Source organism: Roseateles sp. P5_E4 (assembly GCF_054049255.1).
In genome coordinates this window covers 108,507-165,125 of record NZ_JBFUMS010000006.1, presented here as the reverse complement: position 1 = coordinate 165,125, position 56,619 = coordinate 108,507, and the positions used below count along the sequence as shown (strand labels likewise).

General features: G+C 68.3%; 50 protein-coding genes and 2 tRNA genes (2 of these 52 running past the window's edge). 35 read left to right on the top strand and 17 right to left on the bottom strand.

Translation table 11 applies throughout. From position 1 onward, the window contains the following. From ACXJLH_RS13700 to dbpA, 6 genes are all read left to right on the top strand, one after another. Window positions 1–14, top strand: partial view of an alpha/beta fold hydrolase gene (locus tag ACXJLH_RS13700; protein WP_457444675.1) — the 3' portion only. The gene continues 2,194 nt to the left of window position 1, outside the view; the window shows 14 of its 2,208 coding nt (coding positions 2,195–2,208); its start codon lies beyond the left edge, outside the window; its stop codon occupies window positions 12–14. Beyond that, on the top strand, window positions 11–355 hold the full coding sequence (locus tag ACXJLH_RS13695) for a translation initiation factor Sui1 (RefSeq protein ID WP_457444673.1): 345 nt from the start codon (window positions 11–13) through the stop codon (window positions 353–355). Before ACXJLH_RS13700 ends, ACXJLH_RS13695 begins: the two co-directional genes overlap by 4 nt. Window positions 356–515: 160 nt before the next feature. Then, the gene (locus tag ACXJLH_RS13690) at window positions 516–1,025 is read left to right on the top strand and encodes a hypothetical protein (protein ID WP_457444671.1); all 510 of its coding nucleotides are present in this window, start codon (window positions 516–518) and stop codon (window positions 1,023–1,025) included. A gap of 53 nt (window positions 1,026–1,078) precedes the next feature. Next, on the top strand, window positions 1,079–1,474 hold the full coding sequence (locus ACXJLH_RS13685) for a hypothetical protein (RefSeq protein WP_457324545.1): 396 nt from the start codon (window positions 1,079–1,081) through the stop codon (window positions 1,472–1,474). A gap of 11 nt (window positions 1,475–1,485) precedes the next feature. Next, a complete protein-coding gene (locus ACXJLH_RS13680) occupies window positions 1,486–2,091 on the top strand; it encodes a hypothetical protein (RefSeq protein WP_457324546.1) in 606 nt (201 codons plus the stop codon). A 45-nt stretch (window positions 2,092–2,136) separates the two neighbouring features. After that, window positions 2,137–3,534, top strand: coding sequence for an ATP-dependent RNA helicase DbpA (gene dbpA / locus ACXJLH_RS13675; protein WP_457444669.1), 1,398 nt, complete (start codon window positions 2,137–2,139; stop codon window positions 3,532–3,534). A 266-nt stretch (window positions 3,535–3,800) separates the two neighbouring features. On the opposite strand, the gene ACXJLH_RS13670 is transcribed toward dbpA, so the two are convergent. After that, the gene (locus ACXJLH_RS13670) at window positions 3,801–4,301 is read right to left on the bottom strand and encodes a hypothetical protein (protein WP_457444667.1); all 501 of its coding nucleotides are present in this window, start codon (window positions 4,299–4,301) and stop codon (window positions 3,801–3,803) included. 197 nt (window positions 4,302–4,498) lie between these two features. On the opposite strand from ACXJLH_RS13670, the gene ACXJLH_RS13665 reads away from it, so the two are divergent. Further along, the gene (locus tag ACXJLH_RS13665; RefSeq protein ID WP_457444665.1) at window positions 4,499–5,401 is read left to right on the top strand and encodes a hypothetical protein; all 903 of its coding nucleotides are present in this window, start codon (window positions 4,499–4,501) and stop codon (window positions 5,399–5,401) included. 128 nt (window positions 5,402–5,529) lie between these two features. Next, window positions 5,530–5,754, top strand: coding sequence for a hypothetical protein (locus ACXJLH_RS13660; protein WP_056199021.1), 225 nt, complete (start codon window positions 5,530–5,532; stop codon window positions 5,752–5,754). 3 nt (window positions 5,755–5,757) lie between these two features. Here the strand turns inward: ACXJLH_RS13660 and ACXJLH_RS13655 are convergent, their stop codons facing one another. The 8 genes from ACXJLH_RS13655 to ACXJLH_RS13620 form a co-directional block, all read right to left on the bottom strand. Further along, entirely contained in the window at window positions 5,758–7,527 is a 1,770-nt protein-coding gene (locus ACXJLH_RS13655) for a glutamine--tRNA ligase/YqeY domain fusion protein (RefSeq protein ID WP_457444663.1), read from the bottom strand. A gap of 54 nt (window positions 7,528–7,581) precedes the next feature. After that, window positions 7,582–8,397: a hypothetical protein gene (locus tag ACXJLH_RS13650; protein WP_457325181.1), complete on the bottom strand. Its 816-nt coding sequence runs from the start codon at window positions 8,395–8,397 to the stop codon at window positions 7,582–7,584. Between the two features lie 10 nt (window positions 8,398–8,407). Further along, window positions 8,408–8,662, bottom strand: coding sequence for a hypothetical protein (locus tag ACXJLH_RS13645; RefSeq protein ID WP_457444661.1), 255 nt, complete (start codon window positions 8,660–8,662; stop codon window positions 8,408–8,410). A 51-nt stretch (window positions 8,663–8,713) separates the two neighbouring features. Then, on the bottom strand, window positions 8,714–9,499 hold the full coding sequence (locus tag ACXJLH_RS13640; RefSeq protein ID WP_457444660.1) for a LytR/AlgR family response regulator transcription factor: 786 nt from the start codon (window positions 9,497–9,499) through the stop codon (window positions 8,714–8,716). Continuing rightward, window positions 9,496–10,566, bottom strand: coding sequence for a sensor histidine kinase (locus tag ACXJLH_RS13635; RefSeq protein WP_457444658.1), 1,071 nt, complete (start codon window positions 10,564–10,566; stop codon window positions 9,496–9,498). The genes ACXJLH_RS13640 and ACXJLH_RS13635 overlap by 4 nt, the downstream gene beginning before the upstream one ends. Window positions 10,567–10,647: 81 nt before the next feature. Next, window positions 10,648–12,201 (bottom strand): helicase HerA-like domain-containing protein, encoded by a 1,554-nt coding sequence (locus ACXJLH_RS13630; RefSeq protein ID WP_457324347.1) that lies wholly within the window; start codon window positions 12,199–12,201, stop codon window positions 10,648–10,650. A 111-nt stretch (window positions 12,202–12,312) separates the two neighbouring features. Next, window positions 12,313–13,023, bottom strand: coding sequence for a PEP-CTERM sorting domain-containing protein (locus ACXJLH_RS13625; RefSeq protein ID WP_457444656.1), 711 nt, complete (start codon window positions 13,021–13,023; stop codon window positions 12,313–12,315). A 43-nt stretch (window positions 13,024–13,066) separates the two neighbouring features. Then, on the bottom strand, window positions 13,067–15,106 hold the full coding sequence (locus ACXJLH_RS13620) for a hypothetical protein (RefSeq protein WP_457444654.1): 2,040 nt from the start codon (window positions 15,104–15,106) through the stop codon (window positions 13,067–13,069). A 366-nt stretch (window positions 15,107–15,472) separates the two neighbouring features. On the opposite strand from ACXJLH_RS13620, the gene ACXJLH_RS13615 reads away from it, so the two are divergent. The 15 genes from ACXJLH_RS13615 to ACXJLH_RS13545 all read left to right on the top strand — a co-directional run bounded on the left by ACXJLH_RS13615 (window position 15,473) and on the right by ACXJLH_RS13545 (window position 26,913). Further along, the gene (locus ACXJLH_RS13615) at window positions 15,473–16,195 is read left to right on the top strand and encodes a YebC/PmpR family DNA-binding transcriptional regulator (protein WP_457444652.1); all 723 of its coding nucleotides are present in this window, start codon (window positions 15,473–15,475) and stop codon (window positions 16,193–16,195) included. Next, window positions 16,195–17,481 carry a phosphoribosylamine--glycine ligase gene (purD, locus tag ACXJLH_RS13610; RefSeq protein WP_457444650.1) on the top strand — a complete coding sequence of 429 codons (1,287 nt, stop codon included), beginning with the start codon at window positions 16,195–16,197 and terminating at the stop codon, window positions 17,479–17,481. Before ACXJLH_RS13615 ends, purD begins: the two co-directional genes overlap by 1 nt. Next, the gene (locus ACXJLH_RS13605; RefSeq protein WP_457354147.1) at window positions 17,478–18,131 is read left to right on the top strand and encodes a 1-acyl-sn-glycerol-3-phosphate acyltransferase; all 654 of its coding nucleotides are present in this window, start codon (window positions 17,478–17,480) and stop codon (window positions 18,129–18,131) included. Before purD ends, ACXJLH_RS13605 begins: the two co-directional genes overlap by 4 nt. Beyond that, window positions 18,128–19,063, top strand: coding sequence for an oxygen-dependent coproporphyrinogen oxidase (hemF, locus tag ACXJLH_RS13600; protein WP_056198991.1), 936 nt, complete (start codon window positions 18,128–18,130; stop codon window positions 19,061–19,063). Before ACXJLH_RS13605 ends, hemF begins: the two co-directional genes overlap by 4 nt. After that, window positions 19,060–19,647 carry a nicotinate-nucleotide adenylyltransferase gene (nadD, locus tag ACXJLH_RS13595; RefSeq protein ID WP_457444648.1) on the top strand — a complete coding sequence of 196 codons (588 nt, stop codon included), beginning with the start codon at window positions 19,060–19,062 and terminating at the stop codon, window positions 19,645–19,647. Before hemF ends, nadD begins: the two co-directional genes overlap by 4 nt. Beyond that, the gene (gene rsfS / locus ACXJLH_RS13590) at window positions 19,648–20,397 is read left to right on the top strand and encodes a ribosome silencing factor (RefSeq protein ID WP_056198984.1); all 750 of its coding nucleotides are present in this window, start codon (window positions 19,648–19,650) and stop codon (window positions 20,395–20,397) included. Further along, window positions 20,397–20,864, top strand: a complete 468-nt coding sequence (gene rlmH, locus ACXJLH_RS13585) for a 23S rRNA (pseudouridine(1915)-N(3))-methyltransferase RlmH (RefSeq protein ID WP_056198982.1) — start codon at window positions 20,397–20,399, stop codon at window positions 20,862–20,864. Before rsfS ends, rlmH begins: the two co-directional genes overlap by 1 nt. After that, window positions 20,861–21,538: a Maf family protein gene (locus tag ACXJLH_RS13580; protein ID WP_457444646.1), complete on the top strand. Its 678-nt coding sequence runs from the start codon at window positions 20,861–20,863 to the stop codon at window positions 21,536–21,538. Before rlmH ends, ACXJLH_RS13580 begins: the two co-directional genes overlap by 4 nt. A 61-nt stretch (window positions 21,539–21,599) precedes the next feature. Beyond that, window positions 21,600–23,093, top strand: coding sequence for a ribonuclease G (rng, locus tag ACXJLH_RS13575; protein WP_056198977.1), 1,494 nt, complete (start codon window positions 21,600–21,602; stop codon window positions 23,091–23,093). A 51-nt stretch (window positions 23,094–23,144) separates the two neighbouring features. Continuing rightward, complete coding sequence (tolB, locus tag ACXJLH_RS13570; protein WP_457444644.1) at window positions 23,145–24,416, top strand: Tol-Pal system beta propeller repeat protein TolB; 1,272 nt, start codon at window positions 23,145–23,147, stop codon at window positions 24,414–24,416. A gap of 100 nt (window positions 24,417–24,516) precedes the next feature. Further along, window positions 24,517–25,053: a peptidoglycan-associated lipoprotein Pal gene (gene pal, locus ACXJLH_RS13565; RefSeq protein WP_457322682.1), complete on the top strand. Its 537-nt coding sequence runs from the start codon at window positions 24,517–24,519 to the stop codon at window positions 25,051–25,053. 5 nt (window positions 25,054–25,058) lie between these two features. After that, a complete protein-coding gene (ybgF, locus tag ACXJLH_RS13560) occupies window positions 25,059–25,838 on the top strand; it encodes a tol-pal system protein YbgF (RefSeq protein ID WP_457444642.1) in 780 nt (259 codons plus the stop codon). After that, window positions 25,838–26,620 (top strand): tRNA threonylcarbamoyladenosine dehydratase, encoded by a 783-nt coding sequence (locus ACXJLH_RS13555; RefSeq protein WP_457444640.1) that lies wholly within the window; start codon window positions 25,838–25,840, stop codon window positions 26,618–26,620. The genes ybgF and ACXJLH_RS13555 overlap by 1 nt, the downstream gene beginning before the upstream one ends. A 67-nt stretch (window positions 26,621–26,687) precedes the next feature. Then, window positions 26,688–26,763, top strand: a tRNA-Lys gene (locus ACXJLH_RS13550). 74 nt (window positions 26,764–26,837) lie between these two features. Further along, a tRNA-Lys gene (locus tag ACXJLH_RS13545) sits at window positions 26,838–26,913 on the top strand. Between the two features lie 92 nt (window positions 26,914–27,005). On the opposite strand, the gene ACXJLH_RS13540 is transcribed toward ACXJLH_RS13545, so the two are convergent. The 3 genes from ACXJLH_RS13540 to ACXJLH_RS13530 form a co-directional block, all read right to left on the bottom strand. Continuing rightward, window positions 27,006–27,794, bottom strand: coding sequence for a glycoside hydrolase family 19 protein (locus ACXJLH_RS13540; RefSeq protein ID WP_457444638.1), 789 nt, complete (start codon window positions 27,792–27,794; stop codon window positions 27,006–27,008). Window positions 27,795–28,056: 262 nt separating this feature from the next. Next, window positions 28,057–28,776, bottom strand: a complete 720-nt coding sequence (locus ACXJLH_RS13535; protein WP_457444636.1) for a substrate-binding periplasmic protein — start codon at window positions 28,774–28,776, stop codon at window positions 28,057–28,059. Between the two features lie 89 nt (window positions 28,777–28,865). Further along, window positions 28,866–30,389 (bottom strand): glycine betaine ABC transporter substrate-binding protein, encoded by a 1,524-nt coding sequence (locus ACXJLH_RS13530; protein WP_457444634.1) that lies wholly within the window; start codon window positions 30,387–30,389, stop codon window positions 28,866–28,868. Between the two features lie 130 nt (window positions 30,390–30,519). Here ACXJLH_RS13530 and ACXJLH_RS13525 point away from each other — a divergent pair, with 130 nt between their 5' ends. After that, the gene (locus ACXJLH_RS13525) at window positions 30,520–30,723 is read left to right on the top strand and encodes a hypothetical protein (protein ID WP_056198956.1); all 204 of its coding nucleotides are present in this window, start codon (window positions 30,520–30,522) and stop codon (window positions 30,721–30,723) included. Window positions 30,724–30,778: 55 nt separating this feature from the next. Here the strand turns inward: ACXJLH_RS13525 and ACXJLH_RS13520 are convergent, their stop codons facing one another. Next, the gene (locus ACXJLH_RS13520) at window positions 30,779–39,280 is read right to left on the bottom strand and encodes a GH36-type glycosyl hydrolase domain-containing protein (RefSeq protein ID WP_457444632.1); all 8,502 of its coding nucleotides are present in this window, start codon (window positions 39,278–39,280) and stop codon (window positions 30,779–30,781) included. 173 nt (window positions 39,281–39,453) lie between these two features. Then, entirely contained in the window at window positions 39,454–39,792 is a 339-nt protein-coding gene (locus ACXJLH_RS13515; RefSeq protein ID WP_457444630.1) for a thioredoxin family protein, read from the bottom strand. A gap of 89 nt (window positions 39,793–39,881) precedes the next feature. Here ACXJLH_RS13515 and ACXJLH_RS13510 point away from each other — a divergent pair, with 89 nt between their 5' ends. The 8 genes from ACXJLH_RS13510 (at window position 39,882) to ACXJLH_RS13475 (ending at window position 48,829) form a co-directional block, all read left to right on the top strand. Next, window positions 39,882–40,130, top strand: coding sequence for a hypothetical protein (locus ACXJLH_RS13510; protein WP_157281708.1), 249 nt, complete (start codon window positions 39,882–39,884; stop codon window positions 40,128–40,130). A 286-nt stretch (window positions 40,131–40,416) separates the two neighbouring features. Continuing rightward, window positions 40,417–42,051, top strand: a complete 1,635-nt coding sequence (locus tag ACXJLH_RS13505; RefSeq protein ID WP_457354131.1) for a methyl-accepting chemotaxis protein — start codon at window positions 40,417–40,419, stop codon at window positions 42,049–42,051. 18 nt (window positions 42,052–42,069) lie between these two features. Next, window positions 42,070–42,531, top strand: coding sequence for a chemotaxis protein CheW (locus tag ACXJLH_RS13500; RefSeq protein WP_457444628.1), 462 nt, complete (start codon window positions 42,070–42,072; stop codon window positions 42,529–42,531). Then, window positions 42,531–43,775, top strand: coding sequence for a CheR family methyltransferase (locus ACXJLH_RS13495; protein WP_457444626.1), 1,245 nt, complete (start codon window positions 42,531–42,533; stop codon window positions 43,773–43,775). The genes ACXJLH_RS13500 and ACXJLH_RS13495 overlap by 1 nt, the downstream gene beginning before the upstream one ends. Window positions 43,776–43,782: 7 nt before the next feature. Further along, window positions 43,783–44,511 (top strand): chemotaxis protein CheW, encoded by a 729-nt coding sequence (locus ACXJLH_RS13490; protein ID WP_457444624.1) that lies wholly within the window; start codon window positions 43,783–43,785, stop codon window positions 44,509–44,511. A 70-nt stretch (window positions 44,512–44,581) separates the two neighbouring features. Then, entirely contained in the window at window positions 44,582–46,765 is a 2,184-nt protein-coding gene (locus tag ACXJLH_RS13485) for a hybrid sensor histidine kinase/response regulator (protein WP_457444622.1), read from the top strand. Then, entirely contained in the window at window positions 46,762–47,811 is a 1,050-nt protein-coding gene (cheB, locus tag ACXJLH_RS13480) for a chemotaxis-specific protein-glutamate methyltransferase CheB (protein WP_457444620.1), read from the top strand. The genes ACXJLH_RS13485 and cheB overlap by 4 nt, the downstream gene beginning before the upstream one ends. Next, window positions 47,798–48,829, top strand: a complete 1,032-nt coding sequence (locus tag ACXJLH_RS13475) for a diguanylate cyclase (RefSeq protein WP_457444618.1) — start codon at window positions 47,798–47,800, stop codon at window positions 48,827–48,829. The genes cheB and ACXJLH_RS13475 overlap by 14 nt, the downstream gene beginning before the upstream one ends. Before the next feature lie 50 nt (window positions 48,830–48,879). Here ACXJLH_RS13475 and ACXJLH_RS13470 read toward each other — a convergent pair whose 3' ends face one another. Next, a complete protein-coding gene (locus ACXJLH_RS13470; RefSeq protein WP_457444616.1) occupies window positions 48,880–49,797 on the bottom strand; it encodes a LysR substrate-binding domain-containing protein in 918 nt (305 codons plus the stop codon). A gap of 364 nt (window positions 49,798–50,161) precedes the next feature. Here ACXJLH_RS13470 and ACXJLH_RS13465 point away from each other — a divergent pair, with 364 nt between their 5' ends. Further along, on the top strand, window positions 50,162–51,424 hold the full coding sequence (locus ACXJLH_RS13465; RefSeq protein WP_457444615.1) for a M20/M25/M40 family metallo-hydrolase: 1,263 nt from the start codon (window positions 50,162–50,164) through the stop codon (window positions 51,422–51,424). A 109-nt stretch (window positions 51,425–51,533) separates the two neighbouring features. Here the strand turns inward: ACXJLH_RS13465 and ACXJLH_RS13460 are convergent, their stop codons facing one another. Both ACXJLH_RS13460 and ACXJLH_RS13455 read right to left on the bottom strand, forming a co-directional pair. Next, complete coding sequence (locus ACXJLH_RS13460; RefSeq protein ID WP_457444613.1) at window positions 51,534–53,705, bottom strand: carboxy terminal-processing peptidase; 2,172 nt, start codon at window positions 53,703–53,705, stop codon at window positions 51,534–51,536. Between the two features lie 255 nt (window positions 53,706–53,960). Next, window positions 53,961–54,782 (bottom strand): hypothetical protein, encoded by an 822-nt coding sequence (locus ACXJLH_RS13455; protein ID WP_457444611.1) that lies wholly within the window; start codon window positions 54,780–54,782, stop codon window positions 53,961–53,963. 275 nt (window positions 54,783–55,057) lie between these two features. Here ACXJLH_RS13455 and ACXJLH_RS13450 point away from each other — a divergent pair, with 275 nt between their 5' ends. Then, entirely contained in the window at window positions 55,058–55,396 is a 339-nt protein-coding gene (locus tag ACXJLH_RS13450; RefSeq protein WP_457444609.1) for a hypothetical protein, read from the top strand. 339 nt (window positions 55,397–55,735) lie between these two features. Beyond that, window positions 55,736–56,619: the 5' portion of a L,D-transpeptidase family protein gene (locus ACXJLH_RS13445; protein ID WP_457444607.1), read on the top strand. It continues 145 nt past the right edge of the window; the window shows 884 of its 1,029 coding nt (coding positions 1–884); its start codon is at window positions 55,736–55,738; the stop codon falls past the right edge of the window.

Here is a 56,619-nt window from a genome sequence, read left to right as displayed (position 1 = left end):
ACCTGAAGCCATGACGCTGGTCTACTCGACGGACGTCGGCCGGGTCTGCCCCGGCTGCGGTCAGCCCATCGCGCAATGCGTCTGCAAGGCCAAGCAGCGGCCGGCCGGCGACGGCATCGTGCGCGTCAGCCGCGAGACGGCGGGCCGCAAAGGCAAGGGCGTGACCGTCATCAAGGGCCTGCCGCTGGACGATGCGGCGCTGACGGTCCTGGGCAAACAGCTAAAGGCGCTGTGCGGCAGCGGCGGCACGGTCAAGGACGGCGTCGTCGAGATCCAGGGCGACCATTTGGACAAGGTCATGGCCTGGCTGAAGGCGCGGCCCGAGGGCTGGACGGTCAAGCGCGCGGGCGGTTGATTGATTCCAGCTGCCCGCCATCGGGGCTGCGGTGCTGGTAAATGGGGCTTGCCCACGCTTGGCCCTCGTCAGAATCGTGGATGTACCGCCAATGAAGACCCTCTAGCCTGATGACACCGGCGTCAGCGCGCCGTCCGCAAGTGTTAATGGAGGATCTGCTATGGCGACTTCAAAGCGTTGGACATCAGTGCCCTTGCTCGCGATTGCGTGGGTGGCGTTGGCTGGGTGCCGGCCTTCGGAGTCGGCGCCTGCCGCGGCGCGCGTGTCGCCCGAGGTCGAGGTGTGCGCCGGCGTCCACGCCATGATCGGCAAGGAGATCACGACGACATACGACATTTCGACGTCCAAGGGCATTGCGCTCAAGATTTCCGCGGCTGCCGAGGCGGATGTCGCCCGCTTGAAGGTCATCAAGGAAGCCAAGGGCGATGCCGGTGCCGGGGCGCAACTGGGCTCAGAGATCAGGGCTGTCGTTCAGACCAAGTCCCAGGTGACGACAGACTTCTTTCAGCAGGATCAGAGCTTCGCCCAGGCGGCCTGTTTCATCGGCTCGCTGCTCAATCGCGCGGACCTGTCGGCTGCCGACCAGCAGTTCTTCGAGCAGCAGCGTCGTGCGTTGGCAGTGAACAGGGTCGCCTACCTTGATGTGCTGACGGGTCTAAAAAAAAAGTAGCCCGGATCGTCATTGAAGGTGCGCTGCTCGCTTCGTACACCGCTTCAGACGACATGTCGAAATGGCTGGGCGATGCCGACGCCTACGTCAGTCAGACGCAGAGCGGCACGAGACGATTGATAGAAGCCCTGCAGATGATTCAGGCCGACCCGATGTATGTCGGGCATGTTTCCGACCGCCTGGTTCGCATGACGCCCTGGAGCGTCGAAAGGTTGAAGCATTACCTTGCCGACCCGGCCCTTCATCGGGAGCGACTCAACTACCACGTGTGCGCCATTTCATCTTCGATGGGAGAGCTGCTGATCCAATTGACTGAACCTCCGGCCTCGCTGAGCTGCCAGGGTCAGGATGTTCGCAGCCAAGCCTGCAGGGCGCTGATCGCCGCGGAACTGCAGAAGTTCGATTCGAAGGCCGGCGACATGCTCCAGACGGCTTGCAGGTGGGGGTAGCGATGCAAAGCTTGCGCTCTGCCCTCTCAAAGGCCAGCAAATCTGAGGATGCCTTCGCCGTCCAGGGTGCCGACCATGGCTGCATGCCAACACGTCGAATTGCCCTTTCAACTGCGGTACTGCCGTTCATGGCGTCATGCGGCGGTTCGCCCGGTCCAGGCCCGCAAAGCGAGCGCAGCCTCCATGACCGCCAACTGCAGGACCTGCAGCAGGCGACGGCCGTCGTGGATGCCGGGACGACTTCGCTGCGCGCCTGGGCCCAGGAGGTGACGCTGGCAGCGGGATCGGCGCCCTCCATGCAAATCGATCCCGTCACCGGGCAGCCGCGTTTCGATACGCCTTCCACCGGCGCATCGATCAAGGTTTGGCTTGTCGGTGCCGCAGTTGTTGGCGGGGATGGCAAGCCGTTGCTGACGGCCTGGCAACCGCGAACGATCTGGGTGCTCAGGGGCAGCGACTACGTGTCTTCGCAGGACTTGACGTCGCCGCGGGAGGCTGTCTTCACGGCCGGATTCCCGCAGCCGCCGTTCTCGCGAGATGGTGCCCTGGTCGTCGTCGAGTTCGTCCAGGGCACGACGACGCGGCTGTCGGCGGTGTTGCCCACGTGGCTCGGCTAGCGAGGCGCCGAGGACGTTGTAGGTGCAACCGCGACAATCGGGCCGATGACCGATACCGCTTTCGACCGCCTGCCTCTCAGCCCCGCCATGCTGGCCAACCTCGGCCAGCTCGGCTATGCGCAGATGACGCCCATCCAGGCGGGCAGCCTGCCGCTGGCCCTGGCGGGCCGCGATGTCATCGGCGAGGCGCAGACGGGCTCGGGCAAGACCGCCGCCTTCGCCATCGCGCTGCTGCACCGGCTCAAAGCCGACCTGCCGCGCGTGCAGGCGCTGGTACTGTGCCCGACGCGCGAGCTGGCCGACCAGGTCACGCAGGAAATCCGCCGCCTGGCCCGCGCGGCCGACAACATCAAGGTGCTGAGCCTGTGCGGCGGCAACCCCATGAAGCCGCAGATCGAGAGCCTGTCCTTCGGCGCCCACATCGTCGTCGGCACGCCGGGCCGCCTTATCGACCACCTGGAGCGCGACACGCTGGACCTGTCGGCGCTGAACACGCTGGTGCTGGACGAGGCCGACCGCATGCTGGACATGGGCTTCCTCGACGACATCAAGGCGATTGCCAAGCGAGCGCCCGCCAACCGGCAGACGCTGCTGTTCTCGGCCACCTTCCCCGAAGGCGTGACCGAGATCGCCGCCAAGTTCATGCGCGAGCCGCAGACGGTCAAGGTCGCGGGTTCAACGAGTGCCGCCGCGTCCACCATCCGCCAGATCGCCTTCGAGGTGGGGGAGGGCGAGCGCCTGGACGCCGTGCCGCGCCTGCTGCGCGCCTTCCGGCCTGAATCGACGATCGCCTTCTGCAACACCAAGCAGCAATGCCGCGACCTGGAGGCGGTGCTCGCCGCCCAGGGCTTCATCGCCCTGGCCCTGCACGGCGACCTGGAGCAGCGCGATCGCGACCAGGTGCTGATCCAGTTCGCCAACCGCAGCGCCTCGGTGCTGGTGGCCACCGACGTGGCCGCGCGTGGTCTGGACATCGCCAACCTGGCCTGCGTCATCAATGTCGACATCAGTGCCGATGTGGAGCAACACGTGCATCGCATCGGCCGCACCGGCCGCGCGGGCGCGGAAGGCCTGGCGCTGAGCCTGGCCAGCCTGGACGAGATGGGCCGCATCGGCCGCATCGAGCAGCTGCAAGGCCAGGAATTCAAGTGGGAGCCGCTGGATGCCCTGAAGGACGCCCCCGGCGGCCCGCTGCTGCCGGCCATGGACACGCTGCAGATCCTGGGCGGCCGCAAGGAAAAAATCCGCCCTGGCGACATCCTGGGTGCGCTCACGGGTGAGGCCGGTTTTGCCGGCACGCAGATCGGCAAGATCAACGTGACCGACTTCCACAGCTATGTGGCCGTCGAGCGCGGCATTGCCAAGGAGGCGGTGCGCCGGCTGTCGCTCGGCAAGCTCAAGGGGCGCAAGGTCAAGGTCCGCCGGATGGCCGACCTGGAATAGGGCCTGTTAGCGCCACGGCAATGGGTCGCGAAGGCCCGCCGCAAGGGGCCAATCTAGACGCAGCGCGCTGCCCGCACTCGCGTGCGGGCCAGGGCTGCAACAACGAGTGGCCCCTTGCGGCGGGCCTTCCCGAAGGGTTGCGGCCAGAAAGACCGCATGCTGTGTTGCAGATCCTCGCTGGGCATGAGCCCAGCTTACGGTCTGCTGTCGTGCCTGCGGCCTTTCTGGCCACAACGCGGCCCATTGCCGTGGCGCTAACAGGCCCTCTAATTCAGCCCCTGCTTGGCCCGTTCGCGGGCCATGTAGTTGGCTTGGTCGCGATCACGATCTCGCTGCACGCGGGCCTCGCGCGTCTCCCAGTCGCCGCAGCTGAAATAGGAGCCGCCGAACAGCCAGCCCAGCAGGCTGGAGTCGTCGACCGCTTTCCCTTCACCGCCGGTGCAGACCATCGCCGCCTTGGAGCTGCTCTGCTCGGTCAGTGCTTCCTGCACGAGCATGGAGCGCGACATCAGCACCGAGGCCGGCATGGCCACGGCCAGCAGCACGCCGCCGATGACAACGCCCTTGGCCCAGCGTGGCAGCGCGCCGCTGGCAGGCGCGGGTGCCGCCGCCGCACGCGCGGTTGCCGGTTGGGGCCGGTTGAAGGGAATCGTGGCGGCGAAGGACGTCGCCTCGGTCGCCGTGATGGTGCCCGAGCGGCCGCCCGCGCCACTCAGCAGCCGCGGCTGGGCAGGTTGTTGGGGCGGATTGGTTGTGGCGGCCGGCATGGGGTTCGAGGGCCCCCGAAAGAGAGCCGAACGCGATGCTAGGGAGGCCGTTGCGGGCGGATTGTGAGCAATTGCAAGGGCGCGGCGCTGAGGGTGGAAATGCGTGGAGGAAGTCACGATCGCCAGTTGCGCCATAACGTGCCCGTTCAGGGGTGGCCACCATTCCCGGGCCTGGCTGGCAGAGCTACATTCGGCCCGTGTCCAGCATCCTCGACCTGCTCAGACGCCGCCTGTTGAAGGGCCTGCCAGCGCTGCTCGCGGTGGCAGCCGGAGTGGCCCATGCGCAGGAACTGACGCTGACGCTGCGCGCGCCTGACAGCGAGGCCGACCTGCGCAACGCCTACATCCGCGATGCGGTGCAGTTGGCGCTGGACAAGACGCGCGCGATCGACGGCGCTTACCGCCTGCAGCTGTCAGCGCCCATGAACAAGCGGCGCGCGCTGCTGGAAGCCGCCCAGCAGGCCGCACCGAACTTCCTCGTCGTCACCGGGCCGGACGCCGGCCGGGCCGCGGGCCTGGTGCCGGTGCTCTTTCCCATTCATCTGGGCGTGAATCGCTACCGCGTCTGCTTCGTGCACACGCCCCAACGCGCCGTCGTGCGCGAGGCCGATACCTTGAGCGCGGTGGCGCGGCTGCGCCACGTGCAGGGCCGCGGCTGGGCCGATGCGGACATCCTGCGTGCCAACGGCTTCACGGTCGCCGAGGCCAACGGCTACGAGGCGCTGTTCCAGATGGTGGCCATCGGCCGGGCTGACCTGTTCTGCCGCAGCGTGCTTGAGGTCGGCCAGGAAGTGCAGGCCCACACCGGCCTCAAGGGTCTGGCGCTGGACGACAGCCTGCTGCTGTCCTACGACCTGCCGCAATACATCTATACCCATCCCGGCAACCAGCAAGCCATCGAGCGCATTGCGCGCGGCCTGCGCCAGGCCTTTGCTGACGGCTCGCTGCAGGCTCTGATGCGCCAGCACCTGCAGCCTTCGCTGGCGCTGCTCAACCTGCCTCAGCGCCGGTTGATGACGCTGAACGTGCCCAGCCCGGCCCTCATCGAGATGAACGACCGGCCCTTCCAGATCGACGTGCTGCGCGGGCCGCTGCGTTAGGACATGCTACGGGCGTGACATCTTGGCGCCCGGACAGTCAAGTGCGGGGGGCAGCAAGTTCAGCTGCGACCTTTTCACGCGCAAGGGCCCCATGCGGCGCCTAGTCTGCAAGCAAGACGAGGTGCCCCATGAACTCACGCCCCATGCCCCTGATGAGCGACAACTACGAGTTGCGTTTCGAGTCCCTGTTCCAGGCCGGCCGCGGACTGGCCTTTCCCTGTGATGCGCAGGGTGGCGTGCGGCTGGATTCCCTGAGCGACCGGGCGCGGCAGAACTATCTGTTCGCCCGCGCCGTCGTCGGCCGCGAATACGCCGTGCCCATCGTGCTGCGTTGCGGGGGCGCGCGCGACTGAGGGCTATTTGGAGAAGCTGTCCTTCAGCCCGGTGATCTTGTTGAAAACAGGTTTGTCGGCGCTGTGGTCGACGCGGTCCGTGACGAAGTAGCCGTGGCGCTCGAACTGCCAGCGCGCATCTGACGGCGCATCCGCGAGCGAGGGCTCGACAAAGGCCTGCACGACGCGCAGCGAATTGGGGTTCAGGAACTCGATGAAGTCGCGGCCACCAGCATCGGGCTGGGGCTCTGCAAACAGGCGCTCGTACAGACGCACTTCAGCCGCGACGGCCTCGTGTGCCCCAACCCAGCCAATCGTGCCCTTGACCTTGACGGCATCCGCGCCCGGCGTGCCGCTCTTGGTGTCGGGAATGACCGCCGCCAGCGCCGCGGTGATGTTGCCCGCGGCGTCCTTCTCGGCGCCGGTGCATTCGATGATGTAGCCGGCCTTCAGGCGCACCTTGTTGCCGGGGAACAGACGGAAATAGCCCTTGGGCGGCGTCTCCATGAAGTCCTCGGCCTCGATCCACAGTTCGGGGCCGAGCGAGAACTTGCGCTGACCCAGCTCCGGCTTGTGCGGGTGGGCAGCGGTCTCGCAGGGCTCGCGGTGATCGTTGGAACCGAAGACTTCGGCGTAGTTCGTCAGCTTGAGCTTGAGCGGCTGCAGCACGGCAAAGGCGCGCGGCGCCTGCGGCTCGAGGTCGGCGCGCAGGGCCTGGTCGAGCACGGTGTCGTCGATCCAGGCGTTCTGCTTGCTGGCACCAGTGGCCTCGACCATGGCGCGCACGCTCGCCGGCGTGAAGCCGCGGCGGCGCAGGCCCACCAGCGTCGGCATGCGCGGGTCGTCCCAGCCGCTGACGTGCTTTTCTTCCACCAGCTGGCGCAGCTTGCGCTTGCTGGTGACGACGTAGTTCAGGTTCAGGCGGCCGAACTCGATCTGCTGCGGCAGCGGGCGGGCCAGCATGCCGAGGTCGGCCAGGTGCTCCAGCAGCCAGTCGTAGAAGGGGCGCTGGTCTTCGAACTCCAGCGTGCAGATGCTGTGGGTGATGCGCTCCAGTGCGTCCTCGATCGGGTGGGCGAAGGTGTACATCGGGTAGATGCACCACTTGTCACCGGTGGCGTGGTGCTCCGCATGCTTGATGCGGTACAGCGTCGGGTCGCGCAGGTTGATGTTGGGCGAGGCCATGTCGATCTTGGCGCGCAGCACCATGGCGCCGTCGGCATGCTGACCATCGCGCATTTCACGCAGGCGGGCCAGGTTCTCTGCCGGCGTGCGATCGCGGAAGGGGCTGTTGACGCCCGGGCGGCCGAAGTCGCCGCGGTTGGCGCGCATGTCCTCGGCGCTCTGCTCGTCCACATAGGCATGGCCGGCGTTGACCAGCGCCTCGGCGGCGGCGTACATGAAGTCGAAATAGCTGCTGGCCTCGAACAGGTTGTCGCCCCAGGACCAGCCCAGCCACTGCACCATCTCCTTGATGGCGTTGACGTACTCCAGCTCCTCCTTCTCGGGGTTGGTGTCGTCGAAGCGCAGATGGCAGGCGCCGCCGTAGTCGCGCGCCAGGCCGAAGTTCAGGCAGATGGCCTTGGCGTGGCCGATGTGCAGATAGCCGTTGGGCTCGGGCGGGAAGCGGGTGCGGATGCGCGCCTCGTCCAGCGGGCCGGCATTGTGGTGGGCGGCGTCGCCCGGCGTGCCGGCGAAGTGGCGGCCGGCGAACGCGCCGGTCTCGAGGTCGTTCTCGATGCGCTGGCGCAGGAAGTTCGTCGCAGGTGCAGCGGGTGCAGCGGGGTTGCTCATCGTCGGCTCTGGAAATGGAAGCGGGCCGTGTTCCAGGCCCGCAGTGCGCCGATTCTAAGGACGTGGCTGCTGTACCCGCAGCGGCAGCCGCACATGGGCCAGCCCAATGCTGATCCAGACGGCCACGCTGAAGTACAGCGTCATCCAGACGACCTCGCTGCGCCAATGCGCCCAGTCGTGCGAGACCGTCCAGCGGCTGCTGGCGTCGGCCACACCCGCCACGAGGCTGGGGTAGGCCCGGCCGGCGGCTTCGTCGGCCAGCCAGCGTGCCCAGTACATGGGCACATCCACCGCGAACATATAGGCCGCGTAGATCGCACCTGCGACGATGGCCAGGCCCAGCCAGCGCCGCGCCGCTCGCGTGGCGTGCGGCCACATGGCCAGCAGCGCCAGCACGCTGAGCAGGGCGACCGTGCCCCACAGGGTCTCTTCGACGACATGGCCAATATTGCGCGTCGTCAGCACGGCATACCAGGAATTGACCTCGGCGATGGCGATCAGCGGCAGCACGGCGCCCGCTACCCGGAGGCTGAAGCGGTGCCCGGTTGCCAGCGCCGCGCCGCGCAGCAGCAGTGCCCATTGGGCGGCAAAGCTCAGCTCGGCGATGGTGGCGACGGTGCGGCCGACCAGCACGCTGGACGCCCAGGAATCCACCATGACGAGGCGCGGCACGTCAAAGACCGGCAGCAAGGAGCGGTAGCCGCAGCCCAGCACGTAAAGCGCCGACAGCAGCAGCTGCAGGCGCTGATGGGGCCAGGTGGTGCCGTCGGGGCGGTTGCGGTGCAGCCAGGCGGTCGAGGCCGTCCAGGCGATGAGATTGAGGCCGGCGATGGCGCAGAGCAGATGCCACCAGTAGGTTGCGTCGAGCATGGTGTTCTCCTCAGCCCGCCTTCGGTGGCCGTCCGGTCTTGACCGGCGCCAGCCGGTCCAGCGCCGCGGCCAGCGCCTTGGCGTCGAGCTGGGCCAGGGCCTGCAAGCCCGCGCGCAGCAGCTCGCTCTTCTTGGCTTCACGCTTCACGTCGTGCAGGCGCAGCTTGAGTTCCTTCAGCAGCGCGTAGTCGGCTTCGGGCATGGTGAAGCCGTCGCGCACGAGCTTGGCGCGTTCGGGAGGGGTGGGTTTGCGGGCGTGGCTCATAAAGATGGAAACCGTTTATACGGTTTTCATCGGAACCCCGCTATCGCGCGGCTACAGGGCTTTGAAACGATTTGCGTGCACGCGGCTGACGGTCAGCTTTTCGGGGCGCAGGCGCAGTTCCAGCAGCACCGTGCCGTTTTCCTGGCGCAGGGCGCGCGCCACGGCGTCGATGTTGACGACGGTGGAGCGGTGCACCTGCCAGAAGCGCTCGGCGTCCAGCTGCGGCAGCAGTTCGCGCAGCGACACGCGCACCCAGTAGTCGCGCTCGGCGGTCACGGCGCGCACGTATTTGTCGGCCGCCTCCAGGTAGACGATGTCGTCCAGCGGCACCAGCTCGATGGCGTCGCCGACGGCCGCCTGCAGATGACGCAACCTCGGTGCTGGCACCCTCACCTGGGTCAGCAACTGGCGCAGCGAGGCCAGCGTCGCTTCGCCTTGTGCCACTTGCTCGGGCTCGGCCAGGCGGGCCTGCAGCCGCGCCACGCACTGGGCCAGGCGTTCGGGCGTGACGGGCTTGAGCAGATAGTCCGCCGCGGCGGTCTCGAAGGCCTGCAGCGCGTACTGGTCATAGGCCGTCACGAAGACGAACAGCGGCAGGGCGCCGGCATCGTCGGGCCAGTCTTCGGTGATGGCCTGGGCGGCCTCCAGCCCCGTCATGCCAGGCATGCGGATGTCGAGGAAGCAGACCTGGGGGCGGTGCTGCAGCGCCAGCTCGACGGCGGCCGTACCGCTGCCGGCCTGGGCGACGATGTCCAGCGCTGGCCACGCGGCGGCCAGTTCGGCGCGCAGGTTCTCGGCGAGCAGGGGCTCGTCTTCGGCGATCAGGGCGGTGGTCATGTCGGAATCTCGATGCGGGCGACGCTGCCGCCGCCGGTTTGAGGTGTCAGCGCGAAGCTGGCGGTATCGCCATAGCGCTGCGCGAGGCGCTCCTTCACCTGCGCGAGGCCGAATCCCGTCCCGACGCCAGTCAACTCGCCGAGCGTGGCCAGACCGGCGCCGCTGTCGGCCACTTCAAGGATGAGGCGCTTGTCATCGCGCGCCGCCGTCACGCGCAGCTCGCCGCCCTCCACATGCGGCTCCAGCCCATGCTTGATGGCGTTCTCCACCAGCGGCTGCAGCAGCAGCGGCGGGATGGGAAGGCCCCCCAGTTCGGCCGGCAGAACCAGCTTCACGCGCAGCCGTTCGCCCATGCGCAGCTGCATCAACGCGAGGTAGTCCGACAGGCGCTCGAACTCCTCGTTCAGCGGGTGCTCGGTGGCGCGGCTGGCCTGCAGCGTGGCGCGTAGATAGGCAATGAGCTGATCCAGCATGCGCTGGGCCTCGTCGGGCCGCAGCTTGATCAGCACGCGCAGATGGGCCAGCGTGTTGAACAGCATGTGGGGTTCGAGCTGGCTCTGCAGCAGCGTCAGCCGCGCCTCGGCCGCCTGGCGCTGGGCCTGGGCCTGCTCCAGCCGCAACGCGTTCAGCCGGAACAGCGAGAAGAAGAAAAAGGTGCCCAGCACCGACACCAGCAGCACGAAGCTCACCGACACCGCCGCGCGGCCGCCGGGCATGTCCCAGGGCCGGCTGGCGTGCCGGCCGCTGAGGAGGTCGCCCAGCCACAGCCCGCCCGCGTAGCCGGCCAGCGCGCCCAGCAGCACGCAGGGGGCCACCCAGCCCCAGCCAACCCAGCCGTGGCGCAGTTGGGGCGAGTCGCCGCCTCGGCGGCGCAGCAGCAGGGCCACGCCGGCCATCAGCAGCGAGATGTAGAGCGAGATCTGCGCGCCGACGGTGAAGGAATACAGCATCGCAATGCCGAAGCTGCCGCCCTGCAGCAGAAAGTTCAGCAGGCCGACGACGACGCAGATGAGGGCGGTGCCGCCCACATGCGTCGTCCAGTCGTGGTTGCGGTCGGTGGAGGTCATGCGGCCAGCATCATGTGGCCTGCGCACTGGTGCAAGTGGTCTGCGACGAGCGGGGCCGACGCGGCGCGAGGCGCACGGCGTTCAGCGCCGGCGGCTGCCGCTTCCGCCCAGGATGCTGCCCAGCACGCCGCGGATGATCTCGCGGCCGACGGCCGAGCCGATGCTGCGCACGGCCGACTTGGCTGCGGTCTCGGCCAGGCCGGCGTGATGGGCGCCGCGCGGGCCGGTGGTGCCGAAGAGCACGTCCTTGAGCCCGCCGAGCATGCCGCCGCCTTCGTCGGCGGGCGCCGGTGCAGCAGGGCCGCCCTTGAACACCTGGCCGCCTTCCGCCGTGATGCCGCCGCCGCCTTGCGCCGCTGCGGGCTTGCCAGCGAGCTTCTCGTAGGCGGATTCGCGGTCCAGATGCTTCTCGTAGACGCCGGCGACCAGCGAGCTGGCGATGAGCTGCTGGCGCTGGGCCGGCGTGATCGGGCCGATCTGGCTGCCGGGCGGCAGCACGAAGACGCGCTCGGTGATGCTCGGCCGGCCTTTCTCGTCGAGCAGGCTGACGAGCGCCTCGCCGACGGCCAGCTCCATGATGGCGGTGGCAATGTCCAGACCCGGCTTGGCGCGCATGGTGTCGGCGGCGCTCTTGACGGCTTTCTGGTCACGCGGCGTGAAGGCGCGCAGCGCGTGCTGTACGCGGTTGCCGAGCTGGCCCAGCACCGCGTCGGGAATGTCCAGCGGGTTCTGCGTCACGAAGTACACGCCGACGCCCTTGGAGCGCACCAGGCGCACGACCAGCTCGATGCGCTCGACCAGGGCGTCGGGCGCATCCTTGAACAGCAGATGGGCCTCGTCGAAGAAGAACACTAGCTTGGGTCTCTCCAGGTCGCCGACCTCGGGCAGGGTCTCGAAAAGCTCGCTGAGCATCCACAGCAGGAAGGTCGCGTACAGCCGCGGCGCGTTCATCAGCTTGTCGGCGGCCAGCACATTGATGACGCCCAACCCCGATTCCGTCTGCATGAAGTCGGCGATGTTCAACATCGGTTCGCCGAAGAACTTGTCGCCGCCCTGGGCCTCGATCTGCAGCAGGCCGCGCTGGATCGCGCCGACGCTGGCGGCCGAGACATTGCCGTACTGCGTCGTGAACTGACTCGCGTTGTCACCCACATGCTGCAGCATGGCGCGCAGGTCCTTCAGGTCCAGCAGCAGCAGGCCGTTGTCGTCGGCGATCTTGAACACCATCTGCAGCACGCCGGCCTGCGTCTCGTTGAGCGCCAGCATGCGGCTCAAGAGCAGCGGGCCCATGTCGGACACGGTGGCGCGCACCGGGTGGCCCTGTTCGCCGAAGACGTCCCAAAGCGTGGTGGGGCAGGCGAGCTTCTCGGGCGCCTCCAGGCCGCGCTCCTTGAGCACGCCGAGCAGCTTCTCGCTCGGGTTGCCGGCCTGGCTGATGCCGGTCAGGTCACCCTTCACGTCGGCCATGAAGACCGGCACGCCCAGTTTGGAAAAGCTCTCGGCGAGTTTCTGCAGGCTGATGGTCTTGCCGGTGCCGGTGGCGCCGGTGATGAGGCCGTGGCGGTTGGCCAGCGCGGGCAGCAGCAGGCACTCGGTCTGCTCATGGCGGGCCAGCAGGATGGGGTCGGCGGGCATGGGGGGTCTCCGGATCAGGGGCAGGTAGGCTGCGGCGAGTCTAGCGGTCCGCTTTGACCACTTCGACTCGCCGCAGCCGCTGTCCGGAGGCTGTGACGCGCCCGCTGGCGCTCAGCTGGCGCGGCGCTTGGCCAGGCCCAGCAGCACCGAGCCGCCCAGCAGCAGGAGCAGGCCTGACGCCGGCTCGGGCACCGGCGCCAGGTGCACGTCGGCGACGGCCAGCGCCGAGGCGCCGAGCGCGTCGAAGCCGTCGAACACGCCCAGGCTGACGCTGTGTGCCCCGGCGGTCAGCGGCGCGCTGGTAAAGGTCAGGTAGGCCGTCTCGTCGAACAGCGGCGAGGCCGAGCCGCCCAGGAAGGTGGCGCTGTTGACGCTGGTCAGCTTGATGACGGTCGTCTTGTCGAGCACGACGTAGGCGGTGTCGTCGGCCGGGGTGCCCGGTGGGTCGTTGCTCATGAACTTCCACTGGAAGATCAGCCGCTCGCCGGCGGCGGCCGTGAAGTCCGCGCTCAGCCCGGAGCCGACGACGGCACCCATGCCGCTGAGCGAGGCGGCCCCGAGCCCGGCGAAGGATTCCAGCGAGGCTGCGGCCACCGCGCTGCCGCCGAACAGGAAGCCGGACGTGTCGGCCGTGCCGAGCACGGCCTGGGCGGTGAACCCGGCAGGTGGCGCGCCGAACTGGCTGGTGGTGTCCACGGCGACGTTGCCGGCCTTGGTCCAGCCGGCCAGGCCGCCGGCGAAGTCGCCATTGGTGACGCCCGCGGCCATCGCCGTCGATGCCGCCAGGCTCAGTGCGGCCAATGTGAATTTGAGTTGCTTCATCAGGGTCTCCAGACAACAGGGTAGGAAAGGGTGGCCGGCGCCTTCAGCGCACGGTGCCGATTTGCGTGATCTGCAGCGTGCTCTGCTGCTCGACGCCGAGGCCGGCCTTCACGCAGTCGAGCGCATTGGTGCTGACTTCGGGCTTGAACGACACGGACTGGCGCGAGCGCAGGTTGGTGCAGGTGACCTTGGCGATGTCCATGCCGCCGACCTGCACGGCCGGCAGCTGCGTGTTGACCAGGCCTACCTGCGAGACCTGCACCCGCTCCCCGTGCAGGGAGACGAGACCGGCCTTTTCGCAATCGAAGCTGCCATCGGTATTGGCTTGTACGCTGACCGACTGGCGGGTGTTCAGGTTGGCGCAGACCACCTTGCCGCGCAGCAGGCCGATCAGGATGCCGTCCACCGGCTTGGCACGCTTGCCGGCCACCTGCAGGAAGACGTGGGTGACCAGGTCCTTGGTGACGAAGGTCTTCTTGTCGGCGTCCCACTGCAGCGCATTGGGCTCAACCAGGTCGCCTTCGAGGAAGACCGAGGCGCCGGGGAAGGGGTCCGTCGCCAGCGCGCCCTTCACGTCGGGGTTGACTTCCTGTGCGCCGGCCGTCGCGTCCGTGACCTGGCCACGGAACTTGATGCGCACGTTGTGCCCGTCCTTGAGCAGGTTGCCGAGCACGAAGCGGGCTTCGCCGGGCTTGTCGGTCGAGCCGGCGGGCAGTTCCATGGCCGTCGGCAACTGCAGCTGGCGCCATGGCGTGATCGGCTCCTGCTGGTTGTCGAACAGCTTCACGCCACCCGTGGGGTCGAACAACATGCTGTCGATGTGTGCGGGCCGCGGCAGCACGAAGCCCCGCCAGTTGCGCAGCACCAGATTGGCCGCTGCGAGGTTGGCCAGGCCCAGAATGAAGTTGCCGTCCGCCGACAGGGTGCCGGTGTCGAAGGTGGGCACGCGTGGGTGCAGGGGCAGCGCCGACCCGCCGGCATCCAGCAGGGTCGCGTCGGCGATGACCACCTGGGTCGTGGTGTTGAGGATGTTCTCTTCCGCGAAATGCGTGCCGACGTGGAACTGCTCGGCGCCGCGCACCTGGCCGGCGATGCTGCCGGGCTGGTTGGGGCTGGCCCAGCCCTTGGCGGACTGCCAGGTTACGAAGTAGCGGTGGTAGSTGGTGCCCTTGAAGGTCCGCGTGCCGGACGCCACCACGCTGGGCGGGTTCCAGGGACTCAGCGAGCCGGTATAGGTGGACACCGGCGTGAGCGTGGTGCTGAGGCTGAGCACCTCCATGCGCAGCCGCGACGCGGTGGCGGAATTGGGGTTGACGAAGTCCCAGTTGGCCAGAGATTGCAGGGTCAGGCCGACGTTGTTGGCCAGGATGCCGAAGTCCTGATCGCTGAAGTGGCGGCGTTCGCCGACGCGATTCGTGCAGGGCATGGAAGGCCCGGCGGGCATGATGTGGTGGATGAAGGCGTCCTCCCCGGTGTGCACCACCGCGCTGTGCGAGAGGCCGTAGTTGTGCCCGGCCTCGTGCGCGGCCGTGCCGCCGATGCCCAGGGCCCAGCGGTCCAGCGTGTTGTTGGCGCCGGAAAGCTCGGCGCTGCAGAACACGCCATAGGAGCCGCCGAAGACGCGGGCGTGGTCGATGACGTCGGCGTCGCCGGTGTCCACCGCCTCGGCGATGCCGAACAGTGAGGGGTCGGTGTCCGCGCCGATGGCGACCATGTTGCGCCGCGCCGGCGGCGCGCCCAGCGCGTCCGGGTTGGTCGTCGTGGGCGGCAGCACCTGGACGTTGAACTCGCAGTAGTCGGTGGCCACCACATCGAAGATGCGGTCGCGCAGCTGGGTGGTGGTGCCGGCAGGCGCGCCCGGCAGCGAGCCGATGGCGAAGGTGCGCGCGGGCGAGACGTTGGTCGCGTAGGCGGGAAACGTGGCGTCGTTGGCCGTCGGGTAGTAGAGGAAGAGCTTGTTCGGCTTCATCGCGTCGATGGCGCCGTAGTTGTGATAGCAGACCGGGGCGGCCTGGACGGATGTGGACAGCAGCGCTGCACCTAAGCAGCCAGTCCATCGGAAATGAGCGGACAAACGGGTCATGAAAATCTCCTGAGAGCGGACCCTGGCGGGCAGGGACGACTCAAAGTTAGGCGCCGGCCTGCAGGGCTTCACCCACCCCTCACCCTTCAACGTGAGGAAGACTGCAGCTCTTAGGGGGACGCCCTTAGGAGGAGATTTCTAGGGGGAAGGTCCCAGCGGGCCGGGAGCTCCGCATGCCGCACACCCCCGCAGTTAGGCCAGTCCGGGCTGCGAATGCATGATGAAGTTCCGGACGCGTTGGCGCTGGCGAGGCCGCGGGAAGATGGACGCCCGCGAGCAGGCGGTGGGGTCGGGGGCAGGAGGCGGCCTCGTAGAATCGAGGGTTGCATGGCATCTGCGCCGTGCTGCCAAAGGAGCTAGAGCCACATGGCCGGACATTCCAAATGGGCCAACATCCAGCATCGCAAAGGCCGTCAGGACGAGAAGCGCGGCAAGATCTGGACCCGCATCATTCGTGAGATCAGCGTTGCCGCGCGCCAGGGCGGCCCCGACATCAAGGACAACCCGCGCCTGCGTCTGGCGGTGGACAAGGCCAAGGCCGCCAACATGCCGGCCGACCGCATCAAGTACAACATCGACAAGGCCAGCGGCAATATCGATGGCCTGACCTACGAGGAAATCCGCTACGAAGGCTATGGCATCGGTGGCGCGGCCATCATGATCGACACGATGACGGACAACCGCGTCCGCACCGTGGCCGAAGTGCGCCATGCTTTCAGCAAGTACGGCGGCAATATGGGCACGGACGGCTCGGTGGCCTTCCAGTTCAAGCATTGCGGCCAGTTGCTGTTCGCGCCGGGCACGCCGGAAGACAAGCTGATGGAAGTGGCGCTGGATGCCGGCGCCGAGGATGTCATCACCGGCGACGACGGCGCCATCGAGGTGCTGACCTCGCCCGCGGATTACGAGATCGTCAAGGCGGCGCTTGAGGCTGCCGGCCTGGTGCCGGAGCTGGCCGAAGTGACGATGCGGGCCGAGAACACGATCGAGTTGACCGGCGAAGACGCCGAACGCATGCAAAAGCTGCTTGACGTCATCGAAGACCTCGACGACACGCAAGCGGTCTATCACAACGCAGAATTGAACTGATGCGAGTCCTAGTCATTGGCAATGGTGGCCGCGAGCACGCGCTGGCCTGGAAGCTCGCCCAGGGCGAGCGAGTCAGCCAGGTTTACGTCGCCCCCGGCAACGGCGGCACGGCGCGTGACGAGCGGATCGAGACCGTGCCCATCGGCATGACCGACGCGCGCGCGCTGGCCGACTTCGCCGTCGAACAGAAGATGACGCTGACCGTCGTCGGCCCCGAGGTGGCGTTGGCGGCTGGCGTCGTCGACGAGTTCCGCGCGCGTGGCCTGCGCATCTTCGGGCCCACCAAGGCCGCGGCCCAGCTCGAGAGCTCCAAGGCCTTCGCCAAGGACTTCATGAAGCGCCATGGCATTCCGACGGCAGCCTACGAGACCTTCTCGGACGCCGCGGCCGCTCACGCCTATGTAGACGGCCGTGGCGCGCCCATCGTCATCAAGGCCGACGGCCTGGCAGCAGGCAAGGGCGTCGTCGTCGCGATGACGCTGGCCGAGGCCCACGAGGCGATCTCGTGGATCCTGGAGGACAACAAGCTGGGCGTGACGCACAACGCCGGCGGTGCGCGCGTCGTCATCGAGGACTTCCTCGAAGGCGAGGAGGCCAGCTTCATCGTCGTCTGCGACGGCAAGCATGTCGTGTCGCTGGCCACCAGCCAGGACCACAAGCGCCTGCTGGACGGCGACGCCGGCCCCAACACCGGCGGCATGGGCGCCTACTCGCCTGCGCCGGTCGTGACGCCGAATGTGCATGCCAAGGTCATGCACGAGATCATCCAGCCGACCATCACCGGCATGGCGCGTGACGGCCATCCGTTCACTGGCTTCCTGTATGCCGGCCTGATGATCGACGAGCATGGCCAGCCGCGCACGGTCGAGTTCAACACCCGCATGGGCGACCCCGAGACCCAGCCCATCATGATGCGGCTCAAGAGCGATCTCTTCGAGCTGATGATGCATGCCACCGACGGCACGTTGGACGAGGTCGAGCTGCAGTGGGACCGTCGCGTGGCGCTCGGCGTCGTGCTGGCGGCCGAGGGCTACCCGCTCAACCCGCGCAAGGGCGACGCCATCAGCGGCCTGCCGGAGGACGACGACGAGGCCATGGTCTTTCACGCCGGCACGGCGATGGTCGATGGACAGCTCGTCACCAGCGGTGGCCGCGTGCTTTGCGTGACGGCCCTGGGTGAATCCGTGCGCACCGCCGCGCAGAGCGCCTATGAGCTGGCCACGGGCATCCAGTTCGCGGGCCGCCAGTACCGCAGCGACATCGGCCATCGGGCCATCAAGCGTTGAACCCGACTTTCCCCATTCAGCCCATTGTCCTGACCGGGCCCCTGCGCCCGCATGGCCCGTCCAGCGCCCTGGCGCGCTGGCTGCTGGGGCTGTTCGGCTGGACGGTGGATGCACCCGGCGTGCCGGCGGAGCAGGGTGTCATCCTGGTCTATCCGCACACCTCCAACTGGGACTTCGTCATCGGTCTGCTGGCCAAGTGGGCCGTCGGCATCCAGCTGCGCTTCTGGGGCAAGGACAGTCTGTTCAAGACGCCCTTGCTCAGCCACTGGATGCGCTGGATCGGCGGTGTCGGCGTGGATCGCAGCAGCTCGCATGGCATCGTCGCTGACACGGTGCGCCAGATGCAGGCCGCCGCGGCGCGTGGCGAGCGCTTCTGGCTGGCCGCCGCGCCCGAGGGCACGCGTTCGCTGAAGAGCGGTTGGCGCACCGGCGCTTACCAGGTGGCCGTGCAGGCCGGCGTGCCGGTGGGGCTGTGCTATTTCGATTTCGAGCAGCGCGTCGTCTCGGTGACGCGCTTCGTCATGCTGACCGGCGATGTGCAGGCCGACTTCGCGCTCTTTGCCGCCTATTTCGGCACGCGCGTCGGCAAGCGCCCCGAACTGGCCAGTCCGATTCAGCCTCGCTCATCGAACACCGGCCCGCGCACATGAACACCCAAGCCGTCCGCGACTATCTGCTCGAGTTGCAACAGCGCATCGTCACGGCGCTGGAAGGGGTCGACGGCAATGCCTTCGCGTCCGACGGCTGGACACGCGAGCCCGGTGGCCGGCTCGAAGGCGATGGCCTGTCGCGGCTCATCGAGGGCGGCCCGGTCTTCGAGCGCGGTGGCGTCAACTTCTCGCATGTGAAGGGCCGCGTGCTGCCGCCGTCGGCGACGCAGCATCGCCCCGAACTCGCCGGAGCGCCCTTCGAGGCCTTGGGCGTGTCGCTGGTGCTGCACCCGCACAACCCCTTTGTGCCGACGGTGCACATGAATGTGCGTGCCTTCATCGCCTTGCCGCCTGGGCTGCCTGCCGTGACCTGGTTCGGCGGCGGCATGGACCTGACACCCTACTACGGCTACGAGCGCGACGCGCAGCATTTCCATCGCGTCTGCCGCGACGCGCTGCAACCGCATGGCACCGAGCTGTACCCGAAGTTCAAGGCCTGGTGCGACGACTACTTCTTCCTGAAGCACCGCCAGGAGCCGCGCGGCATTGGCGGCATCTTCTTCGACGACTTTGCCGAAGGTGGTTTCGACACGGGCTTTGCGCTGATGCGCTCCGTCGGCGATGCCTTCCTGGCTGCCTATCTGCCCATCGTCGAGCGCCGCCAGGGGTATGCCTATGGCGAACGTGAGCGCGACTTCCAGGCCTATCGCCGTGGTCGCTATGTCGAGTTCAATCTTGTCTGGGACCGCGGCACCCTGTTCGGCCTACAGTCGGGCGGCCGCACCGAATCCATCCTCATGTCCATGCCCCCACAAGTGAAGTGGCGCTACGACTGGGCGCCCGAGCCGGGCACGCCCGAGGCGAAGCTGTACAGCGACTTCCTGCGCCCACGCGATTGGGCCGGCGAAACACCCACCGCACTGTGGCTGTGAAACTGGCAATCTTCGGCGGCAGTTTTGACCCGCCCCATCTCGGCCACCTGGCCTTCGCCCGCTTTGCGCTGGACGCGCTGGCGCCGGACCGCATGGTCTGGCTGCCCGCCGGCCGGCAGTGGCAGAAGCCCGACCAGATCATGGCCGCTGCCGTGCACCGTGCAGGCATGATCAAGCGCCTCATCGCCGGAGAGCCGCGCTTCGTGGTTGATGAGCGCGAACTGCACCGCCGCGGCCCCAGCTTCACGGCCGATACCCTGCGTGAGTTCGCCAGCCAGAACGCTGGCACGGAGTTGATGTTCCTGATCGGCCAGGACCAGTACGCCCGCCTGCCGAGCTGGTACCAAGTTGAAACCATCACCACGCTGGCGACGCTGGTCGTCGTGCCGCGTGCCGGCGAGGCCGTCGTGACCCCGCCAGGCCTGCCGGCACACCGCCTGCAGGTGCTGGCCCTGCCCGAAATTCCCCTTTCGTCCACCGCCGTGCGCGACGCCGTCGCGCGCGGCGAGGACATCAGCCCCATGGTGGGCGCCGAGGTGGCGAGCTATATTGCCTCGCACCGCCTCTACGAGAAGAAGCACTGAATGGACATTCGCAAGCTGCAACGAGCCATCGTCGATGGTCTCGAAGACGTCAAGGCCCAGAACATCGTTGTGTTCAACACCGAGCATCTGTCGCCTCTGTTCGAGCGCGTCATCATCGCCTCGGGCACGAGCAACCGGCAGACCAAGGCCCTCGCGTCCAGCGTGCGTGAAACGGTCAAGGGGCGCGGCATGCAGGTCATGCGCACCGAGGGCGAGGACAACGGCGAATGGATCATCGTCGACTGCGGCGCCGCCGTCGTCCACGTGATGCAGCCCGCCATCCGCGACTACTACCACCTCGAAGAGATCTGGGGCGACAAGCCCGTCAAGCTCAAGCTCGGTAGCACCGAGACCAGGCTGGTCAAGGCCTCCGAGGAGCCCGCTGCCGCACCGGTCAAGACGGCGCGCAAGGCGACGGCGTCCAAGCCCATCACGACCAGGGCTGCGCCCAAACCCGCCGCGAAACCTGCAGCCAAGGCGGGTGCCAACAAGGCGGTGCCGTCGGCGGCCGCCAAGAAGGCGGTTGCCAAGAAGGCCGCAGCGGGCACCCAGGCGCCCAAGAAGGGCGTGACCCGCAGCGTGGGCGTGAAGACGGCAGCACCCGTCAAGACCGTGAAGGTCGGCGCCGGCCAGGGTGTCGGCAAGGCGGCTACGGCCAAGCGGGTCGCGCCTGCGGCCAAGCCAGCCGCCAAGGCAGCACCCCGCGCGCCTGCCAAGCCTGCCGGCCGCGCGGCGCCGAAAAAGGGCTGATGCGCCTTTTCCTCGTCGCCGTGGGCCAGCGCCAGCCGGCCTGGGCCGACACCGCCTACGAGGACTTCGCCAAGCGCTTTCCGCCCGAGCTCAAGCTGGAGTTGAAGGCTGTCAAGGCCGAGACGCGCGGCAGCAAGACGGCGGAGCAGTTGATGGCGGCCGAGGCCGCACGCATCGAGGCAGCGTTGCCCAAGGGCGTGCGCCGCATCATCCTGGACGAGCGTGGCGAGCGCCGCACCTCAGTGCAGTTGGCTGAGCGGCTGAAGCTGTGGATGGGTGAGGGCCGCGATGCCGCCCTCATCATCGGCGGGCCCGACGGCCTGCATCCCGATCTCAAGGCCACGGCCGACGAGACCTTGCGGCTGTCGGACCTCACCTTGCCCCATGCCTTCGCCCGCGTACTGCTGGCCGAAGGCCTGTACCGCGCCTGGACCGTGACGACCGGCCACCCGTATCACCGCGAATGAATATGACCCCCAAGACGACTTCGTCGTCGGCCCCCCATGGGGGCGCGACCGGCTTGGGACGGCCCGGCGCCGGTCCCCGCTCCATCTACCTCGCCTCGCAAAGCCCGCGCCGCCGCCAGTTGCTGGAGCAACTCGGCGTCAGGCATGAGTTGCTGCTGCCCGGTGCCGACGAAGATGCGGAAGCGCTGGAGGCGGTCCAAGCCGACGAGGTGCCCGAGACCTATTGCGCCCGCGTCACCGCGGCCAAGCTGGATGCGGCGTTGGCCCGTCTGGCCGCGCGTGGGCTGCCGTCGGCGCCCATCCTGTGTGCGGACACGACTGTGGCTGTCGACGGCCTCATCCTCGGCAAACCCGCCGACGATGCCGACGCGGCACGCATGCTGGCCTTGATGTCGGGTCGCACGCACCGCGTCATCACCGCCGTTGCGGTGGCCGATGCGGCGCATCGCGCGGCGGCGCTGAATGTCTCTCACGTGGAATTCGCGCCGCTGTCGGCCGCGCAGATCGACCGCTACGTCGCCAGCCGCGAGCCGTTCGGCAAAGCTGGCGCCTATGCCATCCAGAGCCAGGCAGCCGCCTGGATCGTGAAGATTGCCGGTAGCTACTCGGGCATCATGGGGTTGCCCCTCTTTGAGACGGCGCAGCTGTTGGACAAATTCGGCTTTGAGTTCTGACCCTGAGTTTTGATGCGTGCCGCCTCCACCGGCGGCACGCATCAGCATTCAAAGGCAAGAGATGGAAGACATCCTGATCAACTGGTCACCGCAGGAGACGCGGGTGGCCGTGGTCGAGAACGGCGCGGTGCAGGAGCTGCACATCGAGCGCACGTTGGAGCGGGGCCTGGTGGGCAACGTCTACCTCGGCAAGGTGGTGCGCGTGCTGCCTGGCATGCAGAGCGCCTTCATCGATATCGGCCTGGAGCGCGCCGCCTTTCTGCACGTTGCCGACCTGCACAGTGCCTCGCAGTTCGGACATGGCCGGCACCAGAACGGCCATGGCGTCGAGGTGCCTCCCACGCCCATCGAGCGCCTCATCTTCGAAGGCCAACCGCTGACGGTGCAGGTCATCAAGGACCCCATCGGCACCAAGGGCGCACGGCTGTCCAGCCAGATCAGCATCGCCGGCCGCATGCTGGTCTATCTGCCGCAGGACGAGCACATCGGCGTCAGCCAGAAGATCGGCTCGCCCGAGGCGCGCGAGGCCTTGCGCGCGCGCATGGTCGCACTGGTGGGGACAAAGGAGCAGGGCGGTGGCGGCGGCTTCATCCTGCGCACGAACGCAGAGGACGCCAGCGACGAGGAGCTCGGTGCCGACATCGCCTATCTGCGCAAGACCTGGCAGCAGATCCGCGCGGGTGCGCTGACAACGCCGCCGGCCAGCCTGTTGCACCAGGACTTGAGCCTCGTCGAGCGCGTGCTGCGCGACCTGACGAGCGAACGCACGGGCTCCATCCGCATCGACTCCAAGATGCAGTACGACGTGTTGCGCGGCTTCGGCGAGACCTTCATGCCGGCCGCCACGGCCAAGCTGGAGCATTACCGCGGTGAACGGCCCATCTTCGACCTGTGCAATGTCGACGCCGAGATCGCCCGCGCGCTGGCGCGCAAGGTGGAGCTGAAGTCTGGCGGCTCGCTGGTGTTCGACCAGACCGAGGCGATGACGACCATCGACGTCAACACCGGCGGTTTCGTCGGTGCCAAGAACTTCGACGACACCATCTTCAAGACCAACCTCGAAGCGGCGGGCTCCATCGCCCGCCAGTTGAGGCTGCGCAATCTGGGCGGCATCATCATCGTCGACTTCATCGACATGACGCGTGAGGAGCACAGGACGGCGGTGCTGGCCGAGTTCCGCAAGCAGCTGGGCCGGGACCGCACCAAGGTGACCGTCGGCGGCTTCACGCAGCTGGGCCTGGTCGAGATGACGCGAAAGCGCACGCGCGAGTCGCTGGCGCGCATGCTCTGCGAGCCCTGCCCGACCTGCGAGGGCCGTGGCCAGGTGAAGACGGCGCGCTCGGTCTGCTACGACATCCTGCGCGAGATCCTGCGCGAGGCACGCCAGTTCTCCCCCCGCGAGTTCCGCGTCGTGGCCGCCGCCAACGTCGTCGAGATGATGCTCGACGAAGAGAGCGCCCACCTGGCTGGCCTGTCGGACTTCATCGGCAAGCCCATCTCGCTGACCGCCGAGCCGACCAACCAGACGGAACATTACGACATCGTCCTACTCTGAAGTGGCGCGGCACTGCGGCAGAATTCCGGACCGCACTGCAAAGTCCACTGCATGATCTCTCGCCGTCTCAGCCTTGCCGCGCTTGCGGCCTTTCCTGCCGCCTCGGCCCTGGCCCAGGTGCGCATCGACATCGCCGGCACGGGCGGCACCCGCATCCCGGTGGCCATCGTCGATTTCCGCGATGACGCCAAGGCCTCGGCCCAGCCGATCGCCGCCATCGTGCGCGCCGACCTGGAACGCAGCGGCCTGTTTCGCAGCGTCGATGCACCCACCGGGCTGAACGAGACGAGCAGCCCGGCCTGGCCCGACTGGAAGGCCCGCCAGGCCGATGCGCTTGCGGCGGGTTCGATCACCCGCCTGGCCGACGGACGGCTGGATATCCGCTTCAAGCTCTGGGACGTCGTCAACCGCACCGAGCTCCTCGGCGAAGCGCATGCCGTGCATCCCGATGATGCCCGCCTTGCCGCGCATCGCATCGCCGACACCATCTACCAGAAGCTCACCGGCGAGCGCGGCGTGTTCGCCACCCGCATGGCCTATGTGACCAAGGCCGGCCCGCGCTACAGCCTGGTCGTTGCCGACGCAGACGGCGAGGGCGCCAAGGTCGCATTGACCAGCCCCGATCCCATCATCTCGCCAGCCTGGGCGCCCAATGGCCGCGAACTCGCCTACGTGACCTTCGAAAGCCGCAAGGCCACGGTGCGCGTCCAGGACGTGCAGACTGGCGGCCGCCGCGTGCTGGCCGACTTCAAGGGCACCAACAGCGCGCCGGCCTGGTCGCCCGATGGCTCGCAGCTCGTGCTCAGCCTGTCGCGCGACGGGGGGACCCAGCTCTTCGTCATCAACCGTGACGGCTCGGGCCTGCGTCGCCTCACGCAAAGCGGCGCCATCGACACCGAGGCCTGCTACTCGCCCGATGGCAGCAAGATCTTTTTCGTTAGCGACCGTGGCGGCGGCCCGCAGATCTACCGCATTCCGGCCAGTGGTGGCGCGGCCGAGCGTGTGACCTTCAACGGCAACTACAACATCAGCCCGGCGGTCAGCCCTGACGGCCGCACGCTGGCCTACATCACCCGCATCAGTGGTGCCTTCCGCCTGTCGGTGATGGATCTCGGCACCGGCCAGTCACAGCAGATCAGCGAAGCCAACGACGACGAAAGCCCGGCGTTCGCGCCCAATGGCAAGCTCATCGTGTACGCGAGCCGTGCCGGTGGCAAGGAAGTGCTGATGACGACGACGCTGGACGGCAAGATGAAGACGCCGCTGCTCGTCACTTTGGTAGAGGTTCGTGAACCCACGTGGGGTCCTTTTACACGCCAGTAACTTGACAGTTCGCACCGTGTTGGACAATGGCGCGCCCGCGCCGCCGATGGCGCTGCGCCCCCCCATCCCCCGCCCCCTGTCTGTTGTGGAGACTATTCGAATGAAACTGACCCGCTATGCGCTCACTTTGATTGCCGCCGCCGCCTTGGCCGGCTGCAGCTCCGCCGTCAAGTTGGACGAGCCCGCGCCGGTCGAGACGCGCCAGCCCACACCGCCCCCGGCGACCCCTGAGCAGCAGCCGACAACCGCGCAGACCGCTGTCCCGACGGTTGACCTGTTCAGCCAGTACACCCAGGAAGTCAACAAGGGCGCCAATCGCGTCGTCTACTTCGACTACGACAGCGACGTCGTCAAGGAAGAGTACCGCCCGCTGGTCGACCTGCATGCCAAGCGCCTGAACGCCAACAAGCGCGCCGCGCTGAACCTCGAAGGCCACACCGACGAGCGTGGCGGCCGCGAGTACAACCTGGCCCTCGGCCAGCGCCGTGCCGAAGCCGTTGCCAAGTCGCTGACGCTGCTGGGCGTCGGTGCGGCCCAGGTCGAAGCCGTCAGCTACGGCAAAGAGCGCCCCGCCGCGCAAGGCAGCGGCGAAGAAGTCTGGGCCAAGAATCGTCGCGTCGAGCTCAAGGACAAGTGAAAGTGATGCGCGCTCTGCGACTGTCGCTGATGACGCTGGCCGCGAGCGCGGCTTTCATGCAGCCCGCAAAGGCGGGCCTGTTCGAGGATGATGAAGCCCGCAAGGCCATCCTCGAGCTGCGTGGCACGGTGAAGGCCAACGAGGACGCTGCCAAGCAGCGTGCCGAACAGCTCAACACGCTGGTCCAGGATCAGCTGCAGCCGCTGCGCCGCAGCATGCTGGACCTGAATGGCCAGATCGATGCGCTGCGCAGCGAGATCGCCAAGCTGCGCGGCGCCAACGAGCAACTCGCTCGCGACCTGGCCGACACCCAGCGCAAGCTGACCGATCAGTCGCAGTCCGTCGAAGCGCGCTTCAAGCCGCTGGAGCCGCAGAAGGTCAGCCTCGATGGCCGCGAATTCCAGGTGAACCCGGACGAGCGCAACCAGTACGAAGCCGCCATCGGCCTCGTGCGCCGTGGCGACTTCGCCGAGGCTGTCGCCGCGCTCAATGCCTTCCTGAAGCGCTACCCCGCCAGCGGCTATACCGACTCGGTGCGCTTCTGGCTCGGCAACGCCCAGTACGGCAAGCGCGACTACAAGGACGCCGTTGCGACCTTCAAAGCTTTCATCGCCGGCAATCCTGACCATCCGCGCGCGGCCGAAGCCCTGCTCGCGCTGGCCAATTGCCAGATCGAGCTGAAGGACAACAAGGCCGCCCGGCGCAGCCTCGACGACCTCATCAAGGCCTATCCCGGCACCGAGGCCGCCCAGGCCGCCAAGGAACGGTTGGCGGCACTGCGTTGATGTCCGCTGATCAGCTGGACGCTGATCTGGAGCGCCGCTTCGGCGGCCTGCGCCGTCTGCACGGCGACGTCGCCTACCAGCGCCTGCGCGCCGCGCGCTTCGCGGTCGTCGGCCTGGGCGGCGTCGGTTCCTGGGCCGTCGAGGCCCTGGCGCGCAGTGGCGCGGCGGAGCTGACGCTGATCGACCTGGACCAGGTTTCCGAATCCAACATCAACCGCCAGATCCAGGCTCTCGGGTCGACCGTCGGTATGGCCAAGGCTGAGGCGCTGAGGCAGCGTATTGCCGACATCCACCCCGGCTGCGCGGTGCGCGTCGTCGAGGAATTTGTCGAACCCGAGAATTGGCCCGCGCTGATCGGCGATGCGGAGTTCGACGGGCTCATCGACTGTTGCGACCAGGTCCGCGCCAAGGCCGTGCTGGCTGCCTGGGCCCGTGAGCTTGAGCTGCCTTTCGTCACCGTCGGCGCCGCCGGCGGCAAGCGCGAGCCGCATCGCGTGGAGCTCGACGACCTCAGCGCCACGACTCACGATCCGCTGCTGGCGTCGCTGCGCCAGCGCCTGCGCAAGCACCACGGTGCGGCGCGTGCCGGGAAGATGGGTGTCGCCTGCGTGTACTCACGTGAGCCGGTGCATCTGCCGCAGCAAGGTGAGGGCGAAGCCTGTGATGTTGACGGCAGCCTGAACTGCCATGGTTACGGCTCCAGCGTCACCGTCACGGCGACCTTTGGCCTGTGCGCGGCAGCCGAGTTGCAGCGCCTGCATCTGAGTCGAAAACCGGGCTGACGGCAATTCAAGGATTTCTTGCGGAGCCTCTAAAAACCTGCCTATAATGGCGGGCTCTGCTTGACACGGGACGTTAGCTCAGTCGGTAGAGCAGCGGACTTTTAATCCGTTGGTCGCAGGTTCGAATCCTGCACGTCCCACCAGAATTTAGAGCGATGATTCGACGGAATCAACGCTACAATCTTTGGCTTAGCTTCGGTCCCCCGAAGTTGAATCAGGGCTCTTAGCTCAGTTGGTAGAGCAGCGGACTCTTAATCCGTAGGTCGAGTGTTCGAGTCACTCAGGGCCCACCAAAATTTAAGAAGCAAAAAGGCACTTGGCGAACCGCCAAGTGCCTTTTTTGCGTTTGGGCGTGGCGTCGGGAGACGTCGCAGCAGCGCGAGGTTCAGAGCCCCAGCAGGGCCTTGGCGCGCGCCAGATGCTCCAGGCGATCGTCCAGTCCGTTGTAGCCGCCATTGATCCGCTTGGTGACAGCCTTGGCGTCGTCGGCTTCGGCGAGCGGGCCGATGCCACGCGTCTTCCAGAACCAGCAGGCCACGTCGACGCAGGCGAACGGGTCCAGGGCCAGCTGCGTGGGGTCGCCGATGTAGTCGTTGCCTGTGAACTTGCTGTAGTCCCGGTAGTTGTTGCGACCGGTGAGCTGGATCAGCCCGCGGCCCTTGAAGCGTGGGCCGTCGCCGGGCTCCGTGTTGCCGAGATCGGTGCGGCCGTCATAGGCGTTGCCGCTGGCCAGTTCCTCGGAATAAAGCAGTGAGCCGGACTCGTGTGCGAGCTGGGCGATGAAGTGAGCGATCTGCCGCGGCGTGTCGATGCCATAGCGTGTCATGCCCTTCACCAGCGGCTCGAAGTAGAGGTCGATGCGCTTTTGCATGGCCCGTGGCATCACGATGCCGAGCTTCTCCTTGGTCGCGCCGGGAGGCAGGCCCGCCAGCAACCGCGTCATCGTGGCGTCGCCCGGTGTCACCAGGCCATCCGACTCCGGCAGGCCCATGGCCTGGGTCTCGAAGGCACGGATCGCGTCGATGGTGTTGGGGCCGATCTGCCCGTCCACCCCCAACTGCTTGAGCGCTGCGCCGCTCCAGGCCTCGCTGTTCATGTTGAGCAGGACCTGGACGATGCGGACATCGGCGACATCGTTGCGGGCACCCAGCCCGACGCTCTTGGCAATGCACATGGCAACGGCTCCCATCAGGAAGAAGAGGTGTCGACCTTATGCGCCCGCCGCCGCCAGCGAATCCCCAATCAGGATGAGACAGCGATGGCCCGCAACTGCCGGTCCCACCAGGGCGTGTCGCCGATCTCCGCGCGCAGGTGGTCGATGAAGAGCCTGGTTTTGGTGGCGTGGCTGCAGCCGGGCAGGCGCACCGCGTGGATGCGCCAGGCGGGCAAGGGTTGGCAGTGGCTGCCGCTGGACTACAGCAGCCAGGTGCGCTGAATCAGGGCAAAGGCCGGATGCTGACGCCCAGGCTGCCGGCCGGGTGGGCCTCGTTGAAGAGCTGCCACACGCGCCCGTTGCGTGCCATCTGGCCGAAAGCCTGGCGCAGCAGGCGCCGGTCGGCTTCGACGAGGCCGCGGCGTGACAGATACAGGCCGCTGGCGTGCCAGCCCAGTTCCTCCAGCGGCTCGACACGCAGGCGCTTCAGCAACGGCGTCAGCTCGGGCTCATTGACCAGCGTGCCGACCAGGATGGACGCCGTCATGACGCTGGCCTGGGCCAGGCCCTGGCGCAGTGCGCGGGCGACGCCGGTGGGGTCGGCCTCCTCGACGAGGCGCTGGCGCTGGCGCAGCGTTGCGATGGCACCGTCATAGGCCGGACCGAAAGAGAAGCCGCGCACGACGACGAGCTTGTAGTCCGGCTGGGCCAGCAGCTCGGCCAGCGAGCGCGGTACGGGCGTGTCGGCGTCCAGGGTCAGCAGGCTGGCCCGCACCTGGATCAGTGGCACGAACTCGCCCACGGCATCACGTGCGGGATTTGATGAGGCCGGCATGAGGATGTCGGCCTGACCAGCGTCGAACATCGTTTGCAGCCGCGCCCGTGGCACCTTGTGGATATTGAACTGGCAGGGCGCGCTGGCCGCCACTTCGCGCAGCAGCGTCGGATAGATGCCCTGGGCGCGCCCGTCCTCGAAGTTGACGCTCAGGCCGATAGGGGCCATGGGTACGTTGAGGGGGCGCGAGCAGCCGGCCTCGGCGGTCATTGCCACCAGCCAGCCCAATAGCCACAAGCCCGATCGCACCCTTGCGTTCATGCCCCTCGATCCCGAGATTCTTGTGGCCCATTGTGCGCGACCCGGCGTTCCAGCGCATCAAACAGCAGTTGCACGATGACGGCCAGGGCCGCGGCGGGCAGGGCGCCGGCCAACATCAGCTTGCTGTCGTTGACGGCCAGGCCCGCGACGATGCGCTCGCCCAGGCCGCCCGCGCCGACGAAGGCCGCGACGGTGGCCGTGCCGACGTTGGTGACCGCTGCCGTCTTCACCCCTGCCATCAGCGTGGGCAGGGCCAGTGGCAGCTCAATGGCGCGCAGCGTCTGGCGGCGGGTCAGGCCCAGCGCCAAGGCGGCATGGGTCAGCCCGCCGGACACGGCCTGCAGCCCGGCATGGGTGTTGCGCACGATGGGCAGCAGCGCATAGACGAACAGCGCCAGCAGGGCCGGCACGAAGCCGATGCGGCCAACCAGGGCGATCAAGAAGGCCAGCAGGGCGAGCGAAGGCAGGGTCTGCAGCAGGCCCGTCACGGCCATGACGGGCGCCGCCAGCCGCGGCAGGCGATGCGCCGCAATGCCCAGGGGCACGGCCACGGCCACGGCCAGCGCGAGCGAGGCCAGCACCAGGGCCAGATGCTGGGCGAGCAGCTTGGGCAGATCGGGTGCAAACAGTCGGTCCATCAAGCCCTGGTGTCCCGTGCCGCCCGAGTCTGACCGCAGGAAGCCGTGCGCCACGTCGGCAAAGGGCCGGCCGTCCAGCTCGGCGGCGGCGTTCAGGCGGGTCATTTCGGCTTCGGGCAGGCGGCCGGCCAGGCCCTGCAACGGCTTGTCGTCGACCGCCGTCCGCATCAGCAGCACCGCGTCGTAGCGCGGGAAGAAGCCGCGGTCATCGCGCAGCACCCGCACGGGCTGGCGGGCGAGCTGGGCGTCGGTGGTGTAGACGTCGATGAGGTCGACCTGGCCATTGGCGAGGGCTTGATACGCCAGACCATGGTCCAGGCCGGCGCCGGGTTGCAGCTTCAGGCCGTAGGCGCGCTGCAGCGCCGGCCAGCCGTCGGCGCGGGCCAGGAACTCGTGCGACAGGCCAGCCTTGAGTGCCGGCGGTGCCTTGGCGGCAAGCTCGGAGATCGTCGTGATGCCCAGCCGCGCCGCGTCGGCCTCGCGCAGGGCCAGGGCATAGCTGTTGTTGAAGCCCAGTGGCACGCCGGCCTTCAGGCCCAGCGGCTTCAGCCACGCGTTGATCTGCGCCAGCGGTGCCTGCGCATCCGCAGATGACTCGCGCTTGAGCAACTCGCGCACGATGGTGCCGGTGTACTCCGGGTAGAGATCGATCTGGCCTTGCTGCAGGGCCGCGGCCAGGATGGCGGTATTGCCCAGGCCCTGGCGGTGTTCAGCGGCGACACCCTGACCGACCAAGGTCTGCGTGACGATCTCGCCCAGCAGATAACTCTCGGTGAAGCGCTTGGAGCCGACTTGCAGCGCCGCTGGCGCGGCCTGCGCCATGCCGGCAAACCACGCGGTTAGCAGGGTCAACAACCAAAGTGCTTGCCGGCTGGTGCTCATTGCCGCATGGTGCCTCATGGCATGCGTCGCAATGTCAGACAAGGCCTACACGCGGGCCCCTTCGTGTCCGAATGCAACGAAGCCAGGTTCTCTCTACAGTTGAAGGCATCGTTTTCAGAGGAGGTCATCCATGTCTCGCGCCACCGATCATCTGCTGCGTCAGCACCTGGACAGCCTGGGCGTTCACCTGCGCCAGTGCCGCACGCTGTCAGACCGCAAGCAGCGCATGCTGTGCTCGCTGGAATTCCTGGACAGCGCCATCGGCGACCGGCTGTTCACGACCGTCGTCTTGGGTAGCGTCCTCATGGCTGTGGTGTTGAGCTTGGTCGTCTGATCCTCCCCTGATTCGCTACGGCGGCCCCTTTCGGGGCCGCTTGCTTTTTGGGGCTTCAAAACGCTGCCGCCGGTTCCGGCCTGCGGGCCGGCAGGGCATCGGTGACTGGCACCCAAAGCTGCAGGTCGCCTTCGACCTCCCCGAGCGCCAGCGTCGATCCTGGCACCAGGGTGCGGTAGCCGGCGGGCGGCGCGGTGCCGGCGCCCGTCGGGGCACGCTGCAGCAGCAAGTCGATACGCCGACCCTGGTGCACCAGGCGCAGCCGCGCCTCGGGCCAATGGGGCGGCAGGCAGGGCTGCACGCGCAGCAGGCCATCGGCCAGCTTGACGCCGCACAGCGATTCGACCGCCGCGCGCAGCAGCCAGCCGGCGGCGCCCGTGTACCAGCTCCAGCCACCGCGGCCGGCGTGCGGCGCGGCGGCTTCGATATCACCGGCCACGGCGAAGGGCTCCAGCCCATAGGCCGCGCCGTGCGCGCCGCGGTGGGCCGGGCTGATGGCCGTGAAGGCCGCCCAGGCGCGCTCGGCCTGACCGAGCTTGGCGCTGGCCATCAGGGCCCAGGTGGCGGCGTGGTTGTACTGGCCGCCGTTCTCGCGCACGCCGCCGGGGTAGGCCTGGATGTAGCCCGCCGGTGGCTGGTGATGCTGCAGCGGCGGCCACAGCAGGCGCAGCAGGTGGGCATCGCGGTCATGCAGCTCGCGCCAGGCGCTGTCCAGGGCCAGGCGGGCGCGGTCGGCCTCGGTGACGCCGGTCAGCACGGCCCAGGCCTGCACGATGAGGTCGATGCGGCATTCGCTGTCGTCATGGGTGCCGAGGACGCTGCCGTCATCGAACCAGCCGCGGCGGTACCAGCGGCCGTCCCAGGCCTCGGCGTCCAGGGCCTTGGCCAGCTTGTCGCGTGCCTGGCGCCAGCGCGCCGCGCGGGCCTGCTCGCCGCGGGCGATGGCCAGCGGGTGCAGGGCGTCGATGACGGCGCACAGGAAGAAGCCCATCCACACCGACTCGCCCTTGCCCTCGGCGCCGACGCGGTTCATGCCGTCGTTCCAGTCGCCGGTACCGAACAGCGGCAGGCCATGGACGCCGACGGGCAGGCTGACATCGATGGAGCGCGCGGCGTGCTCGTAGATGCTGGCCTGCTCGTCGCTGATGGCCGGCACCTCGTAGATGTCCTCGGCGCCCTCGGGCACGGGGCGTCCCTGCAGGAAGGGCAGCATCTCGTCGGCCAGCGACGTATCGGCGGTGCGCTCGACGTACAAGGCCAGCGCCAGCGCCAGCCACAGCCGGTCGTCCGCGAAATGCGTGCGCACGCCGGCACCGGCCGGCTCATGCCACCAGTGCTGCACGTCGCCGGGCGGGAACTGGTGGGCTGCGTGGCGGCGGATCTGCGCGGCCAGGCGCTCGGGTGCATGCTGCACCAGGGACATGGCGTCCTGCAGCTGGTCGCGGAAGCCGAAGGCACCGCCGGCCTGGTAGAAGCCGGCGCGCGCCCAGATGCGGCAGCCCAGCACCTGGGCCGGCAGCCAATGGTTCACCAGCGCGTCGAAGGCGGGGTCGGGCGTGGCCACCTGAACGGGCGCGCTCAAGGCCCGCCAGACCTCGCGCTGGGCGGCCAGCCGGTGCAATGGGTCGGCCGCCCAGGCGTTGGCGGCCTGCTCGCGGGCGGCGGGCAGGCTCTGCGCATGGCCGAGCAGCACCGTGCCATGCCAGGCGTGGCCGGGCTCCAGGCGGATCGGCACCGCCAGCAGGGCAGCCGGGTCGGTGGCAGCACCGGCCTGGCCATCCAGTGCGTGCGGCATGACGAGGCGGCCCTCGTCGTCGAACAGCAGGCGGCGGTCGCCGCTGGCCTCAATGGCGGCCGTCCACGGGTGCGGCCGGTTCAGGTCGGGCGTGAAGCCGGCGTCCGCGGGCCAGGGCCACAGGGCCTGATCGCTGGCCAGGCTGTTGATCTGGTCGGCCGTCGCATCGCCCTCGCGGGTCGGGCGCAGTGCCATCCAGGCCGTGTGGCCGCCGAAGCCATTGAGCCCATCGGCCTGCGTGGCCAGGGCCAGCAGCGGACCGTCACCCTGGGGCGGTTCCAGTCGCGTCACGACACTGCGGCGCGCACCACTGTCCATGCCCAGCTGCCACTGCGCGGCGGCCAGCAGCCGCAGCAGGCGCGGCGGGCGGCCGGGCGCCGCGTGCAACTCCACCTGGCATTGCTTGACGGCGGTTGTTGCGTCCACCGTCCAGCGCAGGCGCACCACCATGCCTGGCAGCTGGAAAGCCATGGCCGTAGCCCCTGGCAGGTGGGACACGTTCTGGTGCGGGCTGGCGCGGCCGAGCAGCCAGGCCTTGCCGCTGGACAGGCAGTGCAGGATCAGCCATTCGCCGGGCGAGTCCAGCAGCGCATCGTTGGACCAGGGCGTGATCTGGTGCAGCCGGCTGTTGCCGGCCCAGGCCATGCCGGCACCGCGCTCGGACACCTGGCAGCCGAAGTTCTCGTTGGCGATGACGTTGATCCACGGCCGCGCCGGCTGGCTTTGCTCGGTCAGCTCGAAGCGGCAGGCACCGCTGTCGGCCTCGAAGTCGCTGTCTGGCGCCTCGGCGCCGGGCGGGGCGGCGAGGGCGGACACCAGCGTCGCGCCGGCGCCGCGCCGGGCCTTGGCGGCTTGCTCGTGGCTCTGGCCCAGGCGCTCGAGCTGCTGGGCCAGCGGCCGGCCATCGGCAAACCAGCGCACGCGCGCCAGCATGTTGAGGGCAAAGCGCGTGTCCGGGCCCACGGTCTCGTCCGACAGCACATGCACGCGGCAGCGCCCATGGGTCTGCTGCTCGGCGAGAGACCGCAATGCGCGCGACACCGGCGCCAGATAGGACGGCGGCTCGGCGTCCAACACGACGACGTCCACTGGCAGCGGGCTGCCCTGGGCCTGCAGCAGCGCGCACAGCTCGCGCACCATGATGACGCCGGTGGGATCGGCCACGCGCATCAGGATGATGGGGTCGTCCCCCGAGATGCCATGGCGCCACAGCGCATCGCGCTCGTAGCCGGTCTCGGGCAGAGGCAGGTTCTCGCGGGCGGCCTGCGAGGTCAGCAGGGTCTGCAGCGTGAGGCCGGCCCGCCAGGCGCCCGGCGCGAGGCTGGCGCCTTGGGTGCGCACGCCGGCCATGGTGTGGGCCAGCGTCAGCGCACGCTCGACGAGGGCCGGCTGACGCAGCTTGTCCAGCAAGTGGCTGAGCGTCTGCGGCTCGCGAGCGGCGGCGGTGGCCAGCGTCAGCGTCACGCTGGCACCGGGCGGCAGCTGCAGCACCAGGTGCAGCAGCGAGATCGGGTCGTTGCCGGTGTCCAGCATGCCAGACGCGGTGTTGAGGCCGGTCACATCGGTGCCCAGCAGCGCTTGCACGCCGGCATGCGCAATGACGCCGCCGGGCTGGCCGGGCATGCCGCCGCGGGCCAGCCAATGGGCACGGTCGGCACCGGCGCGCACACGGTCCAGCCGCGCGCCGCCCTCGAGCTCCACGCCCACCAGCGCATGCACCGCGTGCAGGGGCGCCTCGTTGGGGCTGCGCGGCAGGCGCTGCCAGTTCAGGGCCTGCTGGCCGGGCTCCCAGCGCGCCTGCAGGAAGAGCTTGCCGAAAGCCGGGTGGGCCAGGTCGGCCTTGGCCGGCGCCAGCACGGGCTCGAAGCTGGATACCAGCGCCAGGCGGCGCGGCCGATGGGCGAGGTTGCGCAGCGTGATGCGGCGCAGCTCGACGTCGTCCTCGACGGCCACCCAGGCCTCGGTGTGGGCGTGCAACTCCTCGCCCTCGGCCGTGAACTGCGCGCTGGCGGGGTGCAGGCGGCAGCCATAGCGCCATTGCGGGCCGGGCGTGGGCCGCAGCGTGAGCGATCGCCAGGGGCTGGACTCGGGCGCGCCGTTCCAGTGCAGGTCCAGGTCGCGCAGATGCAGGTGGTGGCCGAGCAGGTCCTGCGGCAGATCGTCGCGCCAGCGGCTCACCAACACCAGTGAACCCGGCTCGCCCCAGACCAGCGTGCCGCCGCCATGCTCGCGCACCATCGCGCTGAGGCGCCCATGGCCCAGCCAGGCGGTGGCGGGCAGGGCGCGGCCATGCAGCTCGGGCACGACCAGCGAGATGCGGGCGCGGCGCGGTGCGCTGCGAGTCGGCTGTGGCGGCGGTTCGCGCAACGGCGCCACCTTGTGCGGCGCGCGCTCGTGCAGCAGCCAGCGCACGGCGCACAAGCGCGGCTCGGCGTCAGCCCAGCGCTGCGGCGCGCCGCCGCACAGCACCTCGGTCAGCGCGACGAGTGACATGCCGTGGTGGTGGGCCATCGTCGTGCCGATGCGCTGGAAGCGACGCCCCGTCTGCGTTGCGTCGCTGGTGGCTTCAGGCTGGCGGCCGACGGTGTAGTCCAGCGCTTCCATGAAGCCGCCCTCATGGCGAGCCCCCAGGGCCTGCAGCGCGCGCAGATTGGCGACGGCCGCGCGCGGCATCACCATGGTCGCCATCAGGCTGGCATACGGTGCGATGACGATCTCTTCCACCGGCGTGTCGCGCAGTGCCAGGCTGGCCACGCCCTGCGGGCCGTACTGGTAGGCCAGGCTCCGGTCGCGCTTGGCATAGGCGCTCTCGGACACGCCCCAGGGCAGGCCGGCCGCACGCCCGGCGCGGATCTGCTCCATGACGGCCGCGCGAGCGGCTTCCGCCAGCGCGCTACCGGTGGGCTCGTCCAGCACCAGCGAGGGCATCAGCATCTCGAACATCGAGCCCGACCAGCTCTTCAGCCCAGTGACGCGACCGCGCGAGAAGAAAGGGCGGCCCAGCGCACCCCAGTGCGCCGGCGGGATGTCGCCCTTGGCGATGGCCACCAGGCTGGCCAGCCGAGCTTCGGAGGCGAGCAGGTCGTAGTGGTTCTGGTCCAGCCGCTCGGTGCCGGGCTCGGAGCCTTGCGCCGCGACGGCGCCGATGTGCAGCAGGTGGCGCTGCGGGTCGTAGAGCCAGCTGAAGTCGTGGGCCAGCGCAAGGGCGCGCGCCCGCATGGCGACGGCGTTCAGCGCCTCGGCCACGGCCGGCGGCGGCGGCATGCCCTCGCCCCCGCGCGCAAAGCCCTCGCAGGCCGCCGCGACCACCAGCAGATGGGCGCAGAGGTTGCCGCTGTCCACGCTGGAGATGTAGGGCGGCTCCAGCACGCCCAGGCGCTGGGTGTCGATCCAGTTGTAGAAGTGGCCGCGGTGGCGGGGCAGCTTGTCCAGCGTGTCCAGCGTGCGGCCGATGCGCTCGGCCAGGCCGACGTCATGCAGCCAGCCGAACTCGCGCGCGCAGCAGGCCGACAGCAGGTACAGGCCGATATTGGTGGGCGAGGTGCGGTGGGCGACGGCGATGTCGGGGTCGAACTGCACGTTGTCGGGCGGCAGATCGTTGTCGTCCTTGGTGACCCAGCGTTCGAACCAGCGCCAGGTGTCGCGGGCGACGCTGAGCAGGTACTGGCGCTCGTCGTCGGTGATGGCCTCGCGGCGCGGCCGGGCGCGTGGCCGGCTGGCCAGGCCTATCCACAGCGGCGTCAGTGCCCAGGCCAGCAGCAGCGGCAGGGCCTGGTCCCAGTCGACGGGGCGGCCGATCAGGGCCGGCGTCATCAGCAGCAAGGCCAGCGCGCCGGTGGCAAAGGTCACATGCTTGTGCTGGCGCCACAGCGAGCGCCAGTCGGTGCGCGCCGCGGCTTCCGCCGCGTCGGCGGTGGTCCATTCCAGCAGATGCTGGTGGCTGACACGCTGGCGCCACAGCGCGCGCACGATGGCGTCGATGCTGAGCCAGCTTGCCGCCGGAAGCAGTGCGATGTGCCAGACGACGCCGCCGATGGCGCGCCCGAGTTCAATGGCCGCCTGCCGGTAAAAGCGCGGCAGCGAGATGCGGTCGCCCGAGGGCGCGCAGGCCGCCAGGGCGCCCATCAACGGCCCGGCGCCGAAGGTGGCAGCCACCAGCCCCAGTGCCCACGCCGGCGCCAGGCCCAGGCCCATCCACGACGCGACCAGCAGCAGCAGGGCGGCCGGGGCGACGAGGGAGCGGCGCAGGTTGTCCAGCATCTTCCAGATGTGGATGCCGTGCAGGCCCCAGCGGCGTGGGTGGCCGAGGAAGGGCAGCAGCTGCCAGTCGCCGCGCGTCCAGCGGTGGATGCGCGAGGCCGCCACGTCGGCATGCATGGGGGCGGGCTCCACCAGCACCACGTCGCTGACGCCGGCGCAGCGCATCAGCGAGCCTTCCAGCAGGTCGTGGCTGAGCACCTGGCCCTCGGGCAGGCGGTGGGCCAGCACCTGCGCTGCGGCCTGCACGTCGATCAGTCCCTTGCCGGCGGCGCTGCCTTCGTCGAACAGGTCCTGGTAGACCTCGGAGCTGGCGGCGCTGTAGGGGTCCAGCCCCGGCTGGCCGGCGAACAGGCTGTGGAACCAGGTGCCATGCACCGTGGAGCTGCCGGCGGCGGTGGCCAGCGGCGTGGCCACGCGCGGCTGCAGCATGCCGTGGCCGCGCACGACGGTGACGGCGCCGCTGGATGTGCGGCTCAACCGTGGGCGGTTCAGCGGGTGGGCGGCGATGGCGACCAGCTCGCGCAGCGCGCCGGGGGGCAGGGCGTTGTCGGCATCCAGCGTGACGATGTGGCGGATGTCCGGTGCGGGCGTGGACAGCTCGCCCAGGTCGACAAAGCGGTCAGGCAGCAGCTCGGGCGGCTGACCGGCCAGCAGGGCGGCCAATGCCTCGGTCTTGCCGCGCTTGCGCTCCCAGCCGATCCAGCGCTGCTCGGTCTCGCTCCAGCGCCGCTCGCGGTGCAGCAGCAGGAAACGCGGCCGGCCCTCGCAGGCCGTGCCGTGGCGCTGGTTCAACGCCTCGATGCCGGCGCGCGCCTGGGCGAGCAGGCCCGCGTCCTGGGGCTGGTGCTCGGCCTTGGCATCGGTCCAGTCGCTGAGCAGCGCGAACTGCGCCTCGTCTTCCAGGTTGGCCAGGTGGTGGCGCTCCAGCTGGGCGAGCAGGGTCGCGATGCCTTTGGACCGCGTCAGCATGCAGGGAATGACAACCAGGCTGCGCGCCCCGGCCGGAATGCCGTGATGCCAGGTCAGGCGCGGCAGCTGCGCCGGCGCTGCGGACTCGCTGATGAGGCGGTTGGCCAGCGCGACCACGGCCTCGCTGGCCGGCAGCAGCGACAGCAGCACGGCGGCCACCACCATGGGCCAGCCGGCGCCCGGGGGCAGGCCCAGCAGCAGCAACGTCAGCTCGGCCAGGATCAGCAACCCTGCCAGGCTGGTCAGATAGAGGGCGACACCGTGGCGGCGCAGCCCGGCGGCAAAGCGCTCGCCGGCGGTAGGCTTGAGGCGAAGTTCGCTCAGCAGGCGTTCGCGGCCAGGGCCGGACAGCCAGTACAGCGGGGCGCGCTCTTCTGCGTCCTCGGCCCAGGCGGGGTCGTTGCAAAGCAGGCGCAGCACCTGGGCCACGTCGGCCTCGGGTACGTTGTGGCGCTCGGTCAGAGCCTCGATCGCGTGCATGGCCATGTCGCGCGTGGCCTCGTGCTCCTGGCGGTAGACGGCAATGTGGCCCAGGGCGCGCAGCGTCGGGTGCACGGCCTCGAACAGTCCGGCCCAGTTGGCCGCGCCGAGGTTGCGCAGGCTGCTGATGGCGTTGCGAATGCTCTGGTGGTCGGCCGCGCTCTCGGCCTGCTCGCTGGCCTGCGCAGCGGCTGGGTCGGGCAGCGCCTCGGCCAGCCAGGCGTGCACGGCCGCCCAGGACGAGTCATCGGAGTCACGCTGCTCGGCTTGGCCCAGGGCGCGGTCGGTCAGCCGCTCGTGCAGGCGCAGGGCCAGGGCCGTGATGGCAGGGTCGCGCGGCCAGGCCGATTGCCATTGCTGCAGCTGGTTGCGCACCGCTGCCGCGTCCAGCTGCGGCAGCGCCTCGAACAGGTGCTGGGCGGCGCGGCGCGCCAGATGACGCCAGGCGGCGCGCTCGGCCAGGCGGCGCAGGTTCTCCACCAGCACGACGCGCAGCGTGGACGGCAGGGCCCACAGCTCGCGCAATGTCAGCGCCTCGGCCTCGTGGTGGCCGGCCAGGAAGTGGTGCAGCAGGGCCAGGTCCAGCGAGCTGTCCGCGTGGGCCACCCAGGCCCAGGCGACGCCATAGATGCGCGGCAGGCCCTGCAGCGGTTCGTCGGCCAGCCGGGGCAGGCGCTGGAAGTAGCTGCGCGGCAGGTCGTGCAGCACCTCGTCGAGCTGCTGCTGCACGATGCGGGCGTTGTCCAGCAGCCAGGCGTGGGCGGGGTCGATGTCGGCCTGCAGGCCTTCCTCGGACAGCACGCTCAGGGCGGCGGCCCAGACCTGCAGATTGCTGCGCAGCCGCGGCGAGAAGGGGCGGGGCTGCTGCCGCGGGTCGTCCACGCGCTGGGCCGCGGCCAGGCTGCGGCCATGTTCGGCAAAGCGGTCGGCACCGAACTGCACCGCTCGTACCGGGGCAGCGGCCGCTTCGGCGCCGCCGGCGAGGCGCAGGAAGGCTTGTGCAGCGCCGGTGGGCGTCAGGTCACGCGGCGGGTGTTGCGGCGGTGCGGACATGCTCCGACTTTGGGTGCCGGCGCGCCGCCGGCACAGCAGCATGCGTCGCGTGTCTCTGTCAGCGCAGTCCTACATCTCCCCCATGAAAAACGTGGGTTCTGCCGCATCGTGGAAAGGCAGCAGCTTTTGTCAGCTCGGACAGGCCGTTTTGCGCGGCCTTGACCCTGGCCGGCTCAGGCTTCGCTGCGCAGGCGCGAGGCCAGCTCGACGTAGGCCGGTTCGACGGGCGTGGGCCTCGCGTCCGCCAGGTGCGCCCGCAGCACGCGCCTGAGCGTCTCGGGCTGCGGCGTCAACGGCCCGGCGAAGCGGATGTGCTCGCCGTCGGCGATGAGCAGCGTCGGGAAGGTCTCGATGTCCAGGTCGCCGATGAGTTCGGCTTCGTCCTCGATGTCGATCCAGCGCACATGCAGGCCGGCCTGGGGCAGTTCGGCGCAGGCGGCTTCGAAAATTTCTTGGTAGGACTCGCAGGTGCGGCACCAGGCGGCGCAGAGGCAGGCGATGTGCAGGGGCATGGGCCAATATGGTGCCATGGCGGGACAACGGGCTGTCGTCGTGCTGGAATTCGACAGACTATGCTGCCCTCAACCCATGGAGAGACCAGATGCACAACAACACGCTCCAACCCGCATTCCTGAGTTCGCTGATGACAGCCGGAGCGAACCTCGAGCTTATCTACAACGACCTGGCGCCTCATGCCAACGACAGGATGACGGCGGCGTTGGCACTGGCCAAGCACGCCAAGGAAACTCAAAGACAGCTCAGGTTCATCGGCATCAGTGCCGGTACGTCGGGCATCAAGCATCTGGCCGAGGAGGGTGAGGGCTACGTCACCTTCTCTCTCGTGTACTGATCGTCAATCGAGCGCCGCCAGTGCCGGCTCTGGGCCATTGCCCATTGCGCGAAGGCTTGCAGCTCGGACGAGCCTTCCCGGTCGGCCCATTGGCAGAGGTAGAAGCCGCGCCCCCGATGACAAAAAGCCGCTGAAGGCGCGACGAGCCGCCCGGCGGCCAACTCCATTTCTTCGCTCGGGATGTTCGGCACCGCACGGAGATCGCGTTAGACAGGGCGTACGGTGAGCTGCATTGCGTCGACTTGCCCGCCGGGCTGGATGACGCATGGCGAGGGAGCCGAACTTGATGAATATCTTGACCGTGAGGCACCGCATCCTCGCCAGCTTCGCCGCCGTGCTGGTGTTGATGATCGTCATGGGCGCCGTCATCTATTCCCGCCTCGCTCGCGTGGCGCAGGACGCGACCGTCATCCAGAAGGAGGCCTTGCCCGGCATGCTGTACAGCAGCCAGCTGCTGGCCGCCTGGCAAGAGAACTTCGCGTTGACCCAGGAGCAGGTGTTCGAGAAGGATGAAACCGAGGCGCGCAAGATCGAGTCGCAGTTGCAGGTCAACCGGGCTCGGCTGGAGACCCTGGCCAAGAGCTACGAGAGCACCATCTTCTCGGCCGAGGATCGCGAGAACTACGAGGCGTTCAAGAACCTCCACGTTGCCAATCCTTACCTGCGCACGCAGGACGACATCCTGAAGCTGAGCGCGGCCAGCAAGCGCGACGAGGCCCGGGCGCTGCTGCACAGCCAGCTTGACCCGCAGTACAACAAGCTGCGCGCCGCCGTGCAGTCCGTCGTCGACTACAACATGGCCGATGCCGAGGCGGCAGGCCGGCAGATCATGAGCGCGGTCGCAACGGCCAACATGGCCATCCTGGTCAGTCTCGCCGCGGCACTGTTGCTGGCGCTTGCGCTCGGCTATGTCCTGCTGCAATCGATCACCCGGCCGTTGCACCGGTTGCTCACCGCCACCGACGCGATCAGCACCGGTGACTTGACGCAGCGGATGAACCTGGAGCGGCGCGACGAGTTCGGCACGCTGGCGCAGGGGTTCAACCGGATGACGGAGAAGCTGACGGAGCTGTTCGGCCAGGTCCAGCAGTCCGGCATCCAGGTCAACACCTCGGCGACCGAGATCGCCGCCACATCCAAGGAGCAGCAGGCCACCGCCAGCGAAATCGCTGCGACGACCACCGAGATCGGCGCCACCTCCAAGGAAATTTCCGCCACGTCGCGCGCGCTCGTGAAGACGATGAGCGAGGTGTCGCAGGTCGCCGAGGAGACCGCCTTGCTGGCCGGCGGCGGGCAGGAAGGCTTGCAGCGCATGACCGAGACCATGCACAACGTGATGGAGGCGGTCGGCTCGATCAACGCCAAGCTCGCCGTGTTGAGCGACAAGGCCGGCAACATCAACCAGGTCGTCACCACCATCACCAAGGTGGCCGACCAGACCAACCTGCTGTCGCTGAACGCGGCCATCGAGGCCGAGAAAGCCGGCGAATACGGGCGCGGCTTTGGCGTGGTTGCCACGGAGATCCGCCGGCTCGCCGACCAGACCGCAGTCGCCACCTACGACATCGAACAGACGGTCAAGGAGATGCAGTCCGCGGTGTCGGCCGGCGTGATGGGCATGGACAAGTTTTCCGAGGAGGTGCGCCGCGGCATGCAGGAGGTGCAGCAGGTCGGCGCGCAGCTGTCGCAGATCATCTCGCAGGTGCAGGCCCTGGCGCCGCGTTTCGAGGCCGTCAGCGAAAGCGTGCAGACGCAGGCGACCGGCGCCGAGCAGATCAGCCAGGCACTGACACAGTTGACCGAAGCCGCCCAGCAGACCGTCGACTCGCTGCGCCAGTCGGGCCAGGCGATCGACGGCTTGCACCAGGCGGCTGGCGGGCTGCGCAGCGGCGTCTCGCGCTTCAAACTGGCGCAGGCCTGAGGCCCGAGGGCCGGCCGGATGCTGTTCATCCTCTTTCAGATCGGCAGTGAACGCTACGCCCTCGACGCGGGCCAGGTCGTCGCCGTCCTGCCGCGGCTTGGCGTGAAGGCAATCGCGCTCGCGCCGTCGACGGTGGCCGGCCTGTGCGACTACCGAGGTGTGCCGGTGCCGGTCATCGACCTCAGCGAACTCGCGCTCGGCCGCCCGTCAGCGAACCGCCTGAGCACGCGCATCGTGCTCGTGACTTTCCCCGATCCCGCAGCCGGCCCGCACCTGCTCGGCCTGTTGGTCGAAAGGGCGACGCAGACGCTGCGCCGCGAGCCGGCGGAGTTCGTTGCGGCCGGCGTCAACGTCGACGCAGCGCCCTGGCTCGGCCCGGTGACGACCGACGCGCAGGGGCTGATCCAGCGCGTCGAGGTGCAGGGTCTGCTTCCGGCGTCGCTGCGCGCGATGTTGTTCGACGAGGCCGGGGCAGCGTGATGGACATGACCCGTTTCGAGCAATTGCTCAAGCAGACGATGGGCCTGGATGCGGCCTCGATCGGATCGGCGTCCGTCGAGCGTGCGGTGCAGGAGCGGCTGTCGGCCTGCGGGCTGGCGGACGCGCAGGCCTACTGGGAACGGCTCTGCGGCTCGAGCGTCGAGTTGCAGGAACTCATCGAGGCGGTGGTCGTGCCCGAGACCTGGTTCTTCCGCGACCCGGCGGCCTTCGTGGCGCTGGCGCGCCTGGCCAGCGAGGAAGCGCCTGCTCAGGCGCAGGGCGTGCTGCGCTTGCTGAGCGTGCCGTGCGCGACCGGCGAGGAGCCCTATTCGATGGCCATGGCATTGCTCGACGCCGGCTTTCCGGCCAATGCGCTGCGCATCGATGCCGTCGACATCAGCCTGCGTGCGCTGGCGCGGGCGCAGGTTGCGGTCTACGGCCGAAATTCGTTTCGCGGCAGCGACCTGGCGTTCCGTGATCGCCACTTCATCGCGACGGCGGGCGGCCACAGCCCGACGGAGGCGGTGCGCGGGCTCGTGCAATTTCGACCGGGCAACCTGCTGGACGGCCTCGTGGCCGGGACGGGGCTCTACGACGTCATCTTCTGCCGCAACGTGCTGATCTACTTCGACCGCGTCACGCAGGATCGCGCCATCGCGGTGCTGGGCCGGCTGCTCGCGCCGCGCGGCTGGCTGTTCGTCGGCCCGTCGGAGACGGCCCTGCTGTCGGATCACGGCTTTGTCTCTGCAAAGCTTCCGCTTGCGTTCGCCTTTCGCAAGGGGCCGTTACCCGGCAGTGTCATCAAGGCCCGTGCAGCCCCCGCGCCAGGCTGGGTCGCGCATGCTCCGGCCCCGGTGGCCGCGGCCCCGCGGCCCGCCCGGTTTCGGGCGCCGACGCCGGCTGCCGCGCCGCGAGTGGCTGCGCAGGCCGAAGCGGCGACCGGCATGGCTCGCGCACGGCGCCTCGCCGACGAAGGCCACCTCGCCGAGGCCGCATCGCACTGTGAAGCGCATCTGCGCGAGCACGGGCCCACGGCCGATGCGTTCAATCTGCTCGGCCTGGTGCGCGACGCAAGCGGCAACACGGGCGATGCGGCCGACCAGTACCGCAAGGCGCTCTATCTGAACCCGAATCACCACGAGGCGTTGATCCACCTTGCCCTGCTGCTGCAAAAGCAGGGCGACGCGGCCGGCGCGCGGCGCTTGCAGCAGCGCGCGAGCCGGCTGCAACCAGGCGGGGCTTGACATGAACATGCAAGTGGCCCTGGACGACTGCTGGAACCGCATCGGCATTCGCGGCGATGGTTCCTGCCCGGAACTGAAGCAGCACGTGCACTGCAGCCACTGTCCAACCCACGCCGCCGCCGCGCTGGCCTTACTGGACCGGCAGGCGCCGCCCGGCTACCTCGCCGACTGCACCCGCCACATGGCGCAGGCTCACGAGGCTGGGCTGGCCGAGGTGGGCTCGGCGGTCATCTTTCGCATCGGTGCCGAATGGCTGGCCCTGCCGACGCCGGTGTTCCAGGAAGTCGCCGCCTTGCCGGCGATCCATTCGCTGCCGAGCCGGCGCGGCGGCGTCGTGCAGGGTGTGGCCAACGTGCGGGGCGAGTTGCTGGTCTGCGTATCGCTGGGCAGCGTCCTCGGCCTGGCGCACGTCGCCGAGACGGGGCACGCACGGCAACGCCTGACACTGCGGCGCCTGGTGGTGATCGGCCTGGACGGCCAGCGCCTGGGCTTCGCGGTCGACGAAATGCACGGCATTCAGCGCTTCGATCCGGCCACGCTGAAGCCAGTGCCTGCCACCGTCGCGCGTGCCACGGCGACCTACTCCAAGGCGATCCTGGCCTGGCACGAACCCGCCACCCGGCCGCCCGAACGCGGGCGAACCCCTCGAGAAGCGCCAGGGGGCAGCAATGAGCGCGCGGTCGGCCTGCTCGACGAGCAACTGCTGCTCTACACCATTCAACGGGGCCTCGCATGAGCCCCGCCCGGCCGCCCGAAGGGGCTCATTCCCGCTTGGCGGGATGGCGCGCAGCGCCTAGGGAGCCCCAATGAGCAGCGTCGATCTCAGCGACCTGTCGATGCTGGACCTGTTTCGCATCGAAGTGGAGAACCACGCCCCGTTGCTGACGCAGGGACTGCTGGCCCTGGAGCGCAGTCCGGACGCCGCCGACCAGCTCGAGTCCTGCATGCGCGCCGCCCATTCGCTCAAGGGTGCCGCCAGCATCGTCGGCATTGGCGCCGCGGTGGAAGTGGCGCATGCGATGGAAGACTGCTTCGTCGCCGCTCAAACGGGCCGGTTGCGGCTGCGCCAACGTCAGATCGACCCGTTGCTCGCGGGTGTGGACCTGCTCGCGCGCCTGGGCCGGACCGCCGGGACGGACCCTGGCGACGCGCTGCAGGTGAAGGCCTTCGTCGACGCCCTGAAGACCGCGATGCTGGCCGGCGACGAAGACGACCCGGCGCCCGACGCGGCAGCGCCGGTGCTGCAGGCAGCGGTGGCGCCGCCCGCGGCGGCACCAGCGCGCGACGCCTCGGACCGCGTCGTGCGCGTCACCGCCGACAACCTGAATCGGCTGCTCGGGCTGGCCGGCGAATCATTGGTGGCCGCAAGGTGGCTCACGCCTTTCGCCAACTCACTGCTGCGGCTCAAGCGGCTTCAGCATGAGGTTGCGCAAGAGCGGGCCGCACCGCCCGAGGTCAGGCGCCGCATGCTGGAGTGCGAGCAGCTGTTGGCTCAGGGGTTGGTCGATCTGGAAACTTTCGAGCGGCGCTCGGCCGACCTGTCGCGCCGGTTGTACGACGAGGCGGTGGCCTGTCGGATGCGGCCATTCGCGGACGGTGTTCAAACCATGCCCCGCATGCTGCGCGACCTGGGGCGCTCGCTGGGCAAGCAGGTCAGGCTCGAAATCGTCGGTGCCGCGACGCCGGTGGACCGCGACGTGCTCGAGAAGCTGGATGCGCCGCTGGGCCACCTGCTGCGTAATGCGCTGGACCATGGCATCGAATTGCCTGGACAGCGACACGCCGTGGGCAAACCCGCGGAAGGCGTCGTGCGGCTCGAGGCGCGCCACAGTGCCGGGGCGTTACAGATCACCGTGTCCGATGACGGCGGCGGCATCGCCCTGGACGCACTGCGCAGCGCCGTCGTCGAGCGCCGCCACGCCAAACCCGAGGTCGCGGCCGAGCTCTCGGAGTCCGAGCTGCTGGAGTTCCTGTTCCTGCCGGGTTTCACGCTCAGCCGGCGGGTGACCGAGGTCTCCGGGCGGGGCGTCGGGCTCGACGTCGTGCAGGACATGGTCAAACAGGTGCGCGGCAGCGTTCGCGTGTCGACGCAGCCGGGCCTGGGCACGCGCTTCCAGCTGCAATTGCCGCTCACGCTGTCGGTAGTGCGCACGCTGCTCGTGCACATCGGCGGCGAGCCGTACGCCTTCCCGCTGGCGCGCATTTTCCGCGCCCTGAAAATCGCGCCACAGCGGGTCGAGTTGCTCGAGGGGCGGCAGCACGTCGAAGTCGACGGACGACGCGTCGGCCTGGTCACTGCGCACCAGTTGCTGCAGGTGGACGCGCCCCAGGCCTTGGCGGGCGACTTGTCGGTCCTCGTCGTCGGCGACCACGAGGACATCTACGGCTTGGTGGTGGACCGTTTCCTCGGCGAATGCGAGCTGGTGGTGCAGGCGCTCGACCCGCGCCTGGGCAAGGTCAAGGACGTCAGCGCCGGCGCGCTGATGGAGGACGGATCGCCGGTGCTCATCATCGACATCGAGGACATGATCCGCTCGGTTCAGAAGCTGATCGCGTCCGGCCAGCTGAGCCAGGTGCGGCCAGGCACCGGCGCCGCCGGGGCGAGCAAGCGCAAGCGCGTGCTGGTGGTCGACGACTCGCTGACGGTGCGTGAACTCGAACGCAAGCTGCTGGCCCAGCACGGCTTCGACGTCGAGGTGGCCGTCGACGGCATGGATGGCTGGAATGCGGTGCGCACCGGCCACTTCGACCTGCTGGTGACCGACATCGACATGCCGCGCATGGACGGCATCGAGCTGGTCACGCTGGTCAGGAAGGATCCGAACCTGAAGTCGCTGCCGGTGATGATCATGTCGTACAAGGATCGCGACGAGGATCGCCGGCGCGGGTTGGAAGCCGGGGCCAACCACTACCTGACCAAGGGCAGCTTCCACGACGAGACGCTGCTGCAGGCGGCCGTGGACCTGATCGGAGAGGCGGTCGTCACATGAAGATCGCCATCGTCAACGACCTGCCGCTGGCCGTGGAGGCCTTGCGGCGCGTGCTGGCGCTGAGGCCGGAACACCGCGTCATCTGGGTGGCCGAGAACGGCGCGCAGGCGGTGCAGCGCTGCGCGGAACAGCGGCCCGACCTCGTGCTGATGGACCTGCTGATGCCGGTGGTCGACGGGGTCGAAGCGACACGGCGCATCATGGCGCAGACGCCGTGCGCCATCCTGCTTGTCACCTCCAACATGGGTGCCAACACCGCCCGCGTCTTCGACGCGATGGGCCACGGCGCGCTCGACGTCGTCGACACGCCGACGCTGGCCGGCACCGACCCGCACGCAGGCGCCGCACCGCTGCTGGCGAAGATCGAGATCATCGGCAAGCTGATCGGCGACAGCGCCCCGGCCCGGGTCGACGCCGCCCGGTCCGCTGCGAGGTCGCGCAAGAGCTGCCCGCAACCCTTGATCGCCATCGGCGCCTCGGCGGGTGGCCCGGCGGCGCTGGCCACCTTGCTACACGGCCTGCCGGCAGATTTCCCGGGTGCCGTCGTCATCGTGCAGCATGTGGACGAGCAGTTCGCCGCCGGCATGGCGCAGTGGCTCGGGCAGCATTCGACGCTGCCGGTGCGGGTGGCCGCGGAAGGCGACCGGCCCGCCGCGGGCGTGGTGTTGCTCGCCGCCACCAACGACCATCTGCGGCTTGTGGCGGGCGGGTGCCTGGCGTACACGCCGATCCCGCGGGAGTACGTCTACCGTCCCTCGGTCGACGTGTTCTTCCACAGCGCCTGTGCGCTGTGGCGGGGCGGCGTCGTCGGCGTGCTGTTGACCGGCATGGGACGCGACGGCGCACTCGGTTTGAAGGCGCTGCGCGACCAGGGGCACCACACCATCGCGCAGGACCAGGCGAGTTGCGCCGTCTACGGCATGCCGAGGGCCGCCGTGGCGCTGGACGCTGCGGTGGACGTCCTGCCCATCGACGCGATCGCACCGCGGCTGCGCGCTGCGCTTTGCATGCAACCAGAACCAGGAGGCCATGATGATCGACCTTGATATGAAGAGCCTCGACGTCCCGAAGCCATCGGCGGCCAGGCGCCGTCCCGTCATGGTGCTGCTGGTCGACGACCAGGCGATGATCGGCGAGGCCGTGCGCCGCGCGCTGCTGAGCCACGCGGACATCGATTTCCACTACTGCGCCGATCCCGCGAAGGCGATCGCCTTGGCCGAGCAGATCGGGCCGACGGTGATCCTGCAGGACCTGGTCATGCCCGGCATCGACGGCCTGACGCTGGTTCGCCGCTACCGCGCCAACGCGGCCACCATGGACATCCCGATCGTGGTGCTGTCGACCACCGAGGACCCGGCGGTGAAAAGCGAAGCGTTCGAGGCCGGTGCCAACGACTATCTCGTCAAGCTGCCGAGCCAGGTCGAGCTGGTGGCGCGCATCCGCTACCACTCCAGGGGGTATTCGATCCAGCTGCAGCGCGACGAGGCGTACCGGGCCCTGCGCGAGAGCCAGCAGCAGCTGACGGAGTTGAACATCGAGCTGCAGCGGTTGACCTACGTGGACGGGCTCACCGAGATCAGCAACCGGCGCCGGTTCAACGAGCACATCCAGATGGAATGGAGCCGGGCGCTGCGCGACCAGAGCACGCTCTCCGTGCTGATGGTCGATATCGATGATTTCAAGCAGTACAACGATACGTACGGCCACCCGGCCGGCGACGAGGCCTTGCAGAAGGTGGCGGGCACCTTGCACCTGAATGCCAACCGCTCGACCGATCTCGTGGCGCGCTACGGTGGCGAGGAGTTCGCGCTGGTCATGACGACCACGCCGGCGGCCGGGGCCAGTTTCATGGCCGAAAAACTTCGCCTGGCCGTGCAGGACCTTGAACTGGCGCAGGGTGATTCGGCGCCGGCCCGGCACCTCACGGTGTGCATCGGCGGCGCCTCGATGATCCCGCAGCGCGGTGGCTCATCCCTTGAACTCATCGAAGCCGCGGACAAGGCGCTCTACGAGGCCAAGCGAGGCGGGAAGAACCGCGCCGTGATGCAGGAGCGCAGTCATTGATGGACCGCCGCGGGACGAGGGTTACGTCACCTTCTCGCTCGTGTTGACCGTCAGTCGAGCGCGGCCAGGGCCTCGCGCCGCCAGCGCCGGCTCTCGGCCACCGCCCATTGCGCGAATGCATGGAGCTCGGACGAACCTTCTTGGTCGGCCCGCCGGCAGAGGTAGAAGCCGCGCCCCGACGACACCCAGCCGCTGAACGGCACGACGAGCTGCCCAGCGGCCAGCTCCCTTTCGATGAGGCAGAGCTGCACGACCGCGATGCCCATGTCGGCAACGACGGCCTCGATCAGTGCAGCGGCCAGGTCGAAGCCCGAGGCCAGTTGGGGCTGGCTCGCCTGCACGCCCTGGGCCTTGAGCCAGAGCGCCCAGTCGGCGGGATGGGCGCTGTGGTGCAGCAGCGGGTGCTGCAGCACGTCTTGCGGCCGGGTCAGCCGGGCAGCGCGCGCCGGGCGGCACACGGGGACCAGTTCGCGCCCGAGCAGGTATTGCGCGACGACGCCTTCGGGCCAGCGGCTGTGCGCGCTTGGCTTGGGGTTGATCCAGCAGTCGACGTCGTCGCGCTCGAAGCGGTCGTCGTGGCGCCAGCGGCGGAACTCGAGCTTGAGCTGCGGATGTTGCGCTTGCAACGCCGGCAGCCGCGGCACCAGCCAGCGCGCGTACAGCGACGGCACGGGCGCCATGCGCAGTGACGGGCCGGCAGGCGCCGCGTGCAAGGGAACGGCCCGTTCCAGCATGTCCAGGGCGGGCCTGATGCGGGCAAGGTAGCTGGCGCCCTCGGGCGTCGGGGTGACCTGGGCGCCGCCGCGCGCCAACAGCGCCAGGCCCAGCTCCGACTCGAGCCGCTGCACCGCCCGGCTGACTGCGCCCTGGGTGACGGACAACAGCTGCGAGGCGGCGGAGAAGCTGCCCAGCTCGGCCACGGCGACGAAGGCATGGAGTTCGGCCAGCGACGGCGAGCGAAAGCGCATGGGAGGGCCTGTTCGCACTACGGCAATGGGTCGCGAAGGCCCGTCGCCAGTGGCCAATCAAGGCGCAGCGCGCCGCCCGCACTCGCGTGCGGGCCAGCGATGCAACGCCGAGTGGCCCCTGGCGACGGACCTTCCCGAAGGGTTGTGACCAGAAAGGCCGGATGCTGTGTCGCAAATCCTCGCCGGGTAATGACCCGGCTTGCGGTTTGCGACTTGCCTGCAGCCTTTCTGGTCACAACGCGACCCATTGCCGTAGCGCGAATAGGCCCTATTACATCACTGCATAGGGTGGGGAAAACTTGTCGATGGGCGTTGTGAAAGGTCGCTGGCACAGTCCGCTCGGTCCCAGCTCCACGTCCTCGACATGCAACTTCGTACATTGATCGCCGCCGCCGCGTTGCTGGCGGCTTCGCTGGCCCAGGCGGCACCCACGTCCCAGCAACTGCAGGACCTGGCGAAGCAGGAGCAGCCCGCGCTGCTGGAGACCTTGCGGGCGCTGGTCGAGATCGAGTCCGGCAGCAAGGACCTGGACGGCCTGGCCTCGGTGGCCGGGCTGATCGCCGGCAAGCTCAAGGCCCTGGGCGGCGAGGTGTCGATGATCGAGCCCACGGAGGTGTACCGCATGGAGGACACGCCGGAGCGCCAGGGCCAGATGGTGAAGGCACAGTTCAAGGGGCGGGGCAGCAAGAAGCTGCTGCTCATCGCCCACATGGACACCGTCTACCTGAAGGGCATGCTGAAAGACCAGCCCTTTCGCATCGAGGGCGAACGCGCCTACGGCCTGGCCATCGCGGACGACAAGCAGGGCGTGGCCACCATCCTGCATGTGATCGCGCTGTTGCAGAAGGCGGGCATTGACGACTACGGCACGCTGACCGTATTGATCAACGGCGACGAGGAGATCAGCTCACCGGGCTCGCGCGCAACCATCACGCGCACCGCGGCCGACCAGGACATGACGCTGTCCTTCGAGGGTGCCGGCGCGCAGGGCGGTGTGCGCCTGGCGACCAGCGGCATCGGCTCGGCCTATCTGAGCGTGGAAGGCCGCTCCTCGCACGCCGGCGCAAGGCCGGAGGGTGGCGTCAACGCGTTGACGGAACTGGCTCATCAACTGCTGCAGATGCAGGACTTGTCAGAGCCGGCCACGGGCCTGAAGCTGAACTGGACGATGGCCCAGGCCGGCACCAACCGCAACGTGATCCCGGCCCAGGCCACGGCCCAGGCCGATGCGCGCGCCTTGCGTGTGGCGGACTTCGACCGCCTGGAGAAGGAGCTGCAGCGCCGCGTGCAGCAGCGGCGCCTGGCTGACGCCAAGGTTCAGCTCAAGTTCGAGGTGCGCCGCCCGCCGCTGGAGGCCACCGACGCGTCACGTGCGCTGGCCAAGCGTGCCCAGGCCATCTACGCGGAGCTGGGCCTGGCGATGCAGGTGGCGGAGGTTGCCACGGGCGGCGGCACGGACGCTTCCTTCGCGGCGATGCAGGCCCGAGGACCGGTGATCGAAGGCCTGGGTCTCACGGGCTTTGGCGCCCATTCCAACGATGCCGAGTACGTCGACATCCGCTCCATCGCCCCGCGGCTCTATCTCGTGACCCGACTGATCATGGAGATGTCGGGCGCGAACCCTTGAGGCAACCTGATGGGGGTCGTGCGCATTTGGGTGAAGATCCGCACCGAGTCCGGCAATGTGCGCGCCGCTCGACGTGGCCGCCTCCAGGTCAGGCCTCGGCCACCAACGGCTATTTCTCAGAGGAAACGTTCGGCAAGGTCATGACCACCTGGGGACGGATCGGTAGAGCGCTCGCCGCTGTTTGGGTCTGGCCTTCCTTCAATGCCGCGCTGTCGGAAAGGATACTGACAGCCTCGTCAAGAAGCGCATCGTTGATGGTCTTCCGGGTTTTTTCAGCGGCGAGATCCTTGTCCAGCTGGCGTTCGTTGAACTGCAAGCCGTCGTCGACCAGCGTGCCGCTCGCGCCCCTTCCCGCTTCACCCAGCTGGGCAGCCAGGCGCTTCTCCGAGGCAGCACGTTCTTTGCGTCGAACTGATTCACTGAGCGAAATCACGTTGTTCTTGCGACGCTCCTGTGCCTTGGCCACATCCTGCAGCAGGTTCTGGAAGTCAAGGGCGTGCTCGACGCGGGCTGCGTGCCAAGCCAACAGGCGGGGCAACTGCGTTTTGACGTCACCCACAGGCGAGTAGTCCACGGCTCGAATGTTGGTCCACGGCAGGGCATTGACGTAGCTCGACTCTCCGAACTCGGTGTCGTCGCTGGTTTGCGGAAAGAGGATGTCTGGCGTCACGCCACGGAGTTGGGTCGTCCCGCCATTCACCCGAAAAAACTGAGCGATGGTGAACTTCAGTTCACCGTACGTCGGCGCTGCGTTCTTGGCGATCTGGTCGAGGTTGGCGAGGGTCTGGACGGTGCCCTTGCCGAAGCTGCCCTCGCCGATGATCACGCCGCGACCGTAATCTTGGATCGCCGCGGCGAAGATTTCTGACGCCGAAGCCGAGCCCCTGTTGATCAGGACGCCCAGCGGCCCGCTCCATGCCAAACCAGCCTCGGCGTTCTTCTCGACAGTGATGTTGCCTCTTGCATCTCGGGTCTGAACGACCGGCAACTTGCCAACGAACATGCCCGTCAGGTTCACCGCCTGGCGCAGCGACCCGCCGCCGTCATTGCGCAAGTCGATCAACACGCCATCTACTTTCTGGGCCTTCATGTCGAACAGCAGCTTGCCCACGTCGTTCGCTGCGCCGCGGTAGTCCTTGTCGCCCTTTCTGAGTGCGTCGGTATCCTCGTAGAACGAAGGCAGGGTGATTACGCCGACCAGGCGCTTGCCTGCGCCCGTCGTGACGGAATAGATCTTGGCCTTGGCGGCGCTGTCCTGCACTGTGATGGTGTTGCGGACCAGTACGACGGTCCTGTTCGGCGCATCGGGCCCGCTGTCGGCCGGCAGGACGTCCAGCCGAACCGTCGAACCCTTCATGCCCCGGATCAACGCCACCGTGTCGTCAAGGCGCCTGCCGACGACATCCTCCATGGCGCCGGTCGCGCCTTGCGCGACGCCCACGATACGGTCGCCGACCTTCAACTGGCCCGACAGGCTCGCGGGCCCTCCTGGCACCAGCTCCCGGACGGTGGCGTAGTCGTCGATCTGCGTCAGAAGCGCGCCGATGCCCACCAGGGACAGTCGCATGGAGATGCCGAAGTTTTCCGCGGCGCGCGGTCCCAGGTAGTTCGTGTGTGGGTCGATCGCCATCGTGTAGGCATTCATGAAGGCCTGGAAGGCGTCGGCGCTTGTGATCTTGCCCAGGTTCTTCGATGCGCTGTCGTAGCGCTTGTCGAGAATCTTCACGATGGCCGGGTCGTCCCTGCCGGCAAGCTTGAGCCGCAACCACTCGTTCTTGACGCGCTTGCGCCAGAGGTCTTGGGACTCTGCTTCGGTCGCAGGCCAAGGCTGATCCTTGCGCTCGACCGTCAAAGATTCGTCTTGCCCGAAATCGAACCCCTTCTTGAGCAAGGTGCGGCCATAGGTCAGCCGCTCAGCCACCCGGCGTTCGTACAGGTTGAAGACCTCGAACGGCACCCGCAGGTCCTCAGCCAGGATCGCGTCGTCGAGCAAGATGCGGTTGCCTGACAGGCGATCGATGTCGGACTGCAGGAAGTACAGTTTTTCCGGATCGAGCGCCTTTAAATACTGGTCGAAGATCCTGGCCGACAACGCGTCGTCGAGCGAGAGGGGGCGGTAGTGGTAGCGAGACAGCAGGTCCGCAGCCAGATGGGCCGACTTGGCCTGCTGTGCCTCCGGCTTCAGCATCTGCGGGAAAGCCGCCGCGGAGCCTTCGGCAACAACTTGGGTTGCAGCCGTCAGCACGAGCACGAATGAAATCAGCGCTTGCTTCAATGTCACTTAATCCATTTGAACCAAAACATAGTCACAGGCCAGGCTTGACCAGCAACGATCGACGTCCGACCCGCCGGTCAGCGGCGGCTCTCATCCAAATCATTTGATGGACGTCCCCACGTTGACCTGCCCGGCCTCGATGGTGCCATGTTGCCTGGTCCGAGCACCGGGCGCGACGGAGACGGTCGTGCCGGCATGCGATTGCCGCCGCTCAGCCCGAGCGCGAGAAAGGGCTACGGCCGTTCTTGCAAGCCATTCAACTCAATCGTTCGCGGCGGTGGGCAAAACGGCCGGAGGCGAAGCGTCGATCCTCCCCACGTAGAAGCTGCCGTCGTAACCGAGCCGATCTTTCGGTGGCCGCAACGAAATTGAATACCGCGCGCCTCGCTGCGTCGGCATGGATAGCACTACATGCGGCTCACACTGGCTGGCGGCGCAGTTCCAGGCCGTCCCTTGGTCGTACTCCGCCACGAGGGAAATCGGGCGGAGGTCACGTAGCAGAAAGCCCATGGGCTCCATGGCCGGATCGAACATGTTGCCTTTGACCAAACTGGTGTGGAGGTCTCCCGTCAGCACGACGACGTGAGAGAAAAGCCCCGTAGCGGTCAGCGCACGGACGTTGCGGCTCATCGTCAGGTCGTCCCCGTCGATCGCGCGGACAGTGATCTTGCGAGTCGGCGTGGCTTTGTTGTGCTGCCGCACCTCATCGAGCAGCACAAGCATGGCCATGCTGGTACGCCCATCCTGTTCATGCGCGGGCTTTGACCAATCGCGGGAACCGAACAACGCCTTGCGTGCACCGCCCCGGCCATCGCTATCAAGGAAAGCGTCGATTGCCGCTTGGTTTTCCTCTGGCCATTCGAGCGCGAGCGCCACGCTTCTCGCCTGAGCAGCCAAGTTGCAGACATAGGCGCTTACGAAATCCGGTATCTGGCGCGTGCCGTGCAGTTCGCCCAATAGGAGCAGAGAGCTGTCACGCAGGCGCTGGGGAATATCGACAGTCGTCTTGCATGGCGCACCATGCGCAATTCCGGTGAACGCTGCGGCGCTCAACAGAACGAGAAGTGTTTGGCGAGAGAACATTCAGGCTCCAGAGCTATGAACCGACGAAGGTAGGAACGCGCACTTGCGACCTCTCCAAAATCGTAGAGCGCGAACCGTTTGTCTCCGTTGGCTCTTTTCACCTTCCGCGGACAGTCTGGCTACGGCTCGTGACGGCAAGGTCAACAGCATGGCTCGCGGATGGATCGGACACTGGCCACAATCCCGACATGCTAGGCGTGGCGTCTTCAAAGCAGTTGTTTCTACCCTTCGCAGGCCGCTTGTCCGGTTCGCTGTCTGGTGTACGCAGCTCAGCGATGCTGCTGGCCGCGCTGGTCGCACCTCTTTACTGCATCGCGGCGCCCGGCGATGACGCCGCTGGCGCCGGCCCGGCACCCTTAAACCTCAAGCTGCCCCGCTCTCCTGCTCGGGCGTTCGCGACCACCAAACCAAGCGACGCCCCAGCAGCATCCGAACATCAGCGCCGCGGACTACGTCTTGAGCCGCGAAAATCCATAGTCGAGCGGGGCGTCGAAGGCAGTCGTGATGCGCTGATCGCCTGTCAGAACGGCGCCTATCCCGGCGCGACTGTTGCGGCCCATGGTGTGCAGGTCAATGGTGGCGACTCTCAGCCGGGGCACTGCTACCGGTTCTGACGTTTGGAATCGGTTCATCTGCGTCTTTCGCTTTGAGTCGCTCCATCTGCCGGTTGGCAAGCTTTGCGGCGAACGGCGGCAATCAGCGGCGGTCGGTGCTGCAGCGGTTGCCGTCGCTCGCGTCAAAGGGCCAGGTTCAGGGTGCGCGGCACGAAGCAGTCATCGACTCATCGGACTTCGCCGCTCCTTCGATGCCCGATGTAGGGCGCGCAGCAGTCATCCAGCCTCGCGGGCAGCGGTTCACGTCGTCAATTGGCAGTGGTTCCAGGCATCGGCCTACACGTGCGGCGCGGTGACCTCGGTACGGTGCGGTGAATCGACCCACCTCGTGAGCCCGCCATGCCGACCTTGTCACTTTCACCGCTGAAGATGGCCGCCGCGCTGCTGTGTTGCGCCTGCGTCGCGTCGCCGGGCGTTGCCGCCACGCACCGCGCCCGCGCCACCTCGTCGGCGGCACCGCAGACGCTGGAGGCGTTCAACGCTGCGTCGCTGGTGCCTGGACACGGTCACGCGGTGGGTGCCCACGCGGTTGCCCGCGCCCAGGTGCTTCTGGATCGGGCGTGGTTCTCGCCGGGCGAGATCGATGGCCGCCAGGGGCGCAACCTGCAACGCGCGCTGACCGCGTTTCAGCGAGCCAGGGGCCTGAAGGTCAGCGGCCGGCTCGACGCGGCCACCGCAAAGGCGCTGGAACAGGGCGATACGGGCGGTGCGTTCGCGACCTACACCATCACCGACAAGGACGTGGCCGGCCCCTACACCCGCACACCCGCCGACATGGCCGAGCGCGCCAAGCTGAAGTCGCTGGACTACGAAACCGTCGGCGAGGCGCTGGCGGAGCGCTTCCATCTCAGCGAGTCGATGCTTGCGTCGCTCAATCGTGGCCGGGCGAAGGATTTCAAGGCAGGCGACGAGTTGATCGTGCCCGACGTCTCCGCGCGTCCACCGGTCGGCGGCGCGGCGGTCAGGATCGAGATCGAGAAGAGGGCCAAGACCCTGTGGGTGCTCGGCGCCGATCGCAAGGTGCTGGGGGCGTTCCCGATCAGCATCGGCGGGCCGCAGGACCCGTTGCCGCTGGGCGTGCTGAAGATCGTCAGCGAGGTGCCGAACCCGACCTTCACGTACAACCCGGCGCTGCTGAAAAACGCCCCCAAGGACGCGCAGAAGGCCGAGGTCGCGCCCGGCCCCAACAATCCCGTCGGTAACACGTGGCTGGGGCTGAGCAA

Coding starts and splice junctions, on each gene's coding strand:
- ACXJLH_RS13455 (WP_457444611.1), bottom strand. CDS start 54,782: ATGTTCTCTCGCCAAACACTTCTCGTTCTGTTGAGCGCCGCAGCGTTC.
- ACXJLH_RS13540 (WP_457444638.1), bottom strand. CDS start 27,794: ATGTGCATTGCCAAGAGCGTCGGGCTGGGTGCCCGCAACGATGTCGCC.
- purD (WP_457444650.1), top strand. CDS start 16,195: ATGCGAGTCCTAGTCATTGGCAATGGTGGCCGCGAGCACGCGCTGGCC.
- ACXJLH_RS13650 (WP_457325181.1), bottom strand. CDS start 8,397: ATGCTCGACGCAACCTACTGGTGGCATCTGCTCTGCGCCATCGCCGGC.
- ACXJLH_RS13695 (WP_457444673.1), top strand. CDS start 11: ATGACGCTGGTCTACTCGACGGACGTCGGCCGGGTCTGCCCCGGCTGC.
- ACXJLH_RS13465 (WP_457444615.1), top strand. CDS start 50,162: ATGCAACTTCGTACATTGATCGCCGCCGCCGCGTTGCTGGCGGCTTCG.
- ACXJLH_RS13615 (WP_457444652.1), top strand. CDS start 15,473: ATGGCCGGACATTCCAAATGGGCCAACATCCAGCATCGCAAAGGCCGT.
- tolB (WP_457444644.1), top strand. CDS start 23,145: ATGATCTCTCGCCGTCTCAGCCTTGCCGCGCTTGCGGCCTTTCCTGCC.
- ybgF (WP_457444642.1), top strand. CDS start 25,059: ATGCGCGCTCTGCGACTGTCGCTGATGACGCTGGCCGCGAGCGCGGCT.
- ACXJLH_RS13525 (WP_056198956.1), top strand. CDS start 30,520: ATGTCTCGCGCCACCGATCATCTGCTGCGTCAGCACCTGGACAGCCTG.
- pal (WP_457322682.1), top strand. CDS start 24,517: ATGAAACTGACCCGCTATGCGCTCACTTTGATTGCCGCCGCCGCCTTG.
- ACXJLH_RS13580 (WP_457444646.1), top strand. CDS start 20,861: ATGAATATGACCCCCAAGACGACTTCGTCGTCGGCCCCCCATGGGGGC.
- rsfS (WP_056198984.1), top strand. CDS start 19,648: ATGGACATTCGCAAGCTGCAACGAGCCATCGTCGATGGTCTCGAAGAC.
- ACXJLH_RS13625 (WP_457444656.1), bottom strand. CDS start 13,023: ATGAAGCAACTCAAATTCACATTGGCCGCACTGAGCCTGGCGGCATCG.
- ACXJLH_RS13495 (WP_457444626.1), top strand. CDS start 42,531: ATGGACATGACCCGTTTCGAGCAATTGCTCAAGCAGACGATGGGCCTG.
- ACXJLH_RS13690 (WP_457444671.1), top strand. CDS start 516: ATGGCGACTTCAAAGCGTTGGACATCAGTGCCCTTGCTCGCGATTGCG.
- ACXJLH_RS13450 (WP_457444609.1), top strand. CDS start 55,058: ATGCTGCTGGCCGCGCTGGTCGCACCTCTTTACTGCATCGCGGCGCCC.
- ACXJLH_RS13535 (WP_457444636.1), bottom strand. CDS start 28,776: ATGGCCCCTATCGGCCTGAGCGTCAACTTCGAGGACGGGCGCGCCCAG.
- ACXJLH_RS13640 (WP_457444660.1), bottom strand. CDS start 9,499: ATGACCACCGCCCTGATCGCCGAAGACGAGCCCCTGCTCGCCGAGAAC.
- ACXJLH_RS13655 (WP_457444663.1), bottom strand. CDS start 7,527: ATGAGCAACCCCGCTGCACCCGCTGCACCTGCGACGAACTTCCTGCGC.
- cheB (WP_457444620.1), top strand. CDS start 46,762: ATGAAGATCGCCATCGTCAACGACCTGCCGCTGGCCGTGGAGGCCTTG.
- ACXJLH_RS13670 (WP_457444667.1), bottom strand. CDS start 4,301: ATGCCGGCCGCCACAACCAATCCGCCCCAACAACCTGCCCAGCCGCGG.
- ACXJLH_RS13500 (WP_457444628.1), top strand. CDS start 42,070: ATGCTGTTCATCCTCTTTCAGATCGGCAGTGAACGCTACGCCCTCGAC.
- ACXJLH_RS13635 (WP_457444658.1), bottom strand. CDS start 10,566: ATGACCTCCACCGACCGCAACCACGACTGGACGACGCATGTGGGCGGC.
- ACXJLH_RS13470 (WP_457444616.1), bottom strand. CDS start 49,797: ATGCGCTTTCGCTCGCCGTCGCTGGCCGAACTCCATGCCTTCGTCGCC.
- ACXJLH_RS13660 (WP_056199021.1), top strand. CDS start 5,530: ATGAACTCACGCCCCATGCCCCTGATGAGCGACAACTACGAGTTGCGT.
- dbpA (WP_457444669.1), top strand. CDS start 2,137: ATGACCGATACCGCTTTCGACCGCCTGCCTCTCAGCCCCGCCATGCTG.
- ACXJLH_RS13520 (WP_457444632.1), bottom strand. CDS start 39,280: ATGTCCGCACCGCCGCAACACCCGCCGCGTGACCTGACGCCCACCGGC.
- ACXJLH_RS13685 (WP_457324545.1), top strand. CDS start 1,079: ATGTCGAAATGGCTGGGCGATGCCGACGCCTACGTCAGTCAGACGCAG.
- ACXJLH_RS13485 (WP_457444622.1), top strand. CDS start 44,582: ATGAGCAGCGTCGATCTCAGCGACCTGTCGATGCTGGACCTGTTTCGC.
- ACXJLH_RS13515 (WP_457444630.1), bottom strand. CDS start 39,792: ATGCCCCTGCACATCGCCTGCCTCTGCGCCGCCTGGTGCCGCACCTGC.
- ACXJLH_RS13505 (WP_457354131.1), top strand. CDS start 40,417: ATGAATATCTTGACCGTGAGGCACCGCATCCTCGCCAGCTTCGCCGCC.
- ACXJLH_RS13630 (WP_457324347.1), bottom strand. CDS start 12,201: ATGCCCGCCGACCCCATCCTGCTGGCCCGCCATGAGCAGACCGAGTGC.
- ACXJLH_RS13510 (WP_157281708.1), top strand. CDS start 39,882: ATGCACAACAACACGCTCCAACCCGCATTCCTGAGTTCGCTGATGACA.
- rng (WP_056198977.1), top strand. CDS start 21,600: ATGGAAGACATCCTGATCAACTGGTCACCGCAGGAGACGCGGGTGGCC.
- ACXJLH_RS13530 (WP_457444634.1), bottom strand. CDS start 30,389: ATGAGCACCAGCCGGCAAGCACTTTGGTTGTTGACCCTGCTAACCGCG.
- hemF (WP_056198991.1), top strand. CDS start 18,128: ATGAACACCCAAGCCGTCCGCGACTATCTGCTCGAGTTGCAACAGCGC.
- rlmH (WP_056198982.1), top strand. CDS start 20,397: ATGCGCCTTTTCCTCGTCGCCGTGGGCCAGCGCCAGCCGGCCTGGGCC.
- ACXJLH_RS13555 (WP_457444640.1), top strand. CDS start 25,838: ATGTCCGCTGATCAGCTGGACGCTGATCTGGAGCGCCGCTTCGGCGGC.
- ACXJLH_RS13475 (WP_457444618.1), top strand. CDS start 47,798: ATGATCGACCTTGATATGAAGAGCCTCGACGTCCCGAAGCCATCGGCG.
- ACXJLH_RS13490 (WP_457444624.1), top strand. CDS start 43,783: ATGCAAGTGGCCCTGGACGACTGCTGGAACCGCATCGGCATTCGCGGC.
- ACXJLH_RS13645 (WP_457444661.1), bottom strand. CDS start 8,662: ATGAGCCACGCCCGCAAACCCACCCCTCCCGAACGCGCCAAGCTCGTG.